General features: G+C 72.0%; 52 protein-coding genes (1 of these 52 running past the window's edge). 23 read left to right on the forward strand and 29 right to left on the reverse strand.

Annotated features, from left to right (window positions below; all coding sequences use genetic code 11):
* The 7 genes from Q1A09_RS19810 to Q1A09_RS19840 all read right to left on the reverse strand — a co-directional run.
* Positions 1-826: the 5' portion of an ABC transporter substrate-binding protein gene (locus Q1A09_RS19810; RefSeq protein WP_299959066.1), read on the reverse strand. It extends 146 nt beyond the left edge of the window; 826 of the gene's 972 nt are visible here — the first part of the coding sequence; it begins with the start codon at positions 824-826; the stop codon falls past the left edge of the window.
* A gap of 120 nt (positions 827-946) precedes the next feature.
* On the reverse strand, positions 947-1720 hold the full coding sequence (locus tag Q1A09_RS19815) for a thioesterase family protein (protein WP_299959069.1): 774 nt from the start codon (positions 1718-1720) through the stop codon (positions 947-949).
* Between the two features lie 87 nt (positions 1721-1807).
* The gene (locus Q1A09_RS19820; protein ID WP_299959073.1) at positions 1808-3058 is read right to left on the reverse strand and encodes an MFS transporter; all 1251 of its coding nucleotides are present in this window, start codon (positions 3056-3058) and stop codon (positions 1808-1810) included.
* Positions 3059-3289: 231 nt separating this feature from the next.
* Positions 3290-3607: a type II toxin-antitoxin system PemK/MazF family toxin gene (locus Q1A09_RS19825; RefSeq protein WP_299959076.1), complete on the reverse strand. Its 318-nt coding sequence runs from the start codon at positions 3605-3607 to the stop codon at positions 3290-3292.
* On the reverse strand, positions 3607-3840 hold the full coding sequence (locus Q1A09_RS19830) for a ribbon-helix-helix domain-containing protein (protein WP_299959079.1): 234 nt from the start codon (positions 3838-3840) through the stop codon (positions 3607-3609). The genes Q1A09_RS19825 and Q1A09_RS19830 overlap by 1 nt, the downstream gene beginning before the upstream one ends.
* A gap of 91 nt (positions 3841-3931) precedes the next feature.
* On the reverse strand, positions 3932-5068 hold the full coding sequence (locus Q1A09_RS19835; protein WP_299959082.1) for a hypothetical protein: 1137 nt from the start codon (positions 5066-5068) through the stop codon (positions 3932-3934).
* Positions 5069-5073: 5 nt separating this feature from the next.
* Positions 5074-5514, reverse strand: a complete 441-nt coding sequence (locus Q1A09_RS19840; RefSeq protein WP_299959085.1) for a hypothetical protein — start codon at positions 5512-5514, stop codon at positions 5074-5076.
* 82 nt (positions 5515-5596) lie between these two features.
* Here Q1A09_RS19840 and Q1A09_RS19845 point away from each other — a divergent pair, with 82 nt between their 5' ends.
* Positions 5597-6142, forward strand: coding sequence for a GIY-YIG nuclease family protein (locus Q1A09_RS19845; RefSeq protein WP_299959087.1), 546 nt, complete (start codon positions 5597-5599; stop codon positions 6140-6142).
* A gap of 20 nt (positions 6143-6162) precedes the next feature.
* Here the strand turns inward: Q1A09_RS19845 and Q1A09_RS19850 are convergent, their stop codons facing one another.
* Entirely contained in the window at positions 6163-7455 is a 1293-nt protein-coding gene (locus Q1A09_RS19850; protein ID WP_299959090.1) for a Fic family protein, read from the reverse strand.
* A gap of 52 nt (positions 7456-7507) precedes the next feature.
* Between Q1A09_RS19850 and Q1A09_RS19855 the strand changes: the two genes are divergently transcribed.
* Positions 7508-7654 (forward strand): hypothetical protein, encoded by a 147-nt coding sequence (locus Q1A09_RS19855; protein WP_299959093.1) that lies wholly within the window; start codon positions 7508-7510, stop codon positions 7652-7654.
* A gap of 49 nt (positions 7655-7703) precedes the next feature.
* Here Q1A09_RS19855 and Q1A09_RS19860 read toward each other — a convergent pair whose 3' ends face one another.
* Positions 7704-8600, reverse strand: coding sequence for a LysR family transcriptional regulator (locus Q1A09_RS19860; protein ID WP_299959095.1), 897 nt, complete (start codon positions 8598-8600; stop codon positions 7704-7706).
* A 111-nt stretch (positions 8601-8711) separates the two neighbouring features.
* Between Q1A09_RS19860 and Q1A09_RS19865 the strand changes: the two genes are divergently transcribed.
* The gene (locus Q1A09_RS19865) at positions 8712-10130 is read left to right on the forward strand and encodes a M20 family metallopeptidase (RefSeq protein WP_299959098.1); all 1419 of its coding nucleotides are present in this window, start codon (positions 8712-8714) and stop codon (positions 10128-10130) included.
* Positions 10127-11425: an MFS transporter gene (locus Q1A09_RS19870; RefSeq protein ID WP_299959101.1), complete on the forward strand. Its 1299-nt coding sequence runs from the start codon at positions 10127-10129 to the stop codon at positions 11423-11425. Before Q1A09_RS19865 ends, Q1A09_RS19870 begins: the two co-directional genes overlap by 4 nt.
* Before the next feature lie 312 nt (positions 11426-11737).
* Here Q1A09_RS19870 and Q1A09_RS19875 read toward each other — a convergent pair whose 3' ends face one another.
* The 5 genes from Q1A09_RS19875 to Q1A09_RS19895 all read right to left on the reverse strand — a co-directional run bounded on the left by Q1A09_RS19875 (position 11738) and on the right by Q1A09_RS19895 (position 19810).
* Positions 11738-12310 carry a hypothetical protein gene (locus tag Q1A09_RS19875; protein WP_299959106.1) on the reverse strand — a complete coding sequence of 191 codons (573 nt, stop codon included), beginning with the start codon at positions 12308-12310 and terminating at the stop codon, positions 11738-11740.
* Positions 12311-12410: 100 nt separating this feature from the next.
* Positions 12411-13502, reverse strand: a complete 1092-nt coding sequence (locus Q1A09_RS19880) for a hypothetical protein (protein WP_299959109.1) — start codon at positions 13500-13502, stop codon at positions 12411-12413.
* 25 nt (positions 13503-13527) lie between these two features.
* Positions 13528-16557 carry a type I restriction endonuclease subunit R gene (locus Q1A09_RS19885; RefSeq protein WP_299959112.1) on the reverse strand — a complete coding sequence of 1010 codons (3030 nt, stop codon included), beginning with the start codon at positions 16555-16557 and terminating at the stop codon, positions 13528-13530.
* Positions 16557-16784: a restriction endonuclease subunit S gene (locus Q1A09_RS19890; protein ID WP_299959115.1), complete on the reverse strand. Its 228-nt coding sequence runs from the start codon at positions 16782-16784 to the stop codon at positions 16557-16559. The genes Q1A09_RS19885 and Q1A09_RS19890 overlap by 1 nt, the downstream gene beginning before the upstream one ends.
* A 983-nt stretch (positions 16785-17767) precedes the next feature.
* Complete coding sequence (locus tag Q1A09_RS19895) at positions 17768-19810, reverse strand: class I SAM-dependent DNA methyltransferase (RefSeq protein ID WP_299959118.1); 2043 nt, start codon at positions 19808-19810, stop codon at positions 17768-17770.
* 66 nt (positions 19811-19876) lie between these two features.
* Between Q1A09_RS19895 and Q1A09_RS19900 the strand changes: the two genes are divergently transcribed.
* Positions 19877-20371 (forward strand): hypothetical protein, encoded by a 495-nt coding sequence (locus Q1A09_RS19900; protein WP_299959121.1) that lies wholly within the window; start codon positions 19877-19879, stop codon positions 20369-20371.
* A gap of 5 nt (positions 20372-20376) precedes the next feature.
* Here Q1A09_RS19900 and Q1A09_RS19905 read toward each other — a convergent pair whose 3' ends face one another.
* Both Q1A09_RS19905 and Q1A09_RS19910 read right to left on the reverse strand, forming a co-directional pair.
* Entirely contained in the window at positions 20377-21279 is a 903-nt protein-coding gene (locus Q1A09_RS19905) for an HNH endonuclease (protein ID WP_299959124.1), read from the reverse strand.
* A 303-nt stretch (positions 21280-21582) separates the two neighbouring features.
* Positions 21583-22533 (reverse strand): helix-turn-helix domain-containing protein, encoded by a 951-nt coding sequence (locus tag Q1A09_RS19910; RefSeq protein ID WP_299959125.1) that lies wholly within the window; start codon positions 22531-22533, stop codon positions 21583-21585.
* 162 nt (positions 22534-22695) lie between these two features.
* On the opposite strand from Q1A09_RS19910, the gene Q1A09_RS19915 reads away from it, so the two are divergent.
* From Q1A09_RS19915 to Q1A09_RS19935, 5 genes are all read left to right on the forward strand, one after another.
* The gene (locus tag Q1A09_RS19915) at positions 22696-23529 is read left to right on the forward strand and encodes an alpha/beta hydrolase (RefSeq protein ID WP_299959127.1); all 834 of its coding nucleotides are present in this window, start codon (positions 22696-22698) and stop codon (positions 23527-23529) included.
* Positions 23526-24296, forward strand: coding sequence for an MBL fold metallo-hydrolase (locus Q1A09_RS19920; RefSeq protein ID WP_299959128.1), 771 nt, complete (start codon positions 23526-23528; stop codon positions 24294-24296). Before Q1A09_RS19915 ends, Q1A09_RS19920 begins: the two co-directional genes overlap by 4 nt.
* A gap of 94 nt (positions 24297-24390) precedes the next feature.
* Positions 24391-24954: a hypothetical protein gene (locus tag Q1A09_RS19925; RefSeq protein ID WP_299959130.1), complete on the forward strand. Its 564-nt coding sequence runs from the start codon at positions 24391-24393 to the stop codon at positions 24952-24954.
* Between the two features lie 78 nt (positions 24955-25032).
* Positions 25033-25269 carry a FitA-like ribbon-helix-helix domain-containing protein gene (locus Q1A09_RS19930; protein ID WP_299959132.1) on the forward strand — a complete coding sequence of 79 codons (237 nt, stop codon included), beginning with the start codon at positions 25033-25035 and terminating at the stop codon, positions 25267-25269.
* Complete coding sequence (locus tag Q1A09_RS19935; protein ID WP_299959134.1) at positions 25266-25664, forward strand: type II toxin-antitoxin system VapC family toxin; 399 nt, start codon at positions 25266-25268, stop codon at positions 25662-25664. Before Q1A09_RS19930 ends, Q1A09_RS19935 begins: the two co-directional genes overlap by 4 nt.
* A 203-nt stretch (positions 25665-25867) precedes the next feature.
* Here Q1A09_RS19935 and Q1A09_RS19940 read toward each other — a convergent pair whose 3' ends face one another.
* Complete coding sequence (locus Q1A09_RS19940) at positions 25868-31708, reverse strand: DUF4011 domain-containing protein (protein WP_299959137.1); 5841 nt, start codon at positions 31706-31708, stop codon at positions 25868-25870.
* Between the two features lie 119 nt (positions 31709-31827).
* Positions 31828-32205, reverse strand: coding sequence for a type II toxin-antitoxin system death-on-curing family toxin (locus Q1A09_RS19945; protein ID WP_299959140.1), 378 nt, complete (start codon positions 32203-32205; stop codon positions 31828-31830).
* A gap of 213 nt (positions 32206-32418) precedes the next feature.
* On the opposite strand from Q1A09_RS19945, the gene Q1A09_RS19950 reads away from it, so the two are divergent.
* The 10 genes from Q1A09_RS19950 to Q1A09_RS19995 all read left to right on the forward strand — a co-directional run bounded on the left by Q1A09_RS19950 (position 32419) and on the right by Q1A09_RS19995 (position 43159).
* The gene (locus tag Q1A09_RS19950; RefSeq protein ID WP_299959143.1) at positions 32419-33165 is read left to right on the forward strand and encodes a matrixin family metalloprotease; all 747 of its coding nucleotides are present in this window, start codon (positions 32419-32421) and stop codon (positions 33163-33165) included.
* Between the two features lie 152 nt (positions 33166-33317).
* Entirely contained in the window at positions 33318-35111 is a 1794-nt protein-coding gene (locus tag Q1A09_RS19955; RefSeq protein WP_299959145.1) for a bifunctional diguanylate cyclase/phosphodiesterase, read from the forward strand.
* A gap of 46 nt (positions 35112-35157) precedes the next feature.
* Positions 35158-36927 (forward strand): bifunctional diguanylate cyclase/phosphodiesterase, encoded by a 1770-nt coding sequence (locus Q1A09_RS19960; RefSeq protein WP_299959148.1) that lies wholly within the window; start codon positions 35158-35160, stop codon positions 36925-36927.
* A gap of 305 nt (positions 36928-37232) precedes the next feature.
* Positions 37233-37973, forward strand: a complete 741-nt coding sequence (locus tag Q1A09_RS19965; RefSeq protein WP_299959151.1) for a matrixin family metalloprotease — start codon at positions 37233-37235, stop codon at positions 37971-37973.
* A 169-nt stretch (positions 37974-38142) separates the two neighbouring features.
* The gene (locus tag Q1A09_RS19970) at positions 38143-38379 is read left to right on the forward strand and encodes a type II toxin-antitoxin system Phd/YefM family antitoxin (protein WP_299959155.1); all 237 of its coding nucleotides are present in this window, start codon (positions 38143-38145) and stop codon (positions 38377-38379) included.
* On the forward strand, positions 38379-38810 hold the full coding sequence (locus Q1A09_RS19975; protein WP_299959207.1) for a type II toxin-antitoxin system VapC family toxin: 432 nt from the start codon (positions 38379-38381) through the stop codon (positions 38808-38810). Before Q1A09_RS19970 ends, Q1A09_RS19975 begins: the two co-directional genes overlap by 1 nt.
* A gap of 133 nt (positions 38811-38943) precedes the next feature.
* Complete coding sequence (locus Q1A09_RS19980; protein WP_299959158.1) at positions 38944-41673, forward strand: MGH1-like glycoside hydrolase domain-containing protein; 2730 nt, start codon at positions 38944-38946, stop codon at positions 41671-41673.
* A 140-nt stretch (positions 41674-41813) separates the two neighbouring features.
* On the forward strand, positions 41814-42086 hold the full coding sequence (locus Q1A09_RS19985; protein ID WP_299959161.1) for a type II toxin-antitoxin system Phd/YefM family antitoxin: 273 nt from the start codon (positions 41814-41816) through the stop codon (positions 42084-42086).
* A 66-nt stretch (positions 42087-42152) separates the two neighbouring features.
* Positions 42153-42368, forward strand: a complete 216-nt coding sequence (locus Q1A09_RS19990; protein WP_299959164.1) for a type II toxin-antitoxin system RelE/ParE family toxin — start codon at positions 42153-42155, stop codon at positions 42366-42368.
* Between the two features lie 230 nt (positions 42369-42598).
* A complete protein-coding gene (locus Q1A09_RS19995; protein WP_299959165.1) occupies positions 42599-43159 on the forward strand; it encodes a hypothetical protein in 561 nt (186 codons plus the stop codon).
* Positions 43160-43696: 537 nt separating this feature from the next.
* Here the strand turns inward: Q1A09_RS19995 and Q1A09_RS20000 are convergent.
* The 10 genes from Q1A09_RS20000 to Q1A09_RS20045 form a co-directional block, all read right to left on the reverse strand.
* Positions 43697-44620 (reverse strand): carbohydrate ABC transporter permease, encoded by a 924-nt coding sequence (locus Q1A09_RS20000; protein WP_299959167.1) that lies wholly within the window; start codon positions 44618-44620, stop codon positions 43697-43699.
* Positions 44617-45606: a carbohydrate ABC transporter permease gene (locus tag Q1A09_RS20005; RefSeq protein WP_299959170.1), complete on the reverse strand. Its 990-nt coding sequence runs from the start codon at positions 45604-45606 to the stop codon at positions 44617-44619. The genes Q1A09_RS20000 and Q1A09_RS20005 overlap by 4 nt, the downstream gene beginning before the upstream one ends.
* Before the next feature lie 128 nt (positions 45607-45734).
* Entirely contained in the window at positions 45735-47123 is a 1389-nt protein-coding gene (locus tag Q1A09_RS20010) for an ABC transporter substrate-binding protein (RefSeq protein WP_299959173.1), read from the reverse strand.
* 227 nt (positions 47124-47350) lie between these two features.
* Positions 47351-48313, reverse strand: coding sequence for an ROK family protein (locus Q1A09_RS20015; RefSeq protein ID WP_299959176.1), 963 nt, complete (start codon positions 48311-48313; stop codon positions 47351-47353).
* Complete coding sequence (locus Q1A09_RS20020) at positions 48310-49038, reverse strand: copper homeostasis protein CutC (protein WP_299959179.1); 729 nt, start codon at positions 49036-49038, stop codon at positions 48310-48312. Before Q1A09_RS20020 ends, Q1A09_RS20015 begins: the two co-directional genes overlap by 4 nt.
* On the reverse strand, positions 49035-49997 hold the full coding sequence (locus tag Q1A09_RS20025; RefSeq protein WP_299959180.1) for an asparaginase: 963 nt from the start codon (positions 49995-49997) through the stop codon (positions 49035-49037). Before Q1A09_RS20025 ends, Q1A09_RS20020 begins: the two co-directional genes overlap by 4 nt.
* Positions 49987-50856 (reverse strand): amino acid ABC transporter permease, encoded by an 870-nt coding sequence (locus tag Q1A09_RS20030; RefSeq protein WP_299959183.1) that lies wholly within the window; start codon positions 50854-50856, stop codon positions 49987-49989. The genes Q1A09_RS20025 and Q1A09_RS20030 overlap by 11 nt, the downstream gene beginning before the upstream one ends.
* Positions 50853-51497 carry an amino acid ABC transporter permease gene (locus Q1A09_RS20035; protein ID WP_299959185.1) on the reverse strand — a complete coding sequence of 215 codons (645 nt, stop codon included), beginning with the start codon at positions 51495-51497 and terminating at the stop codon, positions 50853-50855. The genes Q1A09_RS20030 and Q1A09_RS20035 overlap by 4 nt, the downstream gene beginning before the upstream one ends.
* 56 nt (positions 51498-51553) lie before the next feature.
* On the reverse strand, positions 51554-52513 hold the full coding sequence (locus tag Q1A09_RS20040; RefSeq protein ID WP_299959187.1) for a glutamate ABC transporter substrate-binding protein: 960 nt from the start codon (positions 52511-52513) through the stop codon (positions 51554-51556).
* Between the two features lie 82 nt (positions 52514-52595).
* A complete protein-coding gene (locus Q1A09_RS20045; protein WP_299959190.1) occupies positions 52596-53336 on the reverse strand; it encodes an amino acid ABC transporter ATP-binding protein in 741 nt (246 codons plus the stop codon).
* 140 nt (positions 53337-53476) lie between these two features.
* Here Q1A09_RS20045 and Q1A09_RS20050 point away from each other — a divergent pair, with 140 nt between their 5' ends.
* From Q1A09_RS20050 to Q1A09_RS20060, 3 genes are all read left to right on the forward strand, one after another.
* A complete protein-coding gene (locus Q1A09_RS20050) occupies positions 53477-54655 on the forward strand; it encodes an ROK family transcriptional regulator (RefSeq protein WP_299959193.1) in 1179 nt (392 codons plus the stop codon).
* A 140-nt stretch (positions 54656-54795) separates the two neighbouring features.
* On the forward strand, positions 54796-55329 hold the full coding sequence (locus Q1A09_RS20055) for a hypothetical protein (RefSeq protein WP_299959196.1): 534 nt from the start codon (positions 54796-54798) through the stop codon (positions 55327-55329).
* A gap of 135 nt (positions 55330-55464) precedes the next feature.
* A complete protein-coding gene (locus tag Q1A09_RS20060) occupies positions 55465-56067 on the forward strand; it encodes a PKD domain-containing protein (RefSeq protein WP_299959199.1) in 603 nt (200 codons plus the stop codon).
* Positions 56068-56108: 41 nt separating this feature from the next.
* Here the strand turns inward: Q1A09_RS20060 and Q1A09_RS20065 are convergent, their stop codons facing one another.
* Positions 56109-56630 carry a C40 family peptidase gene (locus tag Q1A09_RS20065; RefSeq protein WP_366139812.1) on the reverse strand — a complete coding sequence of 174 codons (522 nt, stop codon included), beginning with the start codon at positions 56628-56630 and terminating at the stop codon, positions 56109-56111.

Consider the following 56630-nt stretch of genomic DNA (forward strand, 5'->3'; position numbering starts at 1 on the left):
CCAGGGCCGACTCCAGCACCTCCTGGTCACCGCCGAACTCCTGCACCATCTCGGGCAGCCACTCGTCGATGTTGTCGGTCATGTACTCGGTGGTGGCGGCGTGCGTGTCGACGACCGCCTGCACCAGCTCCGGGTCGTCGGCGACCAGCGATCCGGTGGTGACCAGGCCGATGTTCACCTTGCCGATGGGGGTGTCGTAGGGGTCGGTGATCTCGTGGCCGCCGGCGGCGGTGGCCAGCGAGACGGCGATCTCGGTGCCGAAGAAGGCGTCGACGGCGCCGCTGTTGAACGCCGAGGCCATCTCCGGCGGCGGGACGGCGACCAGCTCGAGGCTGCTCGGATCGACGTCGTTGTCCGCCAGGATCAGCCGCATCGCCACCTCCGGGGCGCTGCCCTGGATGTAGCCGACCTTCTTGCCCACCAGGTCGGCGACGGTGTCGATGTCGTCCCCGCCGATGAAGCCGGAACCGCCGTCGGCGGCCGAGGCGACGATGGTCAGGTCCCGGTCCTGGGAGATGCCGGAGATGGTCGCGGTGACGCCGGTGATGGCGAAGTCGACGGTGCCGGAGGAGACCGCGTCGGTCAGCGCCGGGGTGCTGTCCAGGGTGACGACCTCGAACTCCACGCCGTCCACCGCGTGCTCCTCGTAGAGGAACGGTGCGTAGAAGTGCGGCTGGCCGCGCAGCGTGCCGACGGTGACCGTCTGGGTCTCACCGCTGCCGGTGGTCTCCGCCTCGGCGGAGTCCGAGCCGCAGGCGGCGAGGGAGGCGACGGTGGCGGCGACAGCGGTGCCGGCGATCGCGCGGCGGACGACGGAGGGGCTCAACGGTTCTCCTCGGGTGCGGCGGACGGCGCGTGGTGCGCCATCGGCCTGCACTCAACGGGCCGTCTGGTCGTGGTCCGTGTCGGCCGCGTAACGAGTCCGTGAAGTGACCTCCGCGTGACCTCAGCGCTCGCGGACCAGCAGCGGCTGGGCGACCTCGCCGATCGCACCGCGGGTGTCGGACAGCGTGCCGGAGCAGAGCCCGAGGCCGTCGTCGGTGAGCCGGCTGCGGCAGGAGAGGTGCACCCACTCGCCGTCCGGTTCGCGGGTCAGATGGGTGGTCATACCCGGCGGGATGGACAGCCAGCTGCTGATCGGCAGCTCGGCGGAGAGCCCGTTGGCGGCGTCGGCGGCGATGAGCGCGCGGTCGGTGCCGGTGAGCTCCTCGCCGGCGATGAGCGGGAGGCGCACCCGGGTCCAGACGTCGGCCGGGCCCTGCCGGTCGGGGGAGCCGGCGGTCCAGCGCCAGTCCAGCGCCTGCCCGTAACCCCAGTCGGACAGGTGCGGCAGGAAGTGGTCGTTCTCGGCCGGGACGGCGGGCGGCGGGGTGAGCGCGGTGACCGCCGGCGGCGTGGGGCCGGTGGCGATCGACCAGACCCGGGCGACGGCGACGATGCGCCCGTCGACGGTCATCGTGGCCTCGGTGAGGTCGATCCGCCGGCCCGGGCGGAGCGGGGAGACCTCGACGGTGAGCTCGCGGCGGGGGATGGCGCCGAAGAAGTCGACGCTGATCCGGGCTGCGCGCAGCTGCTCACCGGTGGCGCTGGTGGCCAGGTGCGCCAGCAGCGCGGACGGCGGCCCGCCGTGCTGGGCGGTGGTCTCCCAGGGGCTCTCGGTGGCCCGGGTGGGGGAGAAGCGGTTGTCACCCAGCGGCAGGTAGAAGGCCTCGACGTCCACACCCGGCAGTCTCGCCCACACCCCCAGCGAGTCGTCCGCCGCCCACCCGAGCCACCGAAATGGCCATCTTGGTGGGTCGGACGTCGATCAGGCGTCGACGAGCTCGGGCTCCGGCTGGTGGACGACGCGGGACGCCGAGGCGATGTGCGCGAGGGCGGCGGCGACCACGAGGGCGGCGGCGACCGCGGGGAGGGCGAGGGCGGTGCTCGCGCCGAGCCGGTCGACGACGACGCCGGTGACCGCGGAGGAGACCGCCTGGCCGACGACGACGGCGGAGCCGAGCATCGTCATGGTGGTCGCCGAGCGGCCGATCGGGCTGAGCTGGGCGGCGAGGCTGTACTGGCTGACCAGGGTCGGGCCGATGCCGCAGCCGAGCACCGCCAGGGCGACGACCAGGGTGAGCTCCGAGCGCGCGGTGGCGTAGACGATCGCGGCGGCGAGCATCAGCGACCCGAAGACCAGCCACCGGGCGCGCAGGCTGAACCGCTGCGGGAATGCCGCCGATCCCAGCGCGAGGGCGGCCGAGCCGATGCCCATGACGCCGTAGAGCAGCCCGGCCCGGTCGCCGTCCCCGCCGTCGGCGAGGAAGCCGGTGAGCGAGGTGAGGGTGGCGCCGAAGAAGAACCCGATGCCGAGCGTGCCGGCGACCACGGTGAGCAGCGAGAAGCGGGCGAGGTCGCGGGCCGGCGCCTGCTGCTCGGTGGTGTGCGGGGTGCTCGGGTCGAGCCGTCCGGTGGGGTGCAGTGCGAACCAGGTGACGAAGACGAAGGTCAGCGCGGAGGCGCCGGCGATGGCCACCCACGGGGCGATGGCCGTGGCGAGCAGCCCGACCAGGAAGGGGCCGACGATGAAGACGGTCTCGTCGGCGGCGGACTCGTAGGCCATCGTCCCGTTCAGCACCTTCTCGCGCTGGACCGGCCGGATCGAGCGCTTGATGATCGCCACCAGCCGGGTGCGCGACATGGGGGCGATCTGTGGGGCCGAGGCGCCGATCAGCACCGACAGCGCGAGCAGCGCGAGGGCCGAGGCGGGGCCGGCGACGACGAAGGGGAAGGCGCCGAGCAGGGTGGCGTTGACCAGGCCCACCGGGACGAGCACCCGGCGCTGGCCGAACCGGTCGGCGGCCGCGCCGAGCAGCGGCCCGGCGAGTGCGGTGCCGATGCCGGCCGCGGCGGAGTTGAGCCCGCCGAGGGTGACCGAGCCGCGCTCGGCGACGACGAGGGTCAGGACGCCGACGGTCATCATCGCGAACGGGAGCCGGGCGATGAAGGCGAGCGGGAAGTAGGAGAACCCGGCGTGCCGGATCAACTCGGAGCTGGACGAGCGCGTGTGGAACATGACCTCTGCCAGGCGGTGTCGGGCGTGCCGCCTTGCGCCACCGGGTCCACCGGCCGCAGGTTGTTACACACGAGTTACAGGAACCGCACCGACGATAACTGACCGAGCCCGTTCACGCGGGTCGGGCGTCCGGGCTCACCCCCAACCGGGTGGGTCTGGCGCCCTCTGCGAGGACGGGACGCGCGCTTCGGGAACCTGCGCACCCGTCCGCCGCGTGACGAAGTCGCCTGGTCACCGGGGTCGCGGCAGGTCGTCGAGGTCGAAGGCGGCATGCAGAGCTGCGGTGAGTTCGACCTCCTGCTCCGGCAGCAGTCGACCGATCTGGCGGCCGAGGGCCGTGGCGAGCACGGTGACGACGTTGTCGCAACTGACGACGCTCGCGTGGTCGACTCCGTTCTCCGGACCGACGGGGACCTCGGTGGACAGGCCGCGGACGGTGCTGGTGATCGGTGCGACGGTCACCCGGGTCAGGTGCGGCCGGACCAACTCGCGGGTCAGCACCAGCACCGGTCGGGTCTTGTCCAGCTGTGCCAGATGGATCGGTCGCATCAGGTCAGGTCGTCGAGCGGCGTCCGGGCGGCGTGCTGGGCCAGGGAGTCGAAGTCGTCGTCCCCGTCACCGGCCAGGATCGCCACGTCGCGCGCGGCGACCTGCCGCCGGCGTTCGCGCTGCAGCGCCCGGCTGACCACGGCCGCGCGGGATTCGGCCTTGCCTTCGAGGACGAGCTGATCGATGAACTGCACGAGCTCCTCGGGGAGCCGGACGGCGATCTGGGTGCTCATGACTCCACGGTACCGCTGTGGGATACAGATTGGGATGCACAGGGATTCCCTCAACGGCAGGTGATCAGCGCGAGCTCCTCGTCTGACGGCGTCATGCGGTGGCCTCGTCGTGCCACCTGCGGACAGCGGCCGAGAAGGCAGGCGCCCACCGGTCGACCGCCAGCAGTGACGCATCGGTGAGTGCCGGGCGCATGCCGCGCTCCTCGTGGCCGTAGCGAATGAGGTCGCGCAGCAGCTCGGGGGTTCGTTCCGCGTCGAGTTCGTCGGGGTCCAGATCGAGCAGCTCAGGATCGAGCAACCGGCCGACGTGTCGCGGTGCCCACAGGAGCGGGTCGCCCAGACCGTTGCTCAGTCCGCTCACGAGGACCCGCTCGACCAGCAGCGGGAGCGGGCCCCGCGTCCACGGACGCCCCCACGGTGAGGTCAGGAACCGGGTGGTGAGCTCGTCGGTGTCGACGTCGTCGAGCCGTCCGGGCACGGTGGCGTCACCTCCGTCGGGGAAGCGGGACAGCATCCATCGCACGATGCAGCGCTGGCCTCTCCACTGCGCGCTGGTCCTCAGGATCTCGTCGAGCTCCACCCCGGTGAACGCAGCGGTGAGGCGGGCGCGGGCGTCGGCCGCACCGACGTCGCGGATGCGCAGATCCGGGTCATCATCTGTGCTCAGCTGGCGCAGGACCTCCTCGATCGTCCGCTCGAACACTGCGCCGTCGATGGCCTGGGCTCTCAGTTCGTTGTCGACGCGGACGACGGCGGTGAGCGCGTGGCCGCTCGGGATGATGACGCCGAGGACGACGTCGTCGACCTCGCGGAAGGGGTCGATCAGCTCGACTGTCGGATCGGCCGGAGTGGCGAGATGCAGGTCGGCGAGCCAGCGCGGCACGGTGTGCCGGCGGCCGGCGAGGTCCCGGCAGACCCATCGGCGCAGGTCCGCGTCGTCGGCCAGCGTGGCGATCGCGAGTGCTAGTTCGACCGACCGACAGAAATGACTGGTCAGGGGCGGCTGTGCTGCTGCCGCGTCGGTCCGCTGGCCACGACAGTGACCGGGCAGAGAGCTCCAAGCGCTCACCCCATTCCGATGTCGGCGGTGACCAGGGCGCAGCCCAGTGCCTCGGCCGGGACGAGGTGCCTGGCGCCATGCACCGAGACGTTCTGCCGGAGCGCCCAGACGCGCGCAGGTACAGGTCCGGCATGAGGCGATCCGGCACGGATGCGTCGGGCTGCGCATCCGTCTCATGCGCCGGGCCACGCGCGGCGGGGGAGGAGCGGAACGGTGGTCTTCCCGTCGTGGAGGTGCAGGCTGCAGTCGAGACCATCACGCCCGCGCACGATCGACTCGAGGGCGGTGCACCAGGCGGCGTCGTCCGGGGTGGGCTGCGTGGGCCCGGGCCGCTCCAGGCACATGGCCAGGTGCAGGTCCAGCGGGTCGACGTCCTCGGTGTCGACCACCACGGAGTGCAGATCGGCGAGCGCGCCGATCACCGCCCGGTCGGGTTCGGCCGGGAGCTCCTCGACCGGGATGAGCAGGTGGACCATCGTGCCGTCGTTCCGCAGCCAGGCCAGGAACAGCCGGCGCTGGGACGGCGGCCCGTCGAGTGCCAGCAGGCCCTGCCACCGAGCGGTGAGCTCGGCGTCGCTGGTCACCGGGACGTCAGGGTGCAGTCGGGTCTCCATGGCCGAGGACTCTGCCGCGCAGCGGCCCGTTCCCGCTGGCGTCGTCCACAGGCTGATCGCGTCGTGCCGTTGACTGGGGAGCATGGACGACGTGACCGCCGCGCTCCGCTCGGAGCCGGTTTCCCTGGAGCAGGTCAAGGTCGAGCTCCCGGCTGCGCCCGGGCTCTACGCCTGGTGGGGGCGGTTCGGCGCGCTGCCCGGCATCTCCGGGCCGCGGCACCCGGAAGTCGCGCTGCAGTTGCTGTACGTGGGCATCGCGCCGAACGGGGCGGCGTCGCAGGCCACGTTGCGCAGCCGGGTGGTGGGTGACCACGTCCGCGGGACGACGGGTTCCTCGACGCTGCGCCGCTCGCTCGCGGCGCTGCTGAGCGAGCAGCAGGGCTGGCGCAGCCGGTGGACGACGCGGCCGGTGCTGGTGAACGCCGACGAGCTCCGGCTGTCGGAGTGGATGGGGGAGAAGCTGCGGCTGACCTGGGCCGAGCACCCGGAGCCGTGGACGCTGGAGGCCGCGGTCATCGCCGAGCTGGAGCCGCCGCTCAACCAGGCCGACAACGCCACCCACCCGCTGTTCTCGTACCTGCGGGACGCTCGGAAGCAGTGGCGCGAGCAGGCACGTGGCGATGCGTAGGGGAGCGATTGCGCCGCCGGTCAGTCTCGGGGCACAGCGGGAACGGGCCGGTTGGGTTCGGAGATCCGGGTGTCCCACCGGGTGCTCGCCAGCTGCCGCTCGGCGTGTGTAACGAGGGAGAAGACATCGGTGGCGGTGTAGCCGGTCGTCCCGCGTTCCACCGATCGGCGCGAGAGGATCCCGGCGTCCGCGAGTTCCTCCAGGGCCGCCCGGGCGGGTGGGAACGAGACGCCCAACCGCCGCTGCGCCGTGCGTGCGGTGAGGACGGGGACCTCGGGCAGCGTACGGAGCAGCCTGTACGTCGCCGAGTCGGTTCGTGGCGTCTCCCGGAGGCCGTGCGCAGTCCGGTGGTCGGCCAGCTTCTTCTCCCACTCCGTCTGCAGTTCAGCGACCTGCCCGACGAAGGCCCGTGCCTGCTCGGCGGCGACCGTCGTCGCGTCGAGGAAGACGTCCAGCCAGGCGGTGACGGCCGCGGCCGCCTCCGGGCTGTCGGGCGACATCGAGTACCGGTAGGCGGTCAGGCCGTCGACGTAGCCGCGGCGCAGCGTGGCCAGCACCAGGCTGACGGGGAGGACGGCGCTGGGAGTCAGGCCGCGGCGGGTGAGCACGGTGTGGATGAGAGCTCGGCCGACGCGGCCGTTGCCGTCGGTGAACGGATGGATCGTCTCGAACTGCGCGTGCACGATGCCGGCCTGGACGAGCGGTGCGTGCACCGATCCGTTCATGTAGTCGACGAGGTCGGCCATCAGGTCGGGAACGAGCTCGGGTGGCGGAGGGACGTAGTCGGCGGACAGCGGGTGCCAGTTCGACCCACCCACCCAGTTCTGCACGTCGCGGAGGCCGTGATGCTTCTCCTCGGGCAGCAGTGCCCGGTGCAGCGCTTCGATGTCGGCGACCGTGACTTGCGCCGCGGACGCGAGGTCGTCACCGGCCCGGCGGAGGATGGTGATGTTGTTCGCCACCAGCCGGGCCTGGTCACTGAAGCCACGAACGTCCTCGTCCTGGGCGAGCTCGGCCAGGGCCACCTGCTGTGGGGAGGGGGTGATCCCTTCGATCAGCGAGCTGGCGATGGCCTCGGAGCGGAGGAGGAAGCGCGACAACCCCTCGAGTCCCTGGGCTCCGGGTCCGGTGCCCAGTTCACGGACGGCTCGCTCTGCGACGGTGGCTCGCTGAGCGGTGTCGCGAGACATGCCCAGCGGGCGGGTGGTGACCAGGTCGGGCGCGTACTGCCGGTAGGAGTCGAACTGTCGGTCGGCTCGAGGGACCATGCTGAGGTCCGCGTGCTCCCACTCCGCATCCAGCCAGATCGCCATGAGGACAACCTTTCATGACGGCGCCGACTGTTAAAGCATCACACGCGATCCTTTGACGGTCGTCGAGGTTGTGAAGGTCTATCTGCGTGGTGGACTGGAGCCGCCGCTCAACCAGGCCGACAACGCCACCCACCCGCTGCACCCGTTCGTGCGCGATGCCCGCAAACGCTGGCGGAACGCAGCGCGCGGCGACGCGTGATGTCCCGCTCCCGACCGCATCAGGAGCCTGAGCTGCGATGAGCGAGAGGTCAGGCCCCCGCGACGAGCAGCGCCGCGGCCAGGTCGTCGGCGAAGCTCTCCACCACCGGCGGCAACCGCCGGCCGGCCTGGGCCTGCACCTGCAGGGTGCGCCGGGACAGTTCGGCGCCCTCCAGCGGCACCGCCACCAGCCCCTCCGCGTCGGTCGGCAGCGAGACCGCGCCGAGGATCGCGACGGCGTCGGCGTCTCGGACGAAGCGGAGGGCGGCCTCGGAGGCGTCGCAGACGAAGACCGGGTCGAGCAGGCAGCCGGCGGCGGCGCAGGCGAGGTCGACCAGGGCCCGGCTGGTGGTGGACGTGGACGGCAGCACCAGCGGCAGCCCGGCGAGCTCCGCCAGCGGGACCGAGGCGCGACCGGCGAGCGGCGAGCCGGTGCCCACGACGGCGGTCAGCGGGGCGGGCTGGGCGTGCAGCACGCGCACGTCGGCGTCCGCGACGATCGTGAAGGTCACCCCGAGGTCGCAGGCGCCGTCCCGGACCCGCTGGGTGGCCACTCCGGGAGCGGTGACGGCGAGGGCGAACTGGACGTCGGGACGGCGACGGCGGAACCCGGCGACCACCCGGGGGATGAGGTCGTGCCCCGGGCCGTCGCTGGCCGCGATCCGGATGACCGGTCCGGGGGTGCGGCGCTGGCGGACCTCGTCGGCCACGGCCGTGGCGTCGGCCACCGCGCGCCGCGCGTACCCGGCGAAGGCGTGCCCGGCCGGGGTGGGCACCATCCCGGTGGCCTGCCGCTCGAACAGCGGCGTGCCCAGCTCGCGTTCGAGCCGGGTGAGCTGGCGGCTGACCGCCGACGCCGCCACGTACAGCCGCCGGGCCGCCTCGTTGACCGAGGAGGTGCCGTAGACGGCGAGGAAGTAGGTCAGCGCAGGATCGACCAGGGGCACGCGACCACGCTAGCGAGCTGCACCGTTGCCGCTGCGGCAACGCGGGTGCTCGATCATCGGCAGGGGCCAGCTGTTGTCCCTGTCGTCCTGCCCCTGACAGCGTTCCGGGGCATGACGCGACGTGCAGCCCTGGACGGCGCCACCGCCGTCTTCGACTCCGGGGACTTCCTCGCCCAGCTGCGCCGCCGGGTGGCCCACCCCTCCGAGAGCGCCTTCCCCGAGCGGGAGGGCGCGCTGCGCGCCTACCTCGACGAGGAGATCGTGCCGGCGGTCGAGGCGATGGGCTTCACGGCCCGGATCCTGGAGAACCCGGTGTCCCCCCGGCACCGGTTCCTGGTCGCCACCCGCGTCGAGGACGACGAGCTGCCCACCGTGCTCACCTACGGCCACGGCGACGTGCAGCCCGCGCACGCCGACCAGTGGCGCGACGACCTGGACCCCTGGCAGGTCACCGTGGACGGCGAGCGCTGGTACGGCCGCGGGGTGGCCGACAACAAGGGCCAGCACACCGTGAACCTGGTCGCGCTGGAGCAGGTGCTCGCCGCCCGCGGTGGCCGGCTGGGCTACAACGTCACGCTGCTGCTGGACATGGGGGAGGAGTTCGGCTCGCCTGGCCTGACCGAGCTGTGCGCGCGGGAGTCGGAGCTGCTGGCCGCCGACCTGCTGATCGGCTCGGACGGGCCGCGGGTGGCCGCCGACCGGCCGACGGTGTTCCTCGGCACCCGGGGGTCGGTGAACCTGACGCTGCGGGTGCACTCCCGGGAGGAGGCGCACCACTCGGGCAACTGGGGCGGGGTGCTGGTGAACCCGGCGATCCGGCTGGCGCACGCGCTGGGCGCCCTGGTCGACGCGCACGGCCGGCTGCTGGTCGAGGCGCTGCGCCCGGAGGGCGTCCCGGAGCCGGTGCGGCGCGCGCTGGCCGACATCCCGGTGGACCAGGGGCCGGACAGCCCTCGGCTGGACCCGGAGTGGGGCGAGCCGGGGCTGACCCCGAGCGAGCGGCTGTTCGGCTGGAACACCCTGGAGGTGCTGGCGATGAAGGCCGGCGACCCGGACGGGCCGGTCAACGCGATCCCGCCGTCGGCCCGGGCCCACTGCCAGCTGCGCTGCGTCGTCGGCACCGACGTCGCGGGGGTGGGGGACGCCGTCCGGGCGCACCTGGTGGAGCGGGGCTTCGCCGACGTCGAGGTCGAGGTCGAGCACGTGATGGCGCCGACCCGGCTGGACCCGCAGGACCCCTGGGTGGCCTGGACGCTGGCCAGCCTAGAGCGCAGCACCGGCCGGCCGCCGGCGCTGCTGCCCAACCTGGGCGGCTCGCTGCCGAACAACCCCTTCGTGGAGGTGCTGGGCCTGCCCACCGTGTGGGTGCCGCACTCCTACCCGGGGTGCGCGCAGCACGCGCCCGACGAGCACCTGCCCGCGCCACTGGTGCGTGAGGCGCTGCAGGTGATGGCCGGGCTGTGGTGGGACCTCGGTGAGCTCACCAGCTGGCCGCCGGCAGCTTCCGACGACGAGGGGAACGCACCATGACCGCGACCAGCTCTGCCCCGAGCAGCCCGGCGGCGAAGCCGGCACCGAGCGCGGCGCGGGTGATCACCGCGGCGTGCGTCGGCAACGCCCTCGAGTGGTACGACATCGCCGTCTACAGCTACTTCGCGGTGTACATCTCGCGGGCGTTCTTCGACAACAGCGATCCGGCGGTCGGGCTGCTGCTGACGCTGGGCACGTTCGCGGTGTCGTTCCTGATCCGGCCGATCGGGGCGATGGTGCTCGGCGGCTACGCCGACCGGGCCGGGCGGACGCCGGCGCTGTCGCTCTCGCTGGGCCTGATGGTGCTGGGCACGTTGCTGATCTGCATCATGCCGACGTACGCCTCGATCGGCGTGCTCGCCTCGATCGGCATCCTGGTGGCGCGGTTGATCCAGGGCTTCGCCGCCGGGGGTGAGTTCGGCAGCGCGACGGCGATGATGGTCGAGCACCTGCCGGGCCGGCGCGGGTTCGCCGCGAGCTGGCAGTTCACCAGCCAGGCGGCGAGCGCGCTGATCGCCGCGGTGCTGGGCACCGTGCTGACCACGACGATGAGCGAGGAGACGCTCGACTCGTGGGGCTTCCGCATCCCGTTCATCGTCGGGCTGCTGGTGGGCCCGGTGGGCATCTACATCCGCCGGCACGTGCCCGAGCCCGAGCCGACGGCCGAGGCGCTGGCCGACACCAGGGTGAAGACGCCGGTGCGGGACGTGCTGCGCGAGCACAAGGTGGCGGTGCTGCTGACCATCGGCGCGCTGGCGGCGACCACCTGCCTGAACTACATGATCACCTACATCCCGACCTACGCGATCGACACCCTGGAGCTGCCGTCGTCCTCGGGCTTCATCGCGACGGTGGTGGGCGCGGTGGTGCTGCTGCTGGTGACGCCGCTGTCCGGGCACCTGTCCGACCGGTTCGGGCCGGTGCCGCTGATGCTGCCGGCGGCCGCGGCGGTGCTGGTGCTCATCTACGGGTTGTTCTCGTTCATGGTGGCCGCGCCCGGGGTGGGCGTGCTGGTGCTGGTGGTCGGGGTCATGGCGCTGCTCAAGGGCACCTACTTCGGGCCGCTGGGCGGGCTGATGGCCGGGCTGTTCCCGACCCGGGTGCGGGCCACCGGGATGGCGGTGGGCTACAACATCGGCGTCGCGATCTTCGGCGGGTTCACCCCGCTGGTGGCGCAGTGGCTGCTCGGCTCCACCGGCAACGACGCCGCCCCGGCCTTCTGGGTGATGGTCGCCGCGGTGGCCAGCATCTCGGCCCTGGTCGTCTGCCGGAAGCGCGTCCCGCGCCGCGACTGAGGGTGGGCTCGGCGCCGGGCACCCAAGCTGTCGGAGCAGCTAGGTCGGTCGATCGGCGCTCGATGCTGCAACCGACAGGGTCAGCTCCTCGGTGCCGGCAGAGTCGGCCGCGGTGGCGGCTTGCATCTGGGCTGTGAAAGGCGGCGACCGGAAGCTGTGGCAGGTCGCGAAAGGCGGTCGGTCACTATGCCCAATCGCCGGGGAGCAGCTCCGAAGGGCCCTCGACGCCGAGCTCGCGGGCGCCCAGACAGGCCAGTGCGGGTTGGACAGCACCGGCCCATCACCGAAGAGCCGTCCTGGCCAGGCTCGCAGTCAGCCGAGCTGCTCGATTGCCTGAGTGAGCGCCTGGATGCCGCCCGTGGCCCACTGCTCGGTCGAGGCAGTGACGGCATCCGCGGCGCCGGCCGCGCCAGCACCGACGAGCGAGCGAAGTGCCGCGCGCACTGCGGCAGCCCCCCGGCGAATCACTGGCACCCGCGGTTCGTCCCGGACCATCTCCTCCAGCGCCTCCCGGGCGCCCTCCTCGGCCAGCTCGCGGTCCTCCTCTGAGAGGGGCTGGTCCGGGAGGCCAGCGAGCACGGCGCCGAGCATCTCAGCGAGCTCGGCGAACTCGTCGGGCACCGCGCGGGCGTTGGACTGCACCTGCTGGACGTTCTCGGCGTTCACGGCCACCTGGACGCCATCGCCGTTGTTGATGACGACCGGGCCGTTGTACACCGTCTGGGCGGTGGCCGCGAGCTCCTGCCCACGCACGATGTAGCGCGGCACCCCAGAGGACTCGGCCACGATCGGGACACGGATGGGGCGACGCGCCATCTCCTTGGTGAGCTCCCTCTGGAGGGCGTCGAGGCCCTGCTTGTTCGGCTTGAAGGCCTTGCCCGCCACGCTGGTCTCCTCACTGTCACTCGGCATGTCCCGCCCCGGCAAGGGTACTGGCGGAGGCGCCATCGCCGAGCGAGCCAGCCCCGATGAGTACTGGCGGTGGCTATATCAACGTTCCGGTCAGACGCAGGACAGCGACCACTGTGTCGGCGCAGTCGTCGAGCATCGACGGGTATCGAGGTCTCGCGGACAAGTTGCCGCGCGGCGTCGTCTGTGCAAGCAAGACCTCGCCGGTCTCTTCGAGGACGGCGTGAACCTTCTGTTCGAGGTACTTGATGTCGTCGCTGCTGAACTGCTGCTGCCCGCCGCTGCGTACCAGTAGTGCTCGCCGCCACTCGGGCTTGGACTGGCGATGACTGCTGAGGCGCCCCAGGAAGTCCTCGCTGAGTCCGACGTAGGCCCACGGACGAACGATCAGAGTGGTCGTCAGAGTCCGCTCGTTGCCCGTCCGGGCTGACGACTGCTGCAAGTCGGTGCCGGTGAGGACGTAGATGCCAGGGACGCCGGCCCAGTCGCTCCCCGGGTCGACGTGTCGTGGTGTCTGCTCCATGGCCAGGGCCGGGTGCGGACAGGTGATTCGTGCGCGGCCTTGGCCGTCGAGCTCGATGTCGAGCTGGGCGACCGCTCGTGGCCGGGGGGCCGGCGCGATGCGCACGTCAGAGGCCTCGTGTCCGCGCAGGGTCGCCGGTGTCGACGCGGGGCGCTGGGAAGCGCCATTCGAAGCCAACGGTTCAAGTGCCGTCAGGAAGCCACGGAACTCGGCCTCCACAGCGGTCGGGCGGAAGACCGTCGACAACGAACCCATCGTGTTGCCAGCTGCTTCGCTGATGTCATCTCGCTGAAAGCGCCCCAGCCACTCCACCGCCCGCCGATGGGGACCGGAGAGCGGGGCATCGGGCACGTGTTGGTAGGGCCCAGTGATGCGAGCGACGAGGTAGTCCCGGTTCGCGTTGGTCAGTCGAGGAACGATCACGATGTCCCCGACCGAGATCCGGTACGCGAACGAGATCAGCTGATTCGCGTGGCTACGGTCTGCCGGGGACGTCACCCGTGCCTTGATCGTCTCCTCCTCGGTACGCGCCAGATCATCTGGCGCGAAGTCGACGAAGCTGATCGCCACGTAGGAGTTTTCGATGAACTCCTGAGCGAAGCGGGCCTTCAAGCCTGCTCGGACCACCCACATCTCATTGCTCATGACGCTGCCCTCAGCCGGGTGTTCGTCACGCCGCGTTGTCCGCGTGCTTGCGGCGGGCTGCCCGGTAGGTCTCCGGCATCACGACCTGCCACGCCGCCTGGGCCAGTTGCGGGTCTTCCAGCAGCCGCTTGAGCAGCTGCATCGATGCTTCTTGCCGGTCGTAGAGCGCCCCGACCATCTGGTCGTGCTTGAGCGTCAACCCGAACTGCTCTTCGGTGTTGTCCGCGGCGCGCTGCTGTACCGCAGGGTCGTCCGAGAGCGCGCTGGGCAGCCCGATGTAGATCTCCAGCGCGTCCTGCTCGGAGATGTCGATGTCGAACAGGCTGTTGAACTGCTGGATGAGCTCCGACAGGCGGACCTTCAGTGCCTCCTCCACCGAGCTGCCGCGCCCGCCGCCGGTGAAGCCGGCGATCTCGCCGTCGTCCTCTCCCGCGACGTTGCTCCCAGAGCTCAGCGTTCCGCTCTGGTGACCCAGGAACTCCAGCGCCGTGTCACCTAGGTCGATCTCGCCACCGGTCGGCCCTGGCGCCTTGATCTTCGCCAGCAGCAGCTTGGCGTACAGGTACAGCGACTCAAGCTCCGGATCGGTGAACGGCACGACCTGGCCGAGGAAGGCGTACGCCCGCACGAATGCCTTGAGCGCGTCCCGGAGCTCGGTCAGCTCGTGCTCGGGCAGGTCGTGCGCGCGGACGACGGCCGGGTCGACGTTCGCCGACACCACGGCGTGCGTCGCGGAGCTGCCCGCGAGCAGGGCCGCCACGGCAGTCTGCTGCTCGTCGGGGTGGATGACCGCATGCGACTCGATCCGGGTGAGCAGGTTGTAAAGCAGGTTCGGGTCGGTCTCCTCGGTCCAGGTGGTCTCGAAGAACGGCGCGAACTCCTCCTTCATCTGCTCCGCGGTGTTCACGAAGTCCAGGACGAAGGTGTCCTCCTTGCCCGGGGCGGTCCGGTTGAGCCGGGACAACGTCTGCACCGCCTTCACCCCGGCCAGCCGCTTGTCCACGTACATCGTGTGCAGCAGCGGCTCGTCGAACCCGGTCTGGTACTTCTCCGCGACGATCAACAGCTGCCCGTCGTCGTGGAAGCGCTGCTTGGTCTGCGACTCCGGGAATCCGTTGAGTGCAGACTCGGTGACCGGGGTGCCTGCGCCGGCGTCCGGGTCGGTGAGAGACCCGGAGAACGCGACGAACGCGTGGACGTCGGAGATCGCGTGCTTGTCCAGGTAGGCACGGATGGCCTGCACGTAACGGACGGCGTGCAGCCGGCTGCGGGTGACCACCATGGCCTTGCCGCGGCCGCCGATCTTGCCGGCGGTGACGGCCTGGAAGTGCTTGACGATGATTTCGGCGCGCTGCTCCAGGTTGGACGGGTGCAGGTCGACGAACCGCGCGAGAGCGACCGACGCCTTGCTCTTCTCTACCTCGGGGTCGTCGCTGGTGAGCCCGTTGGCCAGCCGGTAGTAGCGCTTGTACGTCAGATAGTGCACGAGGACGTCCAGGATGAAGCCCTCATCGATCGCCTGTCGCATCGAGTACAGGTGGAAGGCCTGGTACTGCGTCGGGTCGTCCCTCCGGCGCTCCCCGAACAGCTGCAGCGTCTTGGTCTTTGGCGTTGCCGTGAAGGCGAAGAACGACAGGTTGCCCTGCTTGCCGCGGGCCCGGGCGGATGTCAGGACGGCGTCAACCTCGGCGGCGAGCGCGTCCTGCCCGTCGACCTCCTCGTCGTCGGGGTCGGACGCCGCGCCGAGCACCTTCTTCACACTCTGCGCGGCGTCGCCGGACTGGGAGGAGTGCGCCTCGTCGACGATGACAGCGACCCGCTTGTCCTCCAGCTGGGTCGAGGCGATCACCGGGAACTTCTGCAGCGTGGTGATGACGATCTTCGTCTGGGTGTCGGTGAGCGCGTCGCGCAGCTGTTCGGAGCTGCCGTCGATCCGCTTCAGCAGGCCCGGGACGTGCTCGACTCCGGAGATGGTGGCCTGCAACTGCTGGTCGAGCACCTTGCGGTCGGTGATGACGACGACCTTGTCGAACACCAGCGTGTCGACGCCGATGGTCGCGCCTTCGGCCAGCTCGGCTGCGTCGCCGGGCGTGTGCAGGTCGGCGAGGCGGTGGGCCAACCAGGCGATCGAGTTGGACTTCCCCGACCCGGCGGAGTGCTGCAGGAGGTAGGAGTGCCCGGCCCCGTGGGTGGCCGCGTGCTGGGTGAGCTTCTGGACGACCTGCCACTGGTGGTAACGCGGGAACAGGACACTGCGGGTCTTGCTGCTCGCGTTTTCCTGCACAAAGCGGTGCAGCAGGTCCAGCCAGGTGTCCCGCGCCCAGACCTGCTCCCACAAGTACGCGGTGCGGTGGCCGTGTGGGTTGACCGGATTGCCGGTGCCGCCGTTGCGGCCGGCGCCGTTCGACCCCTGGTTGAACGGCAGGAAGATCGTCCTTGGGCCGTCCAGCCGGGTGGTGAGAAAGACCAGGTCGGGGTCGACGGCGAAGTGCGCCAGCGCTCGACGGGCGAAGATGCGGTCCTTGGGGTTGCGCTGGGCCGGGTCGCGGTACTGGGCCTTCGCGTACTCGACAGTCTGCCCGGTGAACTGGTTCTTGAGCTCCGCGGTGGCGACCGGGATGCCGTTGAGGGCGAGCATTAGGTCGAGGCTCTGGTGCGGTGACGACTCGCTGTGGTGCAGCTGCCGGTAGACCAGCGCGCGATTGGCGGCGTACTTCGCGGCCAGGTCGGGAGTCAGCGCGGTGGTCGGCCGGAAGAACGCCAGCCGCAAGTGGACGCCGTTCATCCGGACCCCACGACGCAGCACGTGGACGACGCCCATCGCGTCGCACTCGCTGGCGATCCGCTGCAGCACCTTAGCCTCGGTGGTCGCGCCGAGCTGGGTGGTGAGCCTGGCGAGCTCCTTGGGCTGGGTCTCGTCCAGGAAGCCGAACAACTGCACCGGGTCGAGCCCGAGCGCGACGTCGTAGTTGGTGGGAGAGCCGGGCCGCCAGCTGTGGGCGAGTAGGTGCGCCTCGATGGCGGCCTCGAAGGCGGCCTCGTTAGTGCCGGCCATCAGGCCAGGCTCCGAGCCGTGCTGACATCGAACTGCCCGGTGACTGCGGCGGAAATCAACGCCCGCTTCCGCTCCACGATGAGCCGGTCGAACTCTGTTACGAGCTGCTGGGCTCGCAGGTTGTCGCGCTCGGCTTCGATCAACTGACTTTCGATGCGCAGCTGTTCGTCCAGGGTCGGGCAAGGCATCGGCAGTCGACGGAGGTCTGCAATGTTGATACCTTTCACGGCGGCCCCACCTGCGCGGAGTCTGAGCCAGTCTTGTGCACGTCTCGTACTCACGGCCTGGCGGAGGAACTCTGATCGAACTCGTCCGGGCAAGGGAACAATGCGCGCGGCATCTCTGGTCACGTTGACTGTCTCGCCCAGGGGAGGGATGGTCTGGACGGCTCCGATACTTCCGCGGATAGCCATGACACAGTCCCCACTCTCCAAGCGAGATCGACGGAACTCGAGCTCAATCTCAGGGGCCGTCCGTCGCAGGGAGTCCACCTGTATGGCGCCACGCATCACGTCACCAGCCTCAACCAATGGAATTCCGCCTTCAGCTTCGGGTCCTGGCATGAGCACCCCGTAATTGATGGACCGCGTGCGAGAAGTCAACTCTTTCAGGGGTATAGTTGGTAGGCCCGTTTCTACAAGCGTCTCGCGGAGGTCCGCAAGGCGGGCCTGGAGAAGCTGCGACTGATTTGACCTCAGTGCGCGAAGATAGTCTAGGCGGGCGACCTGGTCGTCGAGATAGTCGGCGATCCGCCGCTGCTCGTCAAGATTCGGGACGGCGACAGTCATGTCGCGGTATTTCCCTGCAGAGAAGTTGTCGATAGTTGATCGAACAGCACCCACAGCGACTTGATCGAGAAATGCCTGAGATTGGCTCCAGTAACTCACAAATCGTGGATTTGCAACTTCAACCTTGGGTCGAAACCGAACTAGGTAGCCCGCAAAGCATGCCGATTCATCGCTGACATGCAGGTAAGTCTTACCAAGGGACCCTGCAGCACACAGCAGTAAGTCCCAACGTTGTAACGCTGCACCTTGTGCAATGGCCGGGGGTAGCGTGACGCGCTTGCTGGGGTCCAGGCTAGTGGGAGAACTGATGTCGGTCGTTCGTACGTAGCGAGGCCAAGAGGGGTCGCCATCTTGGGCCGCTTCCCCAAGTCCATTCACGATGGGAGTCGCCGCCAGGTGCTTAAGTTTGGTCCTTCGCCAGGTCATCGCTGCAATCCCGCAAGTGCTTCCTGAATCTCTGCTTCTACCGCGTCCAGCTCAGCGTCGATCTCCGCGAGTGGCCTTGGCGGAGTGTATTTATAGAAGAAGCGGGTGAAAGGGATCTCGTAGCCGATCTTCGTCTTCGTGTGATCAACCCAGGCGTCGGGTACGTGGGGCAACACCTCACGCCCGACGTAGGCATCGACGTCCTCGGTCAGCGGTACGTTCTCGCTGTCCCGCAGGTCCGGGTCGGGCAGCGGCGAGCTGGCCTTATCGAGAACGAGTGGCGCCTCGGGGGTTGTCTCGGCTGCCGCAGTCAGCACCGCCTTCTTAAGCGCCGGCGTCAGCCCGATCTGCCCGCGTGCGGTACAGGCGTTGAGCAGCCGTTTAGTGAAAGCCTTCTCATTGTCCTCGATCGCGCCGTCTAGGTCGCGCAACGCGCCGAGTACGGCTTCGTGGGTCTTGTGCGCGTCGTCGTCCCCACTGAGTAGGGCCACAACCGGCTTGGTGCGCTCGACCTGCTCGACCGCCTCCGCGGTCACATGGAAGCGGCGGCGCAGCGGCCGCTCGATGGTGATCCGGCGGAAGCCGAAGGTGTCGTTGTTGAAGACCTTGACCCGCTCGTCGGTGGAGCCTTGGGCGCTGGCGGCGTAGAGCCGGGCGACTTCGGCGATGTGGTCGTCGTCGAGGTACTTGCGCTTGTCGCCCAGCGACTTGCGCATCTTCGACCACTCGCCACGCGCGTCGATCAGAGCCACCTTGCCCTGGCGTTCGGGGAGCTTGCGGTTGGTCACGATCCACACGTAGGTGTTGATGCCGGTGTTGTAGAACAGCTGATCCGGCAGCGCGACGATGCCTTCCAGCCAGTCGTTCTCGATGATCCAGCGACGGATGTTGCTCTCGCCGGACTCGGCCGCTCCAGCGAACAGCGGGCTGCCGGAGAACACGATGGCGACTCGGGAGCCGCCGTCCTCCGGTGCCTTCATCCGGGCGATCATCTGCTGCAGGAACAGCAGGCTGCCGTCGGAGACCCGGGGCAGGCCAGCGGAGAACCGGCCGCCGGGCTGCGAGGCCTCGGCACGGATCGCGGCGGCCGACTTGTTCCAGTCGACGCCGAACGGCGGGTTGGCCAGCAGGTAGTCGAAGCGCTTGTCGGCGTGGCCGTCGGCAGTGAGCGTGTTGCCCAGCACGATGCGATCGGGGTCCTGACCCTGGATGAGCAGGTCGGACCGGGCGATGGCCCAGGTCTCGGGGTTGAGCTCCTGGCCGAACATCTCCAGCCGCGCGGCGGGGTTGCGGCGGGTGAGCCACTGGTCGGCGATGTTGAGCATGCCGCCGGTGCCGCACGCCGGGTCGTAGATGGAGCGGACCGGTGCCTTGCCGGTGAGGACGTCGCCGTCTTCCGCCAGTAGCAGGTCCACGATCAGCCGGATGACCTCACGCGGGGTGAAGTGCTCGCCCGCGGTCTCGTTGGAGAGCTCGGAGAAACGCCGCAGCAGCTCCTCGAAGACGTAACCCATGGCGTGGTTGGGAACGACCGAGGGGTGCAGGTCGAGGTCGGCGAACTTGCCGAGCACCTGATAGAGCAGGCCGGCCTCGTCGAGCCGGCTGATCTGCTCGTCGAAGCGGTACTTCTCCAGCACGGTGGCGGCGCCGGGGGAGAAGGCGCCGATGTAGGCGCGCAGCGAGTCGGCCAGGGTGTTGGGGGAGTCGAGCAGTGTGGCGAAGCTCAGCTTGCTGGTGTTGTAGAAGGGCAGGCCGCCGGTGGCCTGCTTGAGCAGCAGGTCTGGGGTGTCGGTGACCCCCGCCAGCTGGTCGGCCCGCTTGAGCACGGCGTCCTTGGTGTCGGCCAGGACGGCGTCCATCCGACGCAGCACCAGCAGCGGCAGGATCACGCCGCGGTACTCGGCTGGCTTGTAGTCGCCGCGCAGCAGGTCGGCGACCTGCCATACGAACTGGACCTTGCCCTCGAAACCCTGCAAGAGCTCTACTCCCCGCTTCTCGACCGCCGTCAGCCACGAGCCGACCGCGTCCGGAAGTCTCACCCACGGAGACGGGGTTGTCACCGACCGATGGTGCTGGTGTGACCTGCGCCTACCTAGCCTGAGGACATGGGCGACGCCATCGATGTCGTGTGGCCGCGGGCGGACTGGTCCTCCTGGGAGTCGTTGGCGCAGGCCGCACTCATGGCGCCACCGCGTCCCGGCGTCTATCTCGGGCGGAGGGGCGCTACCGGCGAGCTGCTGTACGTCGGACACGCCGGGGAACGAGTACACAGTCAGCCCGGGCTCCGCGGGCGGCTCGGGGTCTACGCCCGGGGCAGGGGGGCCGTCAGCGGCCTTGGGGAGGCGGCACTGGACCGCGCGTTGGCCGACCCGGCGTTTGTCCGGCAGCGGCTGCACTGGCTGGAGACAGGGCGGGCGGAACGCACCAAAGACTGGGCCCGGGCCGCGCTGTCCTGGGCCAACGTGCATGTCTGTTGGGTGGAACGAGCGACTAAAGCCGAGGCAGCCGCCTTCGAGGACGAGCTGTTGGGTCTGCTGGAGGCGCACGTGCTGTGGAACAGGAAGCGACCAACTCCGGGGGGAGCACCGGGAAGCGCCTGACCAGCTCAGCTCGCGGCGCGGAACTCCTCGTAGCGCTGCTCCAGGCGGGCCCCGTCCGGCTGGGCGGTCCGCTGGCGGGGCACCGTGATGCGCACGCCGGCCATCTCCTGGATGCCGTGCTTGAGCATCGGCCCGTCGACCTCGGCCAGGATGTCCCGCCGCACGTCAATGACCAGGTCGGGGCGTACGCCGATGATGTTCCGGTCGTAGGCGGCATGGTGGATCTTGCACAACGCGAGCCCGTTCGGGACGACCGGCAGACCACCCTCGTCGGCGTCCCGGACGATGTGGGCCGCGTCCAGCAGGTCGGCGTGCTTGAGCCGGCAGATGGCGCACTGCGTCTCGTATGCCTGCAGCACCCGGGCTCGGAACACCGGCTGGTGGAGTCTCACGCGGGTCAGCCGCTCCAGGTACGACCGACGATCTGGGGTCAGCTTCTCCACCAGCTCGGGGTCGACCAGGCGCTGAGCCTGGTCGACCGCGACCAGGAACGCGTGCTGTTCCGGTCGCTCGCCGACGATGAACACCGGGAAGTGGGCCTGGTAGACGCTCTTCGCCACCCCGATGAAGTAGGCGAGCGGCCGCTGCTGTTGCATCGCCGTGCGGAGGGCGCGATTGTCCGAGTGGTTCGAGTCGGTGCCGCGGTAGGCGTACTTGATCAGGCCGCCCGCCGCGATGTCGTCCTGGTACGGCGGCATCTGGTTCGGAGCGGTGAAGGTCGTGCGGATGGTTAGCGCGGCGTCCAGCTCTGCTGGCTTCCAGATGCCGGGCTGGACGACCAGCTTCATCGCGCGACCGCCGACAGCGAAGGTGTTCAGGTCCGCCGAGCGCACACCTTCGGGATGCAGTTCGGTGAGGCGCCGAAGATGATCGAACATCGCGCTGCGCACTTGTGTGTCGTCCAGCACTGTCTGAGACCCCCGTCGCCCTGCAGCTCCACCACCGCTGCTCGCAGCACCGTCTCACCGACGTGCCATCCCGGCGAGACGGACACGCGGCCCCACGTAGCGGCGCGAGCATCCGGCGTCAGACATTTCGATGGCCGGGTCGTCAGTGGACCTGCCACAAGCTGGCTGGCGGTGACGGCTTGATCAGTTCTCAGGACGCGAGGACGAGAAGGCGGGCGCCGATGCGTTGACGGTCATTGGCTCTGTCGGCGATGGCTGCGGTGCCTCCAGCTCCGCCTCGACGAACGCCGAGCTGGAGGCGGTTCAGCCGGCGATCGGGCGCTGCCACTCCTGAGGGCTGACGCCGAACGCCTGGCGGAACCGGCGCGCGAAGTGGCTGGCGTCGGTGAACCCGCACGCCCGCGCCGTGGCGGCGATCGACCGTCGCCGGCCGGCGGGGGAGACCAGCTGTGCCCGGGCCAGCTCCAGTCGCTGCCCGATCACCTCCTGTTCCAGACTCAGCCCCGCGTCGCTGAACAGCCGGTACAGCTGCCGCAGTGACACGTTGTGCGCCGCCGCGATGGTCGCCGGCGTCAGCGCCGGGTTGGTGAGGTGCTGACCCACGTACGTCCGCACCCGGGTCAGCAGCGTCTCCTCCCGCACCGCCTCGCGGTCCCGCACCCCGCCGGCGGCCGACACGATCAGCGCGCGCACCAGCTCCGCCGTCGCCGTCCCCAGGGACGCCGCACCCGGGTCGCCGGCCAGCTGCTCGGCTCGGCCGCACACCTCCTCCAGGTGCTGGCGCACCAGGTCGTGCAGCGGGCTGGCCCGCAGCCGCGGCACGGCCCGCCGGACGACGTCCACCGGCAGCGCGAGCTGCTCGTGCGGCACCATCAGCGACCGCGACCCACCGCCCACCGCGCAGCCGAACGCGTACGGCGCCGTCAGGTCGACCAGCATCAGGTCGCGGCCCTGCACCAGCTGCTCGTGGCCCAGCTGCGCGTACTCACCGCAGCCGGCCGCCTGGTAGGCGATCGCGATGACGGCCGGGCCGTCCTGCTGCACGTGCCGCGGCGTGCGCACCAGCCCGAACGCCGACGCGTCGGTGGTGAACACCGCCGCCCGGCCCAGCGGCACGAGGTGCATCCGGGCGTGCATGCGCTCGGGTGGCGTGCGCTGCTCGACGCGGCAGGGCAGAGAGGCCTCCTGCATCGCGGCGCGGAAGGCCTCGGCCCGGTCGGCGCGGGGCACGGTGCGTGTGTCCAGCAACAGCATCGGCGACTCCCGTGATGACTCCGCCGAGCGTGGCAGAACCGCAAACGTCGGGGAAGCGCTTCCGGCACGCACAGACCACAGGCCTGCACGCACAGCCGATCCGGGGGTGGTGCGCGCTGCCAGGGTCCCTCGCATCCGTCGTCCACCAGCGAGGAGACCGCCATGACCGCGTCGTCCGCCCCCGACACCATCGTCCTGATCCACGGCTTCTGGGTGACTCCGCGCAGCTGGGAGCAGTGGAAGAGCCACTACGAGGCGAAGGGCTTCCGCGTGCTCACGCCTGCCTACCCGGGCTTCGAGGTGGAGGTCGAGGCGCTCAACGCCGACCCGACGCCGGTCGCCGAGGTGACGCTGCCGCAGATCGTCGACCACCTCGCCGGCGTCATCGGCGAGCTCGATCACCCGCCGATCCTCATCGGCCACTCGGCCGGCGGCACCATCACCCAGCTGCTGCTCGACCGCGGGTTCGGCGCCGTCGGCGTCGCGCTCAACTCCGCGCCCACCGAGGGCGTGCGCGTGCTGCCGCTGTCGCAGCTGCGGTCGACGTGGACGGCGTTCAAGAACCCGGCCAACCGGCACCGCGCCGTCCCGCTCAGCGAGGAGCAGTGGCACTACGCCTTCACCAACACCTTCGACGGCGAGGAGTCGCGGCGGCTGCACGAGCGGTACGCCATCCCGGCACCCGGGTCGATCCTGTGGAGCTCGGTGCTGGCCAACTTCATGCCCGGCCCGCAGGACGCCCACGTCGACTACAGGAACCCGAACCGCCCGCCGCTGCTGTTCGTCTCCGGCGGTGAGGACCACATCATGCCGCCGTCGGTGCAGCGCTCGAACGCCGCGCACTACAAGGGCGACACCGTCACCGAGGTCCGCGACGAGCCCGGCTACCCGCACCTGCTCCCGGCCGCGCCGGGCTGGGAGCGGATCGCCGACGAGGTGCTCGACTGGGCGCTCGCCCACGCGATGGGGGTGCGGCCGGTCACCGGTGCGCAGTGAGGCTCACCCACGTCGGCGGGCCCACCCTGCTCGTCGAGGTCGCCGGCTGGCGCATCCTCACCGACCCGACCTTCGACCCACCGGGACGGCGTTACCGCTTCGGCTGGGGCACCGGGTCGCGCAAGGTCGCCGGCCCCGCGCTGCAGCCCGCCGACCTGCTGCCGGTCGACGCCGTCCTGCTCACCCACGACCACCACGCCGACAACCTGGACGACGCCGGACGCGCGTTCCTGCCCTCGGTGCCGGTGATCGTGACGACGGCGTCCGGCGGGCGGCGGCTGGGTGCCCGCGGGCTGCGGCCGGGGGAGTCGACGGTGCTCATCGCCCCTGGACGCCCGGACGTCGAGGTGACCGCGACGCCCGCGCGGCACGGCCCGCCGCTGAGCCGCCCGGTCACCGGGGACGTCGTCGGCTTCGCGCTGCGCTGGGACGGCGGCTCGCTGTGGATCTCCGGCGACACCGTGCTGTTCCGTGGGCTGCGGGAGGTCGCCGAGCGGCTGCGGGTTGACGTCGCTGTCCTGCACCTGGGCGGCGTGCGGTTTCCGGTCACCGGGCCGCTGCGGTACTCGATGACCGGCCGGCAGGCGGCCCGGCTGGCCGCGCAGCTGGACGCGCGGGTCGTCGTCCCGGTGCACTACGAGGGCTGGAGCCACTTCGTGCAGGGCCGCGCCGCGGTCGAGCGGCAGCTGGCGCAGGCGCCGGACGACGTCCGGCGGCGGTTCCGTTGGCTGCCGATGGGGGAGCCGGTCGAGGTGGGGACGGCGTAGCGGTCGGCTGGTGTGTCAGCCGCGAACCCGCCGGCTCGTCCGGCACCCTGGATCGGCTCGCTGCAACCGGCGAGGCCGAGGGAGGGATGCACGCGTGGACGCTGCGCCACCGTCACTGTTCGACGACGAGGTCGAGGCCACGCCGGACCGCGTCCGGCGGATCGCCGACACGCCGGTGCCGCCGCGGATCGAGCGGTGGACCAGCCTGTCCGCCTGCGTCCTCGATGCCGTCTGGAGCGTGGGCGCCGATCACGACCGGGTCGTCGTGCCGCTGGTGCGCCGGGTTCTCGAACCTGTCGCGACGGGCCCGCTGTTCGCGGACTCCCCGTCGGGTGCCGACAGCCACCCGCTGCCTCGCCTGCTCACCCGCTTCCCGGACGAGCACGCGCTGGAGGCCGCCGCGCAGAACAGGCAGCGGACGTCGACGCGAGGCGGCGTGACCAAGGCGGACGCCGCGCTGCGCTACGCCCGGACCCTCGTCGCGCACGGGATCCTCGGCATCGAGGACCTGCCGCGACTGCTGGCGGACCCGGCACTGTGGTCCCGCCTCGACCGCGCGCTGAGCCGGATCCCGGGGGAGGGGCAGCACGGGGCTCGGCGCAGCCGCTTCTGGGCGCTCTGCGGCGTCGGCGACCGGAGTCGCCTCGCTCGATCCTGAACAACGGCCTGACGGCGCCGTGAGCTGCCCGGGTCACGGGTGAGCTCATAATGCTGCCCTCGCTGCTACTCTGCATGCGTGTCGGTGTCCATGACCATCCGCGACGTTCCAGACGAGACGCGGGACGAGCTCGCCGCCCGTGCCGCCCGGGCCGGCCAGTCGCTGCAGGAGTACGTCCGCGGGCAGCTGACCGCGCTGGCGAACCGGCCGAGCCCGGAGGACCTGTGGGCGCGGGTCCAGCAGCGGGTGGCGACGACGGGCACGCGGCTCCCGGCCGAGGCCATCCTCACCGACCGGGACGCCGACCGGCCGTGACAATCGTGGTCGACTCCTCGGCCATGGTCGCCGCCCTGGTGGACGCGGGGCCGGACGGCGCGTGGGCGCGCGCCGGCCTGGCCGCGAACGACCTCGTGGCACCGGCCCACCTGTACGTCGAGGTGTCGAACGTGCTGCGCAGATCCGTGGTGGCCGGCCGGCTCGCGCGCGAGGTGGCCGCGCTGGCCCACCAAGACCTGGTGCACGCACCGGTGACGACGTTCCCCTTCGAGCTGGTCGCCGATCGCGTCTGGGAACTGCACCCGTCGGTCACCTCCTACGACGCCGCCTTCGTGGCCCTCGCCGAGGAGCTCGACGCGCCGCTGTGGACGCTGGACCGCAAGCTCGCCGCATCGTCGGGCCCGCGGTGCTCGTTCCGCCTCCCCGAGCGCTGACCCGACGCCGGACCGTCAGCGCGGACCGACGTCGAACGGGCCGCCGACAGCCACTCCACGGTCAGGTCATGCGGCAGATCGACGGATTCCGGTGCACACCGTGCTGCTGCGCGGGCGGACGCCGCAGCGCGCCGTCCGCTACCTGCACGGCGGTTCCCACGTCAGCGCCATCGCTCCGCAGCACTGGGCTGCTGACGGTCGGGTCAGCGGGCGCCGGGCGTCAGCAGTCCGGACGGCGAGGTCATCAGCAGGCCGGCGGACGTCGCCGCCGACAGTGCGGCCTCCAGGACGGCGACCTGGGCCGACGTACGGCGGCGGTAGCCGAACACCTCCAACGTCTGGGCGAAGAGCTCGTCCTTCGTCATCCCGGCACTCGCCCGGCACAGTGCGACCATCGCGTTGCCGATCTCCTCCGGCGCCACCTGCTCCATCGGTCGGGTCGCTGCCGGGTCACGGCGGAAGCCGGTCCAGGACGACCGGTCCAGCTCAGCGGGCCACACGAAGTCACCGTCCCGAACAGACGCAGGGACCAGCGCCGTCAGGGCGTCCTTGCGCGCCTGCGCCACCCGGCCCAGACCGAACGCGCTGGCCGCGAGCCGGGCCAGCCGGTCGAGGTGGATCGGCCCCTCGGCGTCAGCGCCGGCCTGCAGCACCCGTCCCACCCGCTCGGCCACCCGCCGGTTGCCCAGTTGGTCGAGGAGGCTGCGCTCACCCGCCGCCTTCGGCGTCCACGGCGTGAACGGCTCCTCGCCGTCCAGCATCACCGCCGGCGACTCGACCGCTACCGGCTCCGGCGCAGCCGCTGAAGGGGGCGCCGGCTCGGGCGCCACGGCCTGGATGGGGAGCGGCTCCACCGCGGGAGGAGTCGGAGGGGTCTGGGCGGCCGCGATCAGCCGCTCCACCACCGCCTCCCGGTCGGCCAGCCAGGCCGGCAGCCACACCCGCTCCACCGCCGGCCAGCGCAGCATCTCGCCGAGCACCTCCACCGGCAGCCCGTCGCGGTCACCGACCGTCCGCCGCCGTGCCCACGCCGGGCCGTCGAGCAGCACCGCCAGCACCGGTACATCCGGCGCCGAGGCCAGCGACACGGCCAGGTCCACCTTGAACTCCGACAGCCCGACGTCGGTCCGCACCACCAGTCCGCGAGCACGCAGTGCGTCGGCCACCTCGTCCCGGTGCCGGTCGGGGACCGAGGCGAACCGCGCGTCCCGCGGCAGCGCGTCGGTGCCGTGCGCTGCCAGGTCCAGGTACGCGCGCAGGTGCTTGATCCCCACCGACGACGTCTGCTCCGCCCGCAGCTCAGCCGGGTCGAAGGAGGAGAACACCACCACCTGTCGCCGGGCGCGGGTGATCGCCACGTTCAGCCGGCGCTCCCCGCCCACCTTGTTCAGCGGCCCGAAGTTCAGCGGCAGCTGGCCCCGGTCGTTGGCGCTGAACGCGGTGGAGAAGAGCACGACGTCCCGCTCGTCGCCCTGGACGTTCTCCAGGTTCTTGACGAACAGGCCCTCGCCGTCGGTGCGGTCCAGCGCCTCGACCAGCTGCTCGTCGCCGGCGTCCCGCAGCAGTGCATCGATCAGCGCCCGCTGCTGGGCGTTGAAGGTGACCACGCCGATCGAGGGCGGCTCATTGGGGGAGAGGGCGAAGCGCCGGCGGATCTCCGCCACGATCGCCTCCGCTTCGACCGGGTTGGTGCGGAGCAGCTTGCCCGCACCCGAGCGGTGGAACGTGCCGTCGACCCGGACCAGGGAGACACCGCGACCGTCCGGGGCCGAGGAGGCCGGCCCGTGCACCGGCGCCGGGAAGGAGGACAGCCGGTTCTCGTAGTACTGGCCGTTGCTGAACGCGATCAGCGACTCGTCCTGGCTGCGGTAGTGCCAGGACAGCCACTGCCGCGGCACCCGCGCCTGCACGCACTCCGAGAGGATCGACTCCTCGTCCTCCACCGCGGTGGCCAGGTCCTCGGGCAGCGCGTCGTCGTCCGTCGTCGACTCGGCGAAGGACGTCGGCGGCATCTGCTTGCTGTCCCCGACGACGACCGCGGCGTCCGCCCGGCCCAGCGCGCCGACCGCGTCAGCGACCCGGATCTGCGACGCCTCGTCGAACACCACCAGGTCGAACAGGCCGGCCCGGGCCGGGAAGAAGCGGGCCACCGAGTCGGGGCTGACCAGCACGCACGGCATGACGGCGGTGATCAGCTCGCCGTACTCGGCGATCAGTCCGCGCACACCCAGCCCGCCGCGCTGCCGGTTCAGCTCCCGCTGCAACGCACCCACCCGGCCCCCGCGCGCGGTGACGTCGAACGTCCGCGCCGCCACCACGGAGGCGGGCAGTGCCGCGGTCAGGTGCCGGCGCACCGCCCGGGACGCCGCCGCGAACCGGGAGATCGCCCGCTCGTGCACCGGCGAGTCGAAGACGGCCAGCCCGGTGGCCTCCTCCCGCTCGGTCATCGACGCCCCGGCCAGCCCCAGCTCGAAGGAGCGGACGGCGTCGTCGGCCGGTACCGCGCCGGTCAGCAGCGCCGAGCGGGCCTCGCCCAGCCCTGCCGCGCGCAGCGGCTCCACGGCCGCGAGCAGGTCAAGCCAGCGGCGCAGCGACGGCACCCCGGGCGCGGTGACCGCGCGCTCGGCGCGGGTCGCCTGCCACCGGGTGATCAACCCGTCCGCGCCGGCCCACGCCACCAGCTGCTCCGGGGTCGACCGGCAGACGGCCAGCAGCTGCTGCAGCGCGCCCTCCGCGCGGCCGACCGCCGCCGCGGCAGCCGGGTTGGTCGCCGGACCCTGGCTCAACAGTCCACGCAGCGCCCCGGGGAAGCCGTCGCTGCCCGCGACCACCGCACCGGCCAGCCGCAGCCACTCGACCTCCCGGTCGACCAGGCCCGGATCGGTCAGCGGGTTCCAGTCAACGGGCACCTGCAGGCCGGGGATCGCCGCGGCCCGGGCGGCCAGCGCCCGCGCCGCCGTCTGCGCGGCGAGCAGGGACGATGCCAGCGCCGGCACCGCCTTCGGCGCCACCTCACCGGTCAGCACCGGAGCCAGCCGGTCGCGGACGGCGATGAGCCGCTTCTTGCGACCGAAGAAGCCCGACTGCGCGGCGGCCTCCCCGGCGGCGGCGATGTCCGCCAGCGGCAGGTCCAACGCGGCCGGCGTGGCGCCGTGCAGGCCCGGTGCTGCGCAGAACGCAGCGACGTCGGCCGACAGCGCGGCCGTCTCCATGCGCCAGCGAGCCGACCGGGTCTCGTCCAGCACCGTCACGTCGACCGGTGGGCCGTCCAGCACCCGGGCCAGGCCGGCGAGATCAGCAGGCGTGCCCACCGCGGCCAGCACCGGCGCCAGCCGCGCCGACCCCAGCAGCTCGGTGAACGCGGAGTCGACCGCAGCAGCGGCGGTCGCGGCGGCCGAGGCGTCGACGATGACGTCCACGAACCCCCACGGGTGAGCCGGTCGGGGCCGGGCCAGGTCGGCAACGTCTGGCAGCGCGGCCAGTGCGCGCCGCACCGTTGCCACGTCGTCTCCGGTCAGCCCACCGACCGCAGCGGGCGAGACGGGCAGCGGTGCCACCGAGTCGCCCACGCTGAGCGCGCCGGTGTGCGCGCTGTACAACGACAGGCCCGCGGCGTTCGGCTCGTGCAGCCGGGTGGCATACCGGGCCAGTGAGCGCCGGGCCGAGCGGAGGTCCTCGCCGTCGGCGGCCAGCCCCTGCTCGTCGACCTGCACCGCGTGCTCCAGCGCCGCCCGGATCTGGGCCCGCACCACGGCCGGGCGGCTGCCCTTGTCGTGCAGGTCGAGGGCGAACGGGCCCATCCCGACCGCGTCCAGCCGCCGGGCGACGACGTCCAGCGCGGCGCGCTTCTCCGCGACGAACAGCACCCGCTTGCCGTCGGCGACCGCCCGGGCCAGCAGGTTGGTGATGGTCTGCGACTTGCCCGTCCCGGGCGGGCCCTCGAGCACGAACGTCCGGCCGGCGGCGGCCTCGGCGACCGCGGTCAGCTGCGAGGCGTCCGCCGGCACCGGCACGGCGGCCGCGAGCTCGTCGAGGTCGACCGAGCCGTCCTCGGCGACCGGGTCGTCGAACGGGTCGGTGGGGGAGTGCACCAGGTGGGCGACCAGCGGGTTCTCGCTCAGCGTCGCCCAGTGCTCGTCCAGGTCCTTCCACAGCCGGAACTTCGCGAACGCCAGGATCGCGAGGTCGGCGGTCGGCTCGACCCGGTACGGCAGCCCCTGCTCGGCCAGCGCGACGCGCATCGCCTGGAGTGCGGCGTCCAGGTCGATGCCGGCGCCGTCCTCGGTCGGTTCGGCCAGGCCGGGCACGCTCAGGCCGTGCAGCTGGCGCAGCTTCTCCAGCAGGCAGTAGTTGGGCGTGCTGGTGCCGGACTCGTCCACGGTCAGCCGGTAGGCCCCGGACCGGGAGTGGGCCTTCAGCACGACGGGCACCAGGATCAGCGGGGAGCGCAGCGGCCGGCCGTCGAGCTCCCAGGCGAGGCTGCCCAGCGCCAGGTACAGGTTGTTGGCGCCGGTCTCCTCCAGCACCGTCTTCGCCTTGTAGGCCAGCGCGCGCATCCGGGTCAGGTAGGAGGCCTCCGGGACGTCGACGTAGAGCCCGCGGCGGTCCAGCAGCAGCTCGGCCAGCTGCTCCTGCGGCAGCTCCCGGGCCGAGCGCAGCCCCCGCTCGCGCTGGACGGCGGCCAGCTGGTCGCTGGGCAGCAGGGTCAGCGCCGTCCCGCCGTTGACCAGGTCCTCCAGCGCGCCCAGCTGCGCGTCGGGCACGGTCAGCGCGATCCCGGCGCGCGGCGTGTAGTTGATCAGCCGGTTGCGCAGGCTCAGGTCCAGCAGCGCGTTCTTCCACTGCGCGATCCGGGGCGGGGCTGCCTCACGAGCATCCAGCGGCGCCGCCGTCCCGCTGTCGGCCGGGCGTGCCGGGCTGCTGTGCACGGCCGGCCGGTACTCGACCACCTGCACGGTGCCGTCGGCGCTCCGGGTACGGGCCGGCAGCGGGAGGACGCCGTCGCGCCGGGCGCGGTAGACGTCGACGACGCCGATCACCCGGTCGAGCTCGCCGGTGAGCCAGGCCGCGTACGGCGGGCGGTGCAGCTCGTCGAAGCCGACCGGCTCGCTGCGGGTGGTCAGCATCGTGGTCTCCACCAGCCGGATCAGCCCCAGGTCGACCAGGTTCACCAGGCTGGCGACGTCGGTGATCGCCGAGCTCTGCGCCGACAGCTCCTCGCGCCAGTAGCCGAGGAAGGCGTGCCCCTCGACCAGCCACAGCAGCGGCCGGATGCCGGCCTGCTCCAGCGCGGCGGCCAGGACGACGACCAGGTCCAAGCAGGTGCCGACCCGCTCGTCGAGCACCTCGCCGGGCGTGCGCACCTTCTGCCCGGCGTCGGCCCAGCTGGCCGGCGGCTCGCTGTAGCGGACGCTGCGGGCCTGCACCGCGGCGCAGATGGCGGCCACGATCGCGTCGACCCGCTCGGGGCCGGACTGGTAGCCCTGGATCGACGGGCTGCCGGTCTCCGTGCGCAGCACCTCGGCCGCCTCGGCGACCAGCGCGGGGATCGACGGGTGGTTGGGCAGCACGTGGGCGGCGAGCATCTCCATCGCCAGCTCCAGGGGGGTGGCCAGCCACTGCGCGGCGGCCAGGAGCTGCACCGGCACGCGCGCCCGCCCCAGCACCTCGCCGTCCTTCTCGACCAGGACCGACAGCCAGCCGGGACGGCGCTCCTCGACCTGCAGCATCGCCGCCGGGTCCAGCCGCAGCCCGACGTCGGTGAGCACCGTGGTGTGGCCGGGGTCGATGTCGGCGAACAGCTCGACGGCCTCGCCGATCGGGCCCTCGGCGTCCCGGACGCCCACGTGGACGCTGGCGTGCCGCACTGGTGTGTCGCGCCCGGTCAGCACCAGCTGGGAGACGACGGCGATGCCGTTGTGCGCGAGCGCATAGCTGAGCACGGGCACCGCGGTGACCTCGACGGTGACCTGCGCCCCCGGCGCCGCTCCGGTGGTCGCCTCCACGTCCGTCGTTGCCAGCTGGAGGTCCACCGGGTCAGCCATGCACCCTGTCTACCGGCAGCCAGCGACGAGCCGGTGCAGGCTCGTGACTGGTGTGGCAGCTGGGGCAGCAGCGGGCGAGGCGGGTAGGAACTCGTGGGTACGAGCGGTCGACGCGGGTCTCAGGTCCAGGGCTCGGTGCTCGATGACAGCCGGGCGGCGATGGGCTCGGCCTCGTCGATGTCGCCCGCTGCGACAGCCATGATCAGGCCGTATGCCTCGTCGTTCGACAGGGTCAGCCGGACGCCGTTGATCCCGTAGAACGCGATCGTCCCGGCCAGCGACAGCCGCTTGTTGCCGTCGACGAGTGCGCGGTTGCGGGCCAGCGAGTGCAGCAGGGCCGCCGCCTTGGCATGGATCGAGAGGTAGGCCTCCTCGCCGAACGCCGTCGACCGCGGCCGGGCCAGCGCAGACTCCAGCAGCCCGACATCGCGCAGCTGCACGTCACCCAAGGTGCGTGCCGCCACGTGCAGCAGGTCGTCGAGATCGAGGTAGACCACTGACCGAGGCGCTCGAGGGCCTCGGCGTAGCGAGGGAGTTCGGTGTCGAGCACCCGGTCGAGGAGCTCTCGTTCGCTGGTGCGCTCGATGTAGTCGCGCACTGCCTGGCGGGCCACCTCTTGCATCGACCGGCCCTCGAGCTCGGCCCGGCGGCGCAGCGCCCGCCGCGCGCGGAGGCCGCGCACGTGGACGGGCATCGGGGGAGCGCTGCTGGTGGTCGGCGTCGTGGCGGCCGCCGCCGTCGCCGTCGAGCTGCTGCCCGGCCTCGAGGCGACGGGCGCGGATCGCACCGCGCCGACGGCCGGCATCGAAGCGGCCGACGACCCGCTGGGCACCCCTCTCGCCCCGCCTGCGGGTGGCGGGGCCCACCAGTTCGCCCAGCTGCAGGACGACGGGGTCGCGCCGGTCGCCTACGACCCGTGCCGGCCGGTGCACTACGTCGTCCGTCCGGACAACGCCCCGTACGGTGCCGACCTGCTCGTCTCCGACGCCGTCGCCCGGATCTCCGCGGTCACCGGCCTCCAGTTCATCGACGACGGCGCCACCGACGAGGCCCCGAGTGACACGCGCGATCCCTTCCAGCCCGACCGCTACGGCGACCGCTGGGCGCCTGTGCTCATCACTTGGGACACGGTCGCCGAGCAGCCCGACTTCGCCGCCGACGTCGCGGGCCAGGCCGGCAGTCTCGCGGTCTCGGTCGGCGACGGCTCGGCTGTCTACGTCACCGGCGCCGTCGAGCTGGACGCCGCCCAGTTCACCGAGATCGTCGGCCGACCGGGTGGTCAGGCGGTCGCCCGCGCGATCGTGCTGCACGAGTTCGCGCATCTGGTGGGCCTGGACCACGTCGACGACCCGGCCCAGCTGATGTACCCGACGACGTCGGCCGTCCTGGACTTCGCCGCCGGCGACCTCACCGGCCTGAGTCGGCTGGGCGCGGGAGCCTGCGTCCCCGCTCTCTGACGGTCGACAGCCCGACGCCCCGGGGACGAGACGGCGTTCCAGCGGATGGCCGAGGAGAGCGGGACGGGGGGGCCCGAGCGAGCCACACGACCGGCTGGGCCTCACCCCGAGGGGTAGCGGAACCGGGTAGTTCCGCCGGCACCGTCAACCTCGTGCGCGACCGGACCGACCAACACCAGGTGACCTGGTCGACGGCGCCCGCGGTGGCGACACCGCGGATGATGGCGCGCATCCTCGCGACGTTCTACGTCGCCGCCGGGATCGCCGGGCTGTTCGCCGTCTTCGGGCCGGACGCCGGCGCGCAGGGCCGCTGGGTCATCTTCACCGTCGCGCTGGTCGCGCTCGCCTGCGGCGCGGTCGCCTTCCGCTGGGCCGGTCACTGGCCCCGGCACGTCTTCCACTGGCCCGTCGCCTCGGCCGCCGCGCTCGTCGCCTTCGCGGTCACCGTCAGCCCCGACGCCGCCACCGCGATGGCCGCCGCCTCGATCATGGCGTTCATCGCAGTCGACGCCTTCTTCTTCTTCAGCCTGCGGCTGGCGTGGCTGCACATGGCCTTCGGGCTCACCGCGGTCACCGCGGCGCTGCTCACCCAGGACGACGTCCCGGCGTCCATCGCGCTGGCCCTCGACGCGGTGATCGTCGCGCTGGGCACCGTCGTCCGCGGGCTGGTGATCCGCGCCTCCAGCGCGAGCCGTGACCCGCTGACCGGGCTGGCCAACCGCCGCGGCTTCGACGACGCGCTGCACGAGCTGCGCACCGCCGCGGCCCGCACCGGCGAACCGCTGTCGGCCGCGCTGCTCGACCTCGACCACTTCAAGCAGATCAACGACACCGCCGGACACGAGGCCGGTGACCGGGTGCTCTGCCGGATCGCCGACGTGTGGCGCCGGGAGCTGCCGGGCTCCGCCGTCCTCGCCCGGCACGGCGGTGACGAGTTCGCCCTGCTGCTGCCCGGGCTCGCCGGCGCCGACGCGCTCGCCCTGGTGCGCCGCATCTCGGCCCAGCACCCGGAGATCGGCGTCTCCTGCGGCGTCGCCGAGCTCCGCCCCGGGCAGGGCGCCGCCGAGCTGATGCGCCGCGCCGACCGGGCGCTCTACGACGCGAAGGCCGCCGGCCGCGGCCGGTGCGAGCTGGAGGGCGGCGCCGGCTCCGCGCTGGCCCGCGACCTGGCCGGCGCGCTCGCCGCCGGCGACGTGCAGGTGCACTACCAGCCGATCGTCGACCTGCAGGACGGCGCCGTCGTCGGCGTCGAGGCACTCGCCCGCTGGACGCACCCCGAGCACGGTCCGTTGCCGCCGGAGGAGTTCGTCGCGGTGGCCGAGCAGAGCGGCCTGGTGCACGCCCTCGGCGCGCACGTGCTGCGCACCGCCTGCACCGAGCTGGTCGACGTGCGCACCCCGGCCGGGCAGCCGGTCACCCTCGGCGTCAACGTCTCCGGGCGCGAGCTGAACGACCCCGGCTGCGCGCTGCGGGTGCAGCACGTGCTCGCCGACACCGGTTTCCCCGTCGAACACCTCGTGCTCGAGGTGACCGAGGGCCTGCTGGAGGGGGAGTCGCCGACCGCCGTCGCCACCCTGCACGCGCTGCGCACCGCCGGCATCAAGGTCTCCATCGACGACTTCGGCACCGGCTACTCCTCGCTCAGCCGGCTGGACACCCTGCCGGCCGACGTCCTCAAGCTCGACCGCTCGTTCATCGCGACCGTGCACTCCTCGCCGCGTCGCGCGCAGATGCTGCAGACCCTGGTGGAGATGTGCCTGGGCCTCGGCCTGGACGTGGTCGCCGAGGGCGTGGAGACCGCCGAGCAGGAGGCCGCCGTGCGCGCGATGGGCTGCACGTTCGCGCAGGGCTGGCGCTACGGGCGGCCGGTGCCGCTGGCCGAGCTGCTCACCGGGCTGCGGGCCGGCGCCGAGGCAGCCGACCGCGAACCCGCCTACCGTGGCTGAGGCAGCTCCCCGCTCCGGAGCAGGCGTCGACGGAGGAGGGGACCCCGTGCGGCAGGTCCGGTCGGGCGCCCCCGAGGTCGCCACACCACTAATGACCGCGCGCATCCTCGCCGTCTTCTACGCCTTCGGCGGGAGTGCCGGGCTGCTCGCCCTGCTCGGCGCGAGCCCGCACTCCGACCGGAGCTGGGTCGCCGCCGGCATCGGGACCAGTGCCCTGATCGGTGCGGTCGTGCTCGCACTCTGGGGCCCGCGCTGGCCGCGGGCGGTGTTCCACGTCCCGGTCGGTGCGTCCACCCTGCTGCTCGGGTCGGCCGTCGCGCTGGTGCCGGACCCGCTGAGCGCCGTCGCGGTCGCGTCGATCGTCTCCTTCGTCGCGGTCGACGCGTTCTTCTTCTTCCGGCCCGGCCCGGCGGTGGCCCACCTGGGTGCCGCGCTGGTCGGGGTGAGCACTGTGCTGGTGCTGCGCGGTTACGTGCCGGTGCCCACCGCCCTGTCGCTGGTCGCGGTCGTGCTGGGCCTGGGCGTGGTCACCCGCGACCTGGCCTGGCGGGCGACCAGCGCCAGCCGCGACCCGCTCACCGGGCTGGCCAACCGGCGCGGTTTCGACGACGCGCTGCAGGAGCTGCTCGCCGCAGCCGACCGCCGCCGGGAGCCGCTGTCCGCGGCGCTGCTGGACCTGGACCACTTCAAGCAGATCAACGACACCGACGGGCACGAGGCCGGCGACCGGGTGCTGGTCCGGGCCGCGGAGAGCTGGGGCGCCCGGCTGCCCACCGGCGCGGTGCTCGCCCGGCACGGCGGCGACGAGTTCGCGCTGCTGGTCCCCGGCCTGACCGGCGACGCCGCGCTCGCCCTGGTGGAGCGGCTCACCGGGCCGGACCTGGGCACCGGCGTCTCCTGCGGGGTCGCCCAGCACGTCCCGGGGGAGACCGGGGCGCAGCTGATGCGCCGGGCCGATGCCGCCCTCTACACCGCCAAGGCCGCCGGCCGCGGCCGTAGCGCCCTGGACGGCGACCGCGACAGCCGGCTGGCCACCGAGCTCGCCGCCGCGATCGCCACCGGGGAGCTCACGGTGGCGTTCCAGCCGGTCATGGCGCTCGGCGCGGCCGACCAGGTGATCGGCGTCGAGGCGCTCGCCCGCTGGCAGCACCCCGAGCGGGGCGCCGTCCCGCCGGACGAGTTCATCGCCCTCGCCGAGCAGCGCGGCCTGATCACCGCGCTCGGCGAGCAGGTGCTGCGCACCGCGCTCACCCAGCTCACCGCGCTCCGCGCCACGACCGGGCGGCAGCTGCGCCTGGGCGTCAACGTGTCGGTGCACGAGCTGGCCGACCCGGGGTACGTGCCGCGGGTCGCCGCGCTGTTCGCCGAGTTCGGCTGGCCCGCCGACCACGTGATCATCGAGGTCACCGAGACCCAGCTGGAGTGCGACGTCGCCGTCGTCCGGCAGAACCTCGAGGCACTCACGGCGCTGGGGCCGATCGTCGCCGCCGACGACTTCGGCACCGGGTACTCCTCGCTCAGCCGGATCGACGTGCTGCCCGTGCAGCACCTCAAGCTCGACACGTCGTTCACCGCGTCGATCACCACCTCGCCGCGCCGCGAGCAGCTGCTGGCCAGCATCGTGGCGCTCGCCGACAACCTCGACCTCGGGCTGGTCGCCGAGGGCGTGGAGACCGTCGAGCAGGACGCCCTCCTGCGCCGGCTCGGCTGCCGGTTCGCGCAGGGCTGGCTGTACGGCCGGCCGATGCCGGTCGCCGAGCTGGCGCTCTGGCTGGACGCCCGCTCCGCGGACGGCGCCTTCTCCACCGTGCGCTGAGCACCGAGCGCCCTGCCCCGAAGGGGCGACGAGGGGTCCACCGAGAGCCGTCCGTCCACTACGAAGGGCATCGGAACAAGACCGGCCGATGAGGGGGAGCAGTGCGCCAAGGGCAGGACCGGCGGTCGCACGCTCCCCACGGCCTCCGTACGTCCCCGACCGGCCGCGTGCCGCAGTGGGTGCTCGACGAGTCGGTCGGGCGGAGAGAGCCGTCGGAGGCCTGGCGCGCCTGGACTCCCGCACAGCCCCCCGCTCTCCCCGCGCGGAAGCAGCGCCCGTGGCGGGGTCTCGGAGCAGCAGTGCTGGTGGTCGCCGTGCTGACGGGGGCCTGGCTCCTCGGCCTGCTGCCCGGGGTCGACACCACGGGCACCCGGCGGACCGTGCCCAGCCCGGGCGTGGAGGCATCCGACGGTCCGCTCGGCACGCCGCTGACCCCGACGGCGGGTGGGACCTTCGCCTTCGCCCAGCTGCAGGACGACGGGGTCGCCCCCGTCGCCTACGACCCGTGCCGGCCGGTGCACTACGCCGTCCGGCCGGACAACGCCCCGTACGGCGGTGACCAGCTCATCGCCGACGCCGTCGCGCAGATCTCGGCGGTCACCGGGCTGCGGTTCGTCGCCGACGGCCCCACCGACGAGGCAGCGGACGAGCAGCGCGCACCGTTCCAACCCGACCGGTACGGCGACCGCTGGGCGCCCGTGCTCGTCACCTGGAGCACGGTGGCCGAGCAGCCCGACTTCGTTGCCGACGTGGCGGGCCAGGCCGGCAGTCTCGCCGTCTCGCTCGGTGACGGCCCGGACGTCTACGTCACCGGCGCCGTCGAGCTGGACGCCGCCCAGTTCGCCGACATCCTCAGCCGGCCGGGCGGTCAGGCCGTCGCCCGCGCGATCGTGCTGCACGAGTTCGCACACCTGGTCGGCCTGGACCACGTGGACGACCCGACGCAGCTCATGTACCCGACGACGTCCGACGTGCTCGGCTTTGCGGCGGGCGACCTCACCGGGCTGAGCCGGCTGGGGTCCGGCGCCTGCGTCCCAGCACTCTGAGGGTGTGCCGACCGGGCCGGGCGCGAAGGAGCGGTGCTCGTCGAATCCGTCGGCGAACCGACCTGATCGCCTGCTTGCCAACGCGATGCGCCGTTTCGTATCGTTTGTACATCTCTGATGTACACCTGGAGGTGTGGTGACCGAATCGGCTGATCAGGATGTGCGTGCCGTGAGCGTCGCGGAGGCTCGCGCTCGCTTCAGCGAGCTGCTCGACGCCGCGGAGGCGGGGGAGACCGTGGTGATCACCCGGCGTGGCGAGCCGGTGGCCGAGCTGCGGGGGCGTCCCAGGTCTCCCCGGACCGGTGCGCGTGACCTCGGCTGGCTGGCTGAGGAGGTCGGGAAGATCTCGTGCAGCCCCACCGACTCCGGCGATCTGGTCCGCGGGATGCGGGACGAGCGCTGGTGATGCTCTACCTCGACACCAGCGTGCTCATCGCGCTGGTCACGGCCGAACCTCGCAGCGCCGCGCTGCGCAGCTGGGCAGCAGCCGTCGACGACGTCCTCGTGACGTCGGACTGGTCGCTGACCGAGGCGGCTTCGGGTCTGTCCATCAAGCAACGCACCGCCGTGCTGACCGAGGTCGAGCGGCTGGTCGTCGATCGCGCGCTGTCCCGGTTCCTGGCCGAGAACGTCGAGGTCGTCGGCGTACACCGCGCCGACTACCGCACCGCAGCCCGGCTGTCGGCTCGGCCCACTCCTCCGCTGCGCGCCGCGGACGCCCTGCACCTGGCCGTGGCTGCCCGGCACGATGCCGTGCTGCACACGTTGGACGACCAGCAGGCAGCCGGTGCCCGGGCGCACGACATCGGCGCGGTGGTCCCGGTGCCGCGGGCCTGACCGTCATCGGTTCCGGCGTGCCGATCACGCTGGGCGGGACACCTGCGACGGGCGGGGTGCCCGGTGGTGAGACGTGTCTCGGACGGCCGCGTACGACACGAGCACGCAACCCGACCGTGGCACTGTGGAACTCGTGTCTGCCGCTGAACCCGGCGCCCCGCTCCAGCACGTGGACCCGGCGCCCGCTCCCCAGGACACCCCGACCCCGCGCAGCGCCGAGCACGCCCGGCTCGCGGAATCCGCCGACATGTCCGCACCCTGGCGGATGTGGGGCCCGTACCTGGCCGGCCGGCAGTGGGGGACCGTCCGCGAGGACTACTCCGCCAGCAGCGACGCCTGGGCGTCCTTCCCGTTCGACCACGCCAACGCCCGCGCCTACCGCTGGGGCGAGGACGGCCTGGGCGGCATCTGCGACCGCTACGGCTTCCTCAACTTCTCCGTCGCTCTGTGGAACGGCCGCGACCCGATCCTCAAGGAGCGGCTGTTCGGGCTGACCAACGCCGAGGGCAACCACGGCGAGGACGCCAAGGAGTACTGGTGGGCCGTCGACGGCACGCCCACCCACTCCTGGATGCAGTGGCTCTACCGCTACCCGCAGGCCGAGTTCCCCTACGCCGAGCTGCGCGCGGAGAACGCCCGGCGCAGCCGCGACGAGCGGGAGTATGAGCTCGCCGACACCGGCGTACTGGACGGCGACCGGTTCTTCGACGTCGGAGTCACCTACGCCAAGAACGCCCCGGACGACGTCTGCATCATGGTGACCGCGACCAACCACGGGCCCGAGGCCGCGCCGCTGCACCTGCTGCCGCAGGTCTGGTTCCGCAACACCTGGTCGTGGGGCGGCGACAAGCGCCAGGGCGTGCTCACCCAGCTGCTCGCCCCGACCCTGGCGGTCAACGGCCTGGAGGCGGTGGAGGCCGAGCACGGCTACCTCGGCCGGTACGTGCTCGCCGCGGAGGGCGCCCCCGAGGTGCTGTGCTGCGACAACGAGACCAACGCCGTCGCCCTCTTCGGCGCACAGCGCAACGCCAGCCGCTACCCCAAGGACGGCATCAACCGCCGCGTCGTCCACGGTGACCGGGATGCGGTCAACCCCGCCGACACCGGCACCAAGGCCGCCTTCTGGTACCGCTGGGACGCCGTGCAGCCGGGGGAGACGGTCACCGTCAAGCTGCGGCTGAGCCCGAACTCCCCGGACGACGAGACGTTCGGCGCGGGGTTCGACGCTGTCCTGGCCGCCCGCGAGGCCGACGCCGACGAGTTCTACGCCGACGTCATCCACCCCAGCCTGCCCGCCGACGACCGGCACGTCGCCCGCCGCGCCTACGCCGGTCTGCTCTGGACCAAGCAGCTCTACCGCTACGACGTCGCCCAGTGGCTCGACGGCAGCCCCGACGAGCCGGCCCCTGAGGAGCGCACGAAGCGCGGCGGGCGCAACACCGGCTGGCGGCACCTGGCGCTGGCCGACGTCATCTCCATGCCCGACGAGTGGGAGTACCCGTGGTTCGCCGCGTGGGACACCGCCTTCCACTGCCTGCCGCTGGCGCACGTCGACCCGGCGTTCGCCAAGGAGCAGCTGCTGCTCATGTGCCGCGAGTGGGCGATGCACCCCAACGGCCAGCTGCCGGCCTACGAGTGGGCGTTCGGCGACGTCAACCCGCCGGTGCACGCCTGGGCCGCCTGGCACGTCTACCGCCTCGACGGCGGCCGCGACCGCGAGTTCCTCATCCGGGTGTTCACCAAGCTGCTGCTGAACTTCAGCTGGTGGGTCAACCGCAAGGACGCCGACGGCTCGAACGTCTTCGAGGGCGGCTTCCTCGGGATGGACAACATCGCGCTGTTCGACCGCTCCGCGCCGCTGCCGCCCGGCTACCGGCTGGAGCAGTCCGACGCGACCAGCTGGATGGCGTTCTACTGCCAGCAGATGCTGAAGATCGCCCTCGAGCTCTCCCGGCACGACCAGGCCTGGGACGGCGTGGCGACCAAGTTCTTCGAGCACTTCCTGGCGATCTCGCAGGCGATGAACGCCTTCGGTTCGCAGGAGGTCAAGCTCTGGCACGAGGACGACGGCTTCTTCTACGACGTCCTGGTCGCCCCGGACGGGACGTCGGAGCCGCTGCGGGTGCGCTCGATGGTCGGGCTGCTGCCGATCCTGGCGGCCACCGAGATCCCGCAGTGGGTGAGCCAGTTGCCCGACGTCGCCGCGCGGGTGCGGTGGCTGCAGAGGCGTCGTCCGGAGCTGATGGGCCCGCTGCGCAGCCGGTCGACGCCCGAGGGCCGCAAGATGATCCTGTCGCTGGTCAGCAAGGAGCGGCTGCAGCGCATCCTGCAGCGGATGTTCGACAGCGAGGAGTTCCTGTCGCCGTTCGGCATCCGCTCGCTGTCCAAGTCGACCGGGCAGGTGTTCGCCAACGTCGGCGGGCGCGACGTCTCGATCGAGTACGAGCCGGGGGAGTCGCGCACCAAGCTCTTCGGCGGCAACTCGAACTGGCGCGGTCCGGTGTGGTTCCCGGTGAACGTGCTGCTGGCGGACAAGCTGCGCACGCTGGGCCGGCACTACGGCGACTCGTTCACCATCGAGATCCCGACCGGCTCGGGCAACCACCGCACGCTGGTGGAGGCCGCCGACCTGATCGACAGCTCGTTGACCGGGCTGTTCCGCCCGGTCGACGGCAAGCGCCCGGCCGACGGCAAGCGCATCGAGGCCAGCGACTCACCGCTGTGGCGGGACCACCCGAGCTTCAGCGAGTTCTTCGACGGCGACACCGGCGAGGGCCTGGGGGCGACGCACCAGACCGGCTGGACGGCGCTGGTCGCCCACCTGCTCAACCCCCGCCTGCCCGCCGACCCCCGCTGGTCATGAACACGGGGGGCCGAAGTCGCCGTGCTCATGACTCACCATCCCGATTGGTCAGCCCGCTGACCGTGCTCGAGAGCAGAGCATGACGAGTCAGCCGACGACGCACGGCCGATCTGGCTTGAATCCTGACTGGACTGCCCCTCATGACGACCGTGCCCTTGAGCGAGGCCAAGGACAAGCTGTCTGCGCTGGTCGAGGCCGCGGAGTCAACGCACGACATCGTCACGATCACCCGGCACGGCCGTGAGGCGGCAGTGCTGATGGCCAAGTCCGACCTGGACTCGTTGCACGAGACGATCTTCTGGCTCTTGCAGGCCGGAGTCCGGGAGGACGTCGAGTCCGCGCGCCGGGAGCTGGCCGAGGAGTCGACCACGAGCGCGCACGAACTCCGGACGGAGTTCGGGCTCCCGGAGTGAGCTCGGCCTTCGACGTCCGGATCTCCTCAGCAGCGCACCGACAACTGAGTCAGCTCCCGCCCCCGGGTGGCACCAGCCGTCGTCGAGTTCATCACTGCGGTGCTCCCGGAGAACCCGCTGCGCTTGAGCAAATCGCTGACAGGGGAGTTCCAGGGGCTGCGCAGCGCCCGCCATGGTGACTTCCGGGTGCTCATCGTGATCGACGAGCCCACCCGAACCGTCCTCGTCGTCCGCGTCGCCCACCGCGCGGCCGCGCACGGCCCACCGCCGCCGACCACCTGAAGCACCCGCGGGCGACTGGCGATCAGGCTGGAGCGCGCGACCGTGTGCCCTGGTAGGCGCATGTACTGGACCTCCCAGCGCCTTGGGGTGACCCGGATCCGGCTCACCCCGATGGGCCAGGGATCGCCCGTTCGGCATCAGACCTGACCTGCCGCAGCCGATGAGCGACTGAACTCGATACGGGCGCTGCACGGCAGCGGCGCCTCATCAGCCGCTCAGGAGGAGCAGACATGCGTGCCGTAATGGCAGGGATCAAGGCCAACAGCAGACTCCTGCTGATCGTCGCGAGCGTCGCGGTGGTCGGTGTCGCTCTCGGCGCTTACCTGGTCGTCGGCGCCAGGGCCGATCAGCCGACGCGCGTCACCACCGTCAACGACGACAGCGCCAGCGTCTCTGATACCGACCGCGCGGACACCGAGGACGACGAGCCCACCCCAGCCCCCGAGCCGGTGGCGGAGCCTGTCGAGGTGCCTGTCGAGGTGCCTGTCGAGGTGCCTGTCGAGGTGCCCGCCGAGGTGCCTGCCGAGGCTCCTGCCCCGGCCGCGGAGCAGGCCGAAACGGGCGGTGCGCCTGCCGCGACCCGGCAGAGCCAGGCTGCTCCGCGTCCGGCCCCTGCCCCGGCTCCTGCCCCTGCCCCTGCCCCTGCCCCAGCCCCAGCCCCAGCCCCAGCGCCGCCGCCGGTCATCGTGATCCCCAACGGCACCACGTACACGAACGTGACCCCGGAAGAGGTCGAGCAGAACTACGTGCCGCCGACGCCTCCCGGCTACGTCGGCGGCATCACCGGCTGATCCCGACCGCCCGACGGGCCGGGTTCGGCACGACCTCTGCGGTCCTGCGATGGCCGGGGCGCCGCTCAGCAGACCGGCTCGACATCCCTCTACCTGCAGGAGGGCGTCGACGTCGTCCACCTGCCGGACCGTGTCGGCCCCGCACGCCCATGCTCGGACGCAGGTCACCTGCAGACAGACCTGAGAACTCCGCGTCGACCGGAGAGGGCCGCGGGGCGGGTGAGGTAGCCGCGTCCGGCTCGGCCTGTCGAGTGCCTGGACAGCGGGTCCGCGGATCCACGATGAGCAGGAGTTCCCCCGTCACGGGGAGCAGTTCATGTCAGCAGGATCCGAGTCCGCCCTCGAGCAGTTGCTGCAGCGATGGGAGGCGAAGAGCCTCGACGCGCCATCTGCGACTGGTCCTGACCCGCACCTCTGGCGGCCATGTTGGCGAACACGGCGGCCATGCCGCTCAGCGAGGCCAAGGACGCACCGGCAACAGCGCCGACGGACGCGGGTCCGGGACCGGTCGATCGTCGCGGGTCGGCGTGCGTCGGGTCAGCCCTTGACGCTGCCGGCCAGCAGCCCGCGGACGAAGTACCGCTGCAGGGCCAGGAAGACGACCAGCGGCAGGATCATCGCGATGAAGGCGCCGGGTGCCAGCAGGTACCAGTCCGATCCACGGGTGCCGGCCAGCTCGGCCACCCGCACGGTCAGCGGGACGACGTCGGGCGCGCCGCCGGCGAACGTCAGCGCCACCAGCAGGTCGTTCCACACCCACAGGAACTGGAACACCCCGAAGGCGGCGATGGCCGGCGTCAGCAACGGCAGCAGCACCGAGAAGAAGATCTTCACGTGGCCGGCGCCGTCCATCCGAGCCGCCTCCACCAGGGAGGCGGGGATGTCCTTCATGAAGTTGTGCAGCAGGAAGATCGCCAGTGGCAGGGCGAAGATCGAGTGCGACAGCCAGATCGTCCAGAAGGAACCCGCCAGCCCGGCGTCCACGTAGAGGGTCAGCAGCGGGATGAGGGTGACCTGGATCGGGACGACCTGCAGGGAGAAGACGGCGACGAACAAGATGTTCCGGCCGGGGAAGTCGATCCACGCGAAGGCGTAGGCGGCCAGCAGGGCCAGGCTGATCGGGATGACGACCGCCGGCAGGGTGATCACCAGCGAGTTGACGAACAGCGAGGCGAAGTTGGTCGACCCGCCGTAGAGCACCTCGTTGTAGTTGAAGAGCGTGACCTGCGGGTCGGTGAAGAAGGTCCACCACCCGGACTGGCGGATGTCCAGCTCCGGGCGGAACGACGTGATCAGCAGCCCCAGCGTGGGCACCGTCCACAGCACGGCGATGACGATCGCGATGATCGACGCTGCCGGCGAGCTCAGCTTCGTCTTGGCCGACGCCGCCCGGCGCCCGGCCCGGCCGGTCGCGCGGTCCTGCATGGGGACCGGGGCCATGACGGGGGTCGTGGTGGTCATCGGACGTCCTCGGACAGGCGCAGCTGGCGCACGTTGTAGGCGATGATCGGGATGACCAGCACGAAGAGCAGCACGGCCAGTGCGGCGCCCAGGCCGAAGTTGAACTGGCGGAAGGCCTGCGTGTAGAACTCGTTGGCCACGACGCTGGTGCCGAAGTTGCCGCCGGTCATCGTGCGCACCACGTCGAACACCTTCAGGGTCACGATCGCGACCGTGGTGATCACCACGACCAGCGCCGGCCGGATGCTGGGCACGGTGACGTAGCGGAACATCTGGACCCCGCCCACGCCGTCGAGCCGGGCGGCCTCGACGATGTCGTCCGGGATGGCCTTGATCGCCGCCGAGAGCACGGTCATCGCGAAGCCCGCCTGGATCCAGATCATCACCACGATCAGGTACAGGGTGTTCGACGGCGCATCGAGCAGGAACTGCTGCGGGTCGATGCCCACGAGGACCAGCAGCTGGTTGAGCAGGCCGATCTGGTTCACGCCGGGCTGGTCGGGGCGGAACTCGTAGACGAACTTCCAGATGACCCCGGCGCCGACCATGGAGATCGCCATCGGCAGGAACACCAGCGCCTTGGCCAGGGACTCGAAGCGGGTGCGGTCGACCAGGTAGGCGTAGACCAGCCCGAAGACGGTCGTCACCAGCGGGACCAGCACGACCCACAGCACCGTGTTGAGCAGGACGGTCTGAAAGTTGTCCTCGGTGAAGACCGTGACGTAGTTGTCCAGCCCGACGAACTCCGACCCGTTCCTGTCGTAGAACGAGCCGCGGATCGTGGAGAGCGCGGGGTACACCAGGCCGACCAGCAGCAGGAGGAACGTCGGCCCGAGGAAGCCGCCGACGATGACCCACAGGGGGACCCGGCGCAGTCGGTCGACGCCGAACAGGATGGCGCCCATCACGCCGGCGAACAGCAGGATCGCGAACACCATCAGTGCCAGCTTGTGCTCGACGGTGTCCGCCCTGAGGAACCACTCCACCGCTTGCGACCTCTCCTCTCGACGACACGACGCCGAGGGACCACGGCTGAAGGCCTGTGTGGTCCCCCGGGAACTGCCTGGCCCGGTCGCCGCCGGCGTGGAGCCGACGGCGACCGGGCCAGGGTGGATCAGGACGTCGGCCAGGCGTTCTCGACGTCGGTGAGGACGGCCTGCGACGGCTTGTCGTTGGCGATCCACTCGGTCAGCTGCGTCCAGAGCTCCCCGGTGCCGATCTCACCGGGCATGAGGTCCGAACCGTCGAAGCGGAACACCGCCTCCGGGTCCTGGAACAGCTCCGCGGCCAGCTGGTCGATCGGGGACACCAGGTTCTCCGGGTCCAGACCGGTGTTGGCGCTGACCCAGCCCGGGCCGGAGACCTGGGCCTTGATGTTGGCCCACTCCGGCGAGGAGAGGTACGTCTGGAACGCCTGGGTCGCCGGGTCGTCGTTGAACGCGGTGGTGAACTCACCGCCGCCGAGGACCGGCGGGGCGCCGGCGTCGCCGATGGGCGGCAGCGGGAAGGCGAAGACGTCGCCGTCCGGGCCGACCTCGGTGCCCTCGGGCCAGTTGGCCTGGTAGAAGGACGCCTGGCGGTGCATCCAGCAGCTGCCGTCGAGGATCGGCAGACCGGCGTCACCGAACTCGGTGGAGGCGATGGACTGCACCTCGCCGAGCCCGCCGTTGACGTACTCGGGGTTGCGGAGGATGTCCCCGACGGTGTTGAGCGCCTCGACGATCTGCGGGTCGTTGAACGGGATCTCGTGGTTGACCCACTGGTCGTAGACGTCCGGCCCCGCGGTGCGCAGGACGACGTCCTCCAGCCAGTCGGTGGCCGGCCAGCCGGTGGCCTCACCGGAGCCGATCCCGGCACACCACGGCTTGGCGCCGGTGGCGGCGATCTCGTCCGACAGCGCGATCATGTCGTCCCAGGTCTCCGGCACCTCGTACCCGGCGTCCTCGAAGGCCGACGGCGAGTACCAGACGAAGGACTTCGCATTGGCCCCCAGCGGTGCGGCGTAGAAGGTGCCGTCGACGCTGCCGTAGCCCTTCCAGCTCTCGTCCCAGTACTCGTCGACGTTGGCCTCGACCTGCTCCGGGGCGGGGGAGACCGCGCCGGTGCCGACCAGCGTCTGCAGCAGCCCGGGCTGCGGGATGAAGGCGATGTCGGGGGCGTTCCCGCTCTGGATGCGCACGACCAGCTGCGCCTCGAACTCCCGGGAGCCCTCGTACTGGACGTCGACCCCCGTGCACTCCTCGAAGGGCACGTAGGAGTCGATCTGCGGCTGGTCCTCGGGGTCGACGATCGAGGTGTAGACGCTGACGGTCTCGCCCTCCAGGTCGCCGAACTCCTCGTAGGGCGCGCAGTCGATCGACAGGTCCGCGGCGTCCGCGGTGTCGCCCCCGCTGCCCCCGGTGCTGCCGCCGCTGTCGTTGGCGCCGCAGCCGGCCAGCACCATTGCGGCGACGAGGCCGCCGCCCAGCGTCGCCGAGCGGAACCCTCTGGCGCGCACGTTCATGTGTTCTCCCTCCAGACTCCGGCGGCATCATCGCCGCCCACCGTGGCCCGGCCAGCACTCGGCGTTGAGTGATGGGGACCACAACCGGGGCGACGCTAGCTGTGCCAGCGGGAACGTGGATGGAACAGTGCCGAAACCGTTATGAAGAACCGAGCCGACAGCACGGAGCCGCTCGCGCACCCCGGGCCCCCGGCGGCCATGTTGGCGAACATGGCCGCCCGCGGGCGTCAGGGGGTGGGGGCTCCTAGGAGGGCGGTGGGGGTCCAGGTCGCCAGGGAGTCGGCGTGGCCGGCGGCGCGGAGGGCGAGGGCGGCGGCGCCGATCCAGCCGGCTTCGCTGCCGAGCTCGGCGACCTTGACCGGTGGGGCGGGGCGCCAGGCCAGGCCGGCGGCCAGGGCGGTGCGCACCGGCTCCAGGAGGGCGTCGCCGGCGGCGGTGAAGCCGCCGCCGAGGACGATCGTGGTCGGGTCGAGCAGCAGGGTGGCGGTCACCAGACCCTGGGCGAGCACGGCCATCGCCTCGGCCCACACCCGGTCGGCGTCCGCGTCCCGTCCCAGTCGGGCGACGACGTCCTCGGCCGGCAGGGCGACGCCGGTGCGGGCCAGGTAGCGGCGGGCCAGGCCTGCACCGGAGGCGTACACCTCCAGGCAGCCGAACTGGCCGCAGGTGCAGGCCTCGCCACCCGGGACGAGAGGGATGTGGCCGAGCTCGCCGGCCGCTCCGCCGTCGCCGGTCACCGGCCGGCCGTCGGTCACCAGCGCCGCGGCGACGCCGGTGCCGATGGTGACCAGCACGAAGTCCGAGACGCCGCGCGCGGCCCCGAGCAGCTGCTCGGCCAGCCCCGCCGTCCGGACGTCGTGGCCGGTGACGACCGGCAGGCCGGTCGCGGCGGCCAGCTCGGCGCGCAGCGGCACGTCGCGCCAGTCGAGGTTCGAGGCGTAGACGACCGTGCCGGTCGCCTCGTCGATCATCCCGGGGGTCACCACGCCGGCGCCGACGACGTCGAGGTCGTGGTCGCGGGCGACCGCGGCCAGCGTGCGGAGGTGGCCGGCGATCGCGGCGACGGTGTCCGTCGCGGGATCGGTGGGCCAGCGCTCGACCAGCACCGGCCGCCCGTCGCGGGTGACGACCGCGCCCTTCATCGAGGTGCCGCCGACATCGATCGCCAGCACCGCTGCACCCGAGCTCACGACGCGAGCGCCTCGACCACGGCGCGGATCGGACCGGCGGAGGTCGCCAGCCGCGGGACGTCGTAGCTGACCGCGGTCGCCGAACCCGACGACGCGGCGACCGGCTCGGCCGCCCGCAGGTGCACCTCGGGCACCCCGGTCGCCGCGACCAGCGCAGCGACGTTCGACCCGCGCACCGAGCCGCCGGCCAGCACCTCGATCCGCCCGGCCGCGAGCTCGACCAGCCGGCGCAGCACCTCCGCACCCTGGGCAGCAGTGACCGCGCCACCGGAGGTGAGCACCCGGGACACCCCGGCCTCGATCAGCACCGGCAGCGCCCAGGGCAGGTCGGGCAGCGTGTCGAACGCGCGGTGGAACGTCACCGGGCACGGCCCGGCCGCGGCGACCAGCCGGTCCAGCACGTCGACGTCGATCCCGCCGTCGGCGGTCATCGCGCCCACCACGAAGCCCACCGGCACGGCGGCGTCGAGGGCCCGGACGGCGGCGATGTCGGCGAGCATCACGTCGACCTCGGCGGGGGAGTAGACGAAGTCCCCGGCGCGCGGCCGGATCAGCACCTGAACGCCGATCCGGGACACCCGATCCAGCACCGATCGCACCAGCCCGAGGGACGGCGTCGTGCCGCCCTCGGACAGCGCCGCGCACACCTCGACCCGGTCGGCGCCGCACGCCTCGGCGATCGGGGCGCCGTCGACGTCGTCGATGCAGATCTCGACGGCGGTCACCGGCTCGCCAGCCAGGCCCGGACGTCGGCACCCGGCTCGATCGCGCCGACCGGCACGCCGCCGCCGAGCACCGGCACCGACGTCCACGCACTGGCAGCCGACACGTCGACGCCGAGCGCGCCCAGCACGGTCAGTGCCAGCAGGGTGGTGGCCCGCGGGTTGCCGTCGACGATCTTCATCGCCACCGCCTGACCCTCCGGCCCGGCCACGCCGATCACGCCCTCCGCTCCGCCCTTGGCGACCGTGCCGGGCACGAGCTCCATCACCGCGGAGTTCTGGTGCCCGGTGCCGCCGACGTAGAACGGGTGCGTCCGCATGGCGGAGGCCACCTCGGCGGCCGGGTCACCCACAGCGACAGCCAATGAACGGAAGGCACCAGCCAGCCCGCGCACGGTGGTGCCGAACAGCGGGGCGCCGCAGCCGTCGATCGCGTCGTGCCGCACCGGCGCGCCGGTGAGCTCCGCGGTCACCGCGCGCACGCGCTGCTGCAGCGGGTGCACCGGGTCCAGGTAGGTGTCGGTGTCCCAGCCGTTCACCGCGGAGGCCAGCAGCATCGCGGCGTGCTTGCCCGAGCAGTTCATCCGCACCCGGCTCCGGTCGAAGCCGGCCTTGATCAGCCGGTGACGGGTGCCCTCGTCCTCGGGCCAGTCGGCCGGGCACTGCAGCGCCGCCTCGTCCAGCGACGCCCGCTCCAGCAGCCGGTCGACCACCTCGACGTGCGCGTCCTCGCCGGTGTGGCTGCCGGCGGCGATCGCCAGCTCCGGCCCGGTCAGCGGCGCGCCGGCGGTCAGGCAGGCCAGCGCCTGCAGCGGCTTGGTGGTCGACCGCGGCAGCACCGTGGCGTCGACGTCACCGAGGGACAGCGCGACCGAGCCGTCGGCGTCCAGGGCGAGCAGCGAGCCGAGGTGCCGGCTCTCCACCAGCCCCGAGCGGCGGACGACGGCGAGTTCAGCGAACAACGGGGGTCTCCAGTTCACGGTCGGCGGCCTGCTCGGTGGGCCCGGACGGCGGCGCCACCTGGCGCCGGACCCGGGTGCGCAGCCGTGCGGCCAGATAGGACAGCGCGCCGTTGAACACCAGGTAGACCAGCGCCACGACCAGGAAGGTCTGGATCAGCAGCCGGTTGTAGGCGCTCAGCACCTGCGCGCGGTAGAGCAGCTCGGTGAAGGCCACCACGTAGCCCAGCGAGGTGTCCTTGATCAAGCTCACCAGCTGGGTGATCAGCGACGGCGTCACGTGCCGCAGCGCCTGCGGCAGGACGACGAAGCGCATCGCCTGCCCGCGTCGGATGCCCAGGCTCAGCGCCGCCTCGGTCTGCCCGCGCGGCAGGGCGAGCACCCCGGCGCGGACGATCTCGGCGACCACCGCGGCGTTGGCGATGGTCAGCGGCACGGCCAGCTTCCACAGCAGCGGCAGGTTGATCCCGTAGGCGGGCAGCCCGAACAGCATCAGGTAGATCAGCAGCAGCACCGGGATGGTGCGGGCCACCTCGATGTAGCCGGTGGACAGCCAGCGCACCGGCCGGTGCTGGGACAGCCGGCCGACGGCCAGCAGCAGGCCGAACGCCCCGGACAGCACAGCGACCACGGCCGCGGCCAGCGCCGTCCCACGCAGTCCGACCAGCAGGTACGACCAGATCGGCCAGTCCAGGAAGGGGGTCCACCGGTCGGCGTCCAGCTGGCCGCGCGAGGCGAACTGCACCAGTGCGAGCGCCAGCAGCCCGGCCAGCACCAGGGCGCTGACCACCGAGCCGAGCAGGATCCGCCGCCGGGCACGTGGCCCGGGGGCGTCGTAGAGGAAGGCGCCGCTGTGGCTCATCGGTGGATCGCCACCTTCTTCTCGATCCGCCCGGCGGCCAGCCCGATGGCCAGCGCGAGCGCCATGTAGGTGAGGCCGGCGGCGGTGAAGATCGGGATCGGCTGGGCCGCGACCAGGTTCACCTTGTTCACCGCCGAGGTCAGCTCGACCACGCCGACCGTGGCGGCCAGCGCGGTGTTCATCAACAGCGCGATCATCACGTTGCCCAGTGGCTGGACGACCGCACGCACCGCCTGCGGCACGACCACGAACCGCAGCGTCTGCGACAGTCGCAGCCCCAGCGCCCGGGCCGCCTCCACCTGGCCGGCCGCGACGGTGTTGATCCCGCTGCGCACCGCCTCGGCGACGTAGGCCGCCTCGTACACGACCAGCACCACGATCACCGTGGTGGTCAGCGGCATGAGCAGCCCGGCGTCGGGCAGCGCGAAGACGAACAGCAGCAGCAGCGCCAGCAGCGGGATGTTGACGAACACCTGCACGTAGGCGAACGCGGCCCCGCGCAGCACCGGGATGGGGCTCACCCGGGCCACGGTGACCAGCACCCCGAGCACGAGGGAGCCGACCGCGGAGACCACCAGGATCAGCACGGTGGTCCCGAGCGCCCTCAGCAAGGGGTCCAGGTTCTCGATCAGTGCACTCACGTCGTCGTCCTCTGCTGGCTCTGCTGCTGCCTCAGGGCTGCTGTGTCACGGCCGGGTCAGGAGCCCGGCACCGAGCCGATCTCCGGCGGGGTCGGGGCGTCGCCCTCGACGACCGTGCCGAGGGTCGCCTCCCAGATCTCGGCCCACGAGCCGTCGTCCTCGATCTCGGTCAGCCAGGTGTTCACGAAGTCCTTGAAGTCCGGGTCCTGCGGAGGCAGGCCGATGCCGTAGGGCTCCTCGGTGAACGGCTGGACGGCGACCTTGATGTCGTCGTTCTGCGCCGCCGCGGCCAGCAGCAGGGTGTAGTCCTGCACGTAGGCGTCACCGCGGCCCTGCACCAGCGCCTGCACCGCCTGCGGGTCGGTGGCGAAGCTGGTCACCTCGGCGCCCGGGGCCACCTCGGGGACGGCGGTGACGGCGGGGGTGTTGGCGCCGACGATGACGTTCCTGCCGTCGAGGTCCTCGACGCTGGTGATGTCGTCGTTGTCGGCGGCGACGGCCACCGCGAGACCGGAGGTGAAGTACGGGCCGGCGAAGCTGATCTGCTCGTCCCGCTCCTCGGTGATCGTGTAGGTGTTGAAGACGACGTCGACGGTGCCGTTCTGCAGCAGCGCCTCCCGGGTCTCCGACGCAGGCGGCACGATCTCGATGTTCGGCTCGCCCAGGATGTAGATGGCCAGCATCTTCGCCAGGTCGATGTCGAAGCCCTCGACGTCGTCGGGGCTGCTCGGGTCCTGCTGGGAGAGCAGTGGCGCGTCGAGGGCGGCGGCGACGCGCAGCACGCCCCGCTCCTTGATCTCGGCCATCGTCGACTCGGGGAGGATCAGCTCGTCGTCGGCGACCGGCGCGTCCTCGTAGACGGCGTCCAGGCCGGCGGCGGCCTCGTTGTCACCACCACCGCCCGGGACGGCGTCGGAGGAGTCGGACGAGCCGCACCCGGCGATCGCCACCGAGGCGGTGGCCAGCACGGCGGTGATCAGCGGGAGGCGACGCCGGGGAAGGCGGATGTCTCGCATGCCTTGCCTTTCTGGTGAGCCCTGCGCAGGGAGCGGCGCCGGGTGGAGGGAGGGCGGATCTGCCCGGGGGTGCGCTCGGCCGTCAGTGGGCGAGCACGTTGGAGAGGAACGAGCGGGCGCGCTCGCTCCGGGTGGCGTCGAAGAACTCCGCCGGTGGGGCCTCTTCGACGATGGAGCCGGCGTCCATGAAGACGACGCGGTCGGCGGCGCGGCGGGCGAAGCCCATCTCGTGGGTGACCACGACCATGGTCATGCCGTCGGCGGCGAGCGAGGCCATCACCTCGAGCACCTCGTTGACCATCTCCGGGTCCAGCGCCGAGGTCGGCTCGTCGAAGAGCATCAGCTTGGGGTGCATGGCCAGCGAGCGGGCGATCGCGGCGCGCTGCTGCTGGCCGCCGGAGAGCTGGGCGGGGACGCGGTCGGCCTTGTCGGCGATGCCCACCCGCTCCAGCAGTGCCATCGCCTCGTCGCGGGCGGTCGCCCTGGCCACCTTGCGCACCTTCAGCGGGGCCAGCATCACGTTGTCCAGCACGCTCAGGTGGCCGAACAGGTTGAACGACTGGAAGACCATGCCGACGTCGGCGCGCAGCTGCGCCAGCTGCGGGCCCTCCACGGGCAACAGCTCGCCGTCCACCCGGATCTCGCCGGCGTCGATCGGCTCCAGCCGGTTGATCGTGCGGCACAGCGTCGATTTGCCCGAGCCGGACGGGCCGATGACCACGACCACCTCGCGCGGGGCGACGTCCAGGTCGATCGAGCGCAGCACGTGCAGGTCGCCGAAGTGCTTCTCGACGCCGCGCATGCTCACCATCGGCGTGCTCATCGCCCTGCTCCTCACGATCGACCCTGAACGTTGAGGGAAGGCTAAGTGGCGTTCGTTACAACGAGAAGTCCATCAAGTATTTCCACTTCCGGAGTAAGTGCCCGTTGCTTCGGACGACGGCCGTTGCTTCACTGACCGCCATGTCCACCCCCGCCGCTGACCGGTCGGCCACCTCCCCGAGCGAGGTGCTGTCGCTGGTCCGGCTCGGCCGGGCCACCTCGCGGGCCGACGTCGCCCGGGAGACGGGGCTGTCGGCGACCACCGCTGCCGCCCGGGTGGAGATGCTCATCCGGCGCGGCTGGCTCGTGGAGACCGGCAGCGGGCCGTCGGCCGGCGGGCGGCCGCCACGCCGGCTGGAGATGCGCGGCGCGGCCGGCCTGGTCGCCGCGGTCAGCCTGGGGGAGCGGCACGCGGCCATCGCCGTCCTGGACGCCGCCGGCAGGCAGGTGGCCGAGCAGCACCTGCCGATCGTGATCGCCGACGGTCCGGAGGCGGTGCTGCGCACCGTGGCCACGTCCATCACCGAGGCAGTCGCCGGACTGGACGCCGCCCCGCCGTTGCTCGCGATGTGCGTCGGCGTGCCCGGACCGGTCAGCGTGCGCACCGGCCTGGTGGTCTCCCCGGCCCGGATGCCCGGCTGGAACGGCGCGGACGTCGCGGCGATCGCCGGGCAGTGGCTGGACGTGCCGGTGATCGTGCAGAACGACGCCAACCTGATGGCGCTCGGCGAGCACGCCGCCGGTGGGTCGGCGCCGGAGGACATGGTGTTCGTCAAGGTCGGCTCGGGCATCGGCTGCGGCGTCGTCGTCGGTGGCGCGCTGCACCGGGGCAGTGGCGGGTTCGCCGGCGACATCAGCCACACCACCGTGCCGGGCGCCCCGGCGGTGCCCTGCTCGTGCGGTCGGGTCGGCTGCCTGGACGCGGTGGCCAGCGGCGCCGCGCTGGTCGAGCAGCTCGCCGAACGCGGGGTCGCCTCGTCGGGCACCGAGGGGATGCTCGACCTCGCCCGCGACGCGCACCCGCTGACCACCCAGCTGCTGCGCGAGGCGGGCGGCAGCACCGGCACCGTGCTGTCGACGATCCTCAACTTCTTCAACCCGCAGCGGCTGGTCATCGGCGGGCACCTGAGCAGCGCCGAGGCCTTCGTCGCCGGCGTCCGCTCGGCGATCTACGCGCAGTGCCCGCCGATGATCACCGACGGTCTGGAGATCGCGGTGAGCCGGGTCGGCCAGCAGGCCGCCCTCCTCGGAGCCGGTCGGGAGGCGCTGGACCTGGCGTTCTCCCCGGAGCAGCTGGCGGCGCGGGCGGCGGTTCGCTGAGCCGGGTGTGACTGCTGCGCCGGGTGGTGTGACGACTCGGAAACGAGCACGCGCCGTGCGCGTTTCACCACCGCGCGTGCTCCACGCTGCACCCGAGTGATCACCGGGGAACGTGGTCATCGGGGAACGAGGAGTGCGACATGCGCGGGATCGTCGTGATCGACCAGCCGGTCGAGGACCGGGTCGTGGGCTGGCACGTCAGCGTCGGTGACGGCCTCGAGTCGACGATGGCCGGCGCCTGGGTGCTCCCCGCCGACGACCCGCGGATCGCCACGCTGCTGACCGGCCGGGTGCTGGTCACCACGGACAAGGCCGCCGCGCGGTTCGGTCGCGGCTCCGACGTCGGCGCCCTCGCCATGGCCATCGTCGCCGAGACCAGCGCGCTGGACGCCGCCTTCGCCGCACACCTGGCCGCGCTGCCGTCGTCCCGGCGCAGCCTGGTCGCCCCGCGCTGGCCGCGGATGGCCCTGCGCCCGACCCGGGTCACCGCCGGCGACCCGCTGGCCAGTGGCGCGCTCACCCTGGCCCGCTGGGTCTCCGAGCTGCTGGCCGCCTGGGACCAGATCGAGAAGGAGCGGCTGGCCCGCCCCTTCCTCGCCGCCCGCGGTGGCGACCGGGCCCGCGCGTTCCCGCCCGGCTGGGGCGTGGCCGCACCCGTCGCGCTGGCCGCCTGAGCGTCGTCCCACCTGTCACTCGTGCACCCGTCCGACGCAGGCGTCGCGCGACACCGCCGGCCTGACCCGCCGCCGGTCCACTGGTCGCCAGTCTCTCCCCAGCAGCGCCACCGGGCGCTCGAGCAGAGGAGCGACGTGGCCCAGGAGCGCACCGGCACCGCACCGCAGGACCGCACCCTGGTCTGCGCGGGCACGCTGCTGTCGCTGCTGGTCGTCCTGGTCGCGGTCGCCGGCGGGCTGCCCACCGCCGTGGGTGTGCTCGGCGCCGTCGTGGGCGCCGTCGGGGCGGTCGCGCTGGTGCGCGGTCAGGCTCCCCGGCTGCACGTCGTCGGCCGGCCGGCCGGTGCGGTCGTGCTCGGCGTCGGCGCGGTGACCATGGGCGCCGCCGTCGTCCTCTCGGTCGGCGCCCCGGGCGCCGTGGCCGACACCGCGCTCGAGGCGGCGCCCGCCACCCCGCAGGCGCAGCAGGCCGCCCCGGTGGCGGCGGCGCCGACGCTGGCGGTCACCTGCCCGGCCGGGTTCGGCGCCTCACCGCTGTTCGGCCACGACGTCACGGCCACGGCGCCGTACTCGGTGGCCATCGACTACGGCGACGGCGACGAGTACACCCACGACGACCAGCACCTGTCCGCCGTCTTCTCGCACACGTACCTGGCCGCGGGCGACTACGAGGTGACCGCCGTCGTCACCGACGCCACCGGCCAGACCGCCACCGCCAGCTGCACCTACCGCTGGTGAGCACCGCGGGTGCCCCCGGCCGGGGGCACCCGCGGCGGACCTCAGACCAGCCGGCGGGCGGAGTGGTAGCCCCACATCTGGTCGACGTTCGCGATCTTGACGACGTCGCCGCTGGTCGGCGCGTGCACCATCTGGCCGTTGCCGATGTAGATGCCCACGTGACCCACCGGGTCGTAGAAGAACACCAGGTCACCGGGCTGCAGGTCGGCGCGGGCGACAGGAGTGCCCATCGTCGACTGCATCCGCGACGAGTGCGGCAGCGAGACGCCGGCCGCCGCGAAGGCGTACTGGGTCAGGCCCGAGCAGTCGTAGGAGTTCGGGCCGGCGCCGGCCCAGACGTAGGGCTTGCCCTGCTGGGCGAGCGCGGTGTCGACGGCCACCTGGGCCGCGACGTTCGGGGCGACGACGGGGGCCACCGGTGCGGCCACCGGCGGCGCGCTGCCGCCCGCCGAGGCCTGGGCGGCCACCGGGGTGAGGACGACGCCCGCGCTGGCGAAGAGGGCGATCAGCGCCCGCCGTCCGGCTCGGGGGGAGCGGCGGGGTGAGGTGTGCATGGTCGTCAT

Origin of the sequence: uncultured Modestobacter sp. (genome assembly GCF_947486615.1) — a bacterium.
Classification (GTDB): Bacteria; Actinomycetota; Actinomycetes; order Mycobacteriales; family Geodermatophilaceae; genus Modestobacter.

What these genes read in the sequence shown, in the direction of transcription:
- Q1A09_RS19820 (WP_299959073.1), bottom strand. Translation starts at nt 3,058, where the DNA reads ATGTTCCACACGCGCTCGTCCAGCTCCGAGTTGATCCGGCACGCCGGG.
- Q1A09_RS19825 (WP_299959076.1), bottom strand. Translation starts at nt 3,607, where the DNA reads ATGCGACCGATCCATCTGGCACAGCTGGACAAGACCCGACCGGTGCTG.
- Q1A09_RS19830 (WP_299959079.1), bottom strand. Translation starts at nt 3,840, where the DNA reads ATGAGCACCCAGATCGCCGTCCGGCTCCCCGAGGAGCTCGTGCAGTTC.
- Q1A09_RS19835 (WP_299959082.1), bottom strand. Translation starts at nt 5,068, where the DNA reads ATGCGCAGCCCGACGCATCCGTGCCGGATCGCCTCATGCCGGACCTGT.
- Q1A09_RS19840 (WP_299959085.1), bottom strand. Translation starts at nt 5,514, where the DNA reads ATGGAGACCCGACTGCACCCTGACGTCCCGGTGACCAGCGACGCCGAG.
- Q1A09_RS19845 (WP_299959087.1), top strand. Translation starts at nt 5,597, where the DNA reads ATGGACGACGTGACCGCCGCGCTCCGCTCGGAGCCGGTTTCCCTGGAG.
- Q1A09_RS19850 (WP_299959090.1), bottom strand. Translation starts at nt 7,455, where the DNA reads ATGGCGATCTGGCTGGATGCGGAGTGGGAGCACGCGGACCTCAGCATG.
- Q1A09_RS19865 (WP_299959098.1), top strand. Translation starts at nt 8,712, where the DNA reads ATGACGCGACGTGCAGCCCTGGACGGCGCCACCGCCGTCTTCGACTCC.
- Q1A09_RS19870 (WP_299959101.1), top strand. Translation starts at nt 10,127, where the DNA reads ATGACCGCGACCAGCTCTGCCCCGAGCAGCCCGGCGGCGAAGCCGGCA.
- Q1A09_RS19880 (WP_299959109.1), bottom strand. Translation starts at nt 13,502, where the DNA reads ATGAGCAATGAGATGTGGGTGGTCCGAGCAGGCTTGAAGGCCCGCTTC.
- Q1A09_RS19885 (WP_299959112.1), bottom strand. Translation starts at nt 16,557, where the DNA reads ATGGCCGGCACTAACGAGGCCGCCTTCGAGGCCGCCATCGAGGCGCAC.
- Q1A09_RS19900 (WP_299959121.1), top strand. Translation starts at nt 19,877, where the DNA reads ATGGGCGACGCCATCGATGTCGTGTGGCCGCGGGCGGACTGGTCCTCC.
- Q1A09_RS19910 (WP_299959125.1), bottom strand. Translation starts at nt 22,533, where the DNA reads ATGCTGTTGCTGGACACACGCACCGTGCCCCGCGCCGACCGGGCCGAG.
- Q1A09_RS19915 (WP_299959127.1), top strand. Translation starts at nt 22,696, where the DNA reads ATGACCGCGTCGTCCGCCCCCGACACCATCGTCCTGATCCACGGCTTC.
- Q1A09_RS19940 (WP_299959137.1), bottom strand. Translation starts at nt 31,708, where the DNA reads ATGGCTGACCCGGTGGACCTCCAGCTGGCAACGACGGACGTGGAGGCG.
- Q1A09_RS19975 (WP_299959207.1), top strand. Translation starts at nt 38,379, where the DNA reads ATGCTCTACCTCGACACCAGCGTGCTCATCGCGCTGGTCACGGCCGAA.
- Q1A09_RS19985 (WP_299959161.1), top strand. Translation starts at nt 41,814, where the DNA reads ATGACGACCGTGCCCTTGAGCGAGGCCAAGGACAAGCTGTCTGCGCTG.
- Q1A09_RS19995 (WP_299959165.1), top strand. Translation starts at nt 42,599, where the DNA reads ATGCGTGCCGTAATGGCAGGGATCAAGGCCAACAGCAGACTCCTGCTG.
- Q1A09_RS20000 (WP_299959167.1), bottom strand. Translation starts at nt 44,620, where the DNA reads ATGACCACCACGACCCCCGTCATGGCCCCGGTCCCCATGCAGGACCGC.
- Q1A09_RS20010 (WP_299959173.1), bottom strand. Translation starts at nt 47,123, where the DNA reads ATGAACGTGCGCGCCAGAGGGTTCCGCTCGGCGACGCTGGGCGGCGGC.
- Q1A09_RS20030 (WP_299959183.1), bottom strand. Translation starts at nt 50,856, where the DNA reads ATGAGCCACAGCGGCGCCTTCCTCTACGACGCCCCCGGGCCACGTGCC.
- Q1A09_RS20040 (WP_299959187.1), bottom strand. Translation starts at nt 52,513, where the DNA reads ATGCGAGACATCCGCCTTCCCCGGCGTCGCCTCCCGCTGATCACCGCC.
- Q1A09_RS20045 (WP_299959190.1), bottom strand. Translation starts at nt 53,336, where the DNA reads ATGAGCACGCCGATGGTGAGCATGCGCGGCGTCGAGAAGCACTTCGGC.
- Q1A09_RS20050 (WP_299959193.1), top strand. Translation starts at nt 53,477, where the DNA reads ATGTCCACCCCCGCCGCTGACCGGTCGGCCACCTCCCCGAGCGAGGTG.
- Q1A09_RS20055 (WP_299959196.1), top strand. Translation starts at nt 54,796, where the DNA reads ATGCGCGGGATCGTCGTGATCGACCAGCCGGTCGAGGACCGGGTCGTG.
- Q1A09_RS20065 (WP_366139812.1), bottom strand. Translation starts at nt 56,630, where the DNA reads ATGACGACCATGCACACCTCACCCCGCCGCTCCCCCCGAGCCGGACGG.